Below are 57671 nucleotides of genomic sequence, written 5' to 3' on the forward strand. Positions count from 1 at the left end.
CCAGAACCAATATTTCTTTGATACTTCTTCTGAAATCCCCTTGACAACTGCCATACAGGCTTAACTTGTTACCAATGATTATCAATAAATAATTAAGGACTAATATCCAATCCGGTAGCATAGTCGGGCGTCAAATGCAGTCAAAATTCAACAATCACGGAGGGTGCAACCGGAATTTATATAATTTATCTGCGTTAATCTGTGTTAATCTGCCTGTATCTGCGGTAAAAAAAAGAGAATGTATTAACCGCAGATGACAAGGTATGGACGCTGATTCACGCAGAGGTTGAGAAGAGATATATGAATAATTCTGATGCTAACAGATTTGATATAACAACTAATTACTAACAACAGTCAACCGTCAACTAACAAATAATTAATGACGAATAACTACCCCCTCATTGTAGGAGTTACCGGTGCATCGGGACTGATTTATGCGGTGCGAACTCTAAAGTTTCTGTTGGAAGCCGATCGCGCTGTGGAACTGGTAGCATCGAAATCTACTTACATGGTTTGGCAAAGCGAACAGAACATCCGAATGCCTGCAGAACCGACGCTTCAAGAGGAATTTTGGCGCGAACAAGCAGGAGTACCCACAATGGGTAAACTCCGATGCCATCCCTGGCAAGATGTCGGTGCTAATATTGCTAGCGGCTCGTTTCGCACCCAAGGGATGATCGTTATTCCCTGTAGCATGAGTACACTAGGCAAGTTGGCGGCTGGCTTGAGCTCGGATTTACTCGAAAGAGCGGCCGACGTTCAACTCAAGGAAGGGAGAAAATTGGTACTCGTGCCTCGAGAAACGCCTTTTAGCTTGATTCACCTGCGGAATTTGACTACCTTGGCAGAAGCGGGAGCTAGAATTGTACCAGCGATTCCCGCTTGGTATCACAATCCGCAAACTATTGAAGATTTGGTAGACTTTGTGGTGGCTCGCGCTTTAGACCAGTTGGGGATTGATTGCGTTCCTCTCAAACGCTGGAAGGAAGAAGAGTAGTAATTAGTAATTAGTCATTAGTCATGAGTTATTAGTTATTAGTCATTTACAAATTACAAATTACAAATTACAAATTAAAATTCGATATGCGTGGTGTTTTTTTGCTAGTGATTGTGGTAGGGCTAACTATTTTTGCCCTCCAAAATGTGGAGCCGGCATTATCGCTGGTGTTTTTGGGAGTTCGATCGCCTGCTTTGCCTTTATCTATCTGGATTTTGCTGAGCATGGCGGTGGGAGCTGTCACGTCTTTATTGATTTCTGGTTTGGTCGCTTTTTCAAATTATCTATCTTCAACGCAAAACCGCACCGGCCGCGACAGTCGCAGCCGTCCCGATACTTTCGCAGACGACAGGAGAACGCCTTACACGCCGCCTCCCCCTCCTAGAAAACAGGAAATTGACCCGGATCTGAATAGGGAAAATAGCCAAACTCAGCCTGCTGGTTCTTACCGAACAGAGTACGGCACGCCGGCAGGTTACAGTACCCGGACTTTCCAGCAAGAAACTCCGAACCCGGATGGGGCGAAGAATTACGCTCAACCGGGGACTTCTCAAGCGGCAGACGATGAGGACGATTGGGTTTCAGATGGCTCAAAATCCGGCTCTCAAGGTGGCGATGACGATTGGGGGGACGATCGCGATTTTCCCGATCGACCGCAGGTAAATGACGTTGCAGAGGCAAATCCGAGGGATTACGAAGCTAAACAGGAACCGAAAAGCAAGTCTTGGGCTGGCTCGGTATACTCTTACGGCTATCGAGATCCAAACCAGTCTGGGGTGGGGCAAACAGAGTCTATCTACGATGCAGAATATCGGGTGATCGTTCCCCCGCAAGAGGCGATACCTAAACCCGCTGATGAAGCAGCGAAAAATCCTAGTGCAGAAACAGAGGATGATTGGGGATTGGATGAGGGTGATGAGTTTGAGGACGACGATCGCCCCAGTGACGGATCGATTAACCTGAAAAAATAGAAAAATATGGGAGGATTTGGCAGTGGATTTGTTGAGGGGAGTAAATATCTATCTCGTCGGGATGATGGGTGCGGGAAAAACAACGGTGGGGCGGATTTTGGCAAGAAAATTAAAATACCGTTTTTTTGATACTGATGAACTAATTGTTCGAGTTGCTAATCAGTCAATTGCTGAGATTTTCGAGCGAGAAGGGGAAGAGGCTTTTCGGGAACTAGAAACTAAAGTGCTCGGCGAATTATCTGCTTATAAAAATTCGGTCGTGGCTACGGGCGGCGGCATTGTGGCGCGATCGATGAATTGGGGTTACTTGCACTACGGTGTAGTGGTTTGGCTGGATGTGCCTGTAGATCAACTGTACGATCGACTGCGTTCGGACACCGCTCGACCCTTACTGCGGGAGGGCGAGATTAAATCTAAGCTGCAAAGCCTTTTGAACGAGCGAGAGCGTTTCTACACTCAAGCAGATGTCCGAGTCTCCACCCGTGGAGGCGAAAGGCCTGAAGAAGTTGCGGCTAGGGCGATCGAGGAAATCAAAAAAGTTATCAAACCAGAAACCGGGCCCGATCTCAATTGATACATTAAGCAACCGGGTTTCTGAGAAATTAACAGGTTTTTGAGGACTTGCGATCGCACTTCCCAAAAAATAATGCAACCATACGCCAGCTCCAAACCAGCATATTCATAAGTCGTTCTAAAATCTAAAATCTAAAATCTAAAATCTAAAATTTACAATGGTATAACTTGAGTAAAAATACTTATTTTTGCCTGAGAGTGTCAGTTTAACCGCGCCATGTTTGGGAATCAACCGGGTTTGAGCGGATCTGATGCGTAAGCTTTATAAGTATGAGGATGTGGCGATGCGGAGATTTTATACAAGAACTAATCGCAGACTCGTCTGATGCGTTACAGTCGGCTCTTGAGTTCTCCCTAAAAATAAAATGGCCCCACCGCTGAAGGGCTGTAGGGCGCAAGGACAGTTAAACGCTAACTTGATTGTCGGGAAATTTAGCATCGATGCTATCCTCCTATGTGACGATTTTACGATCGTCCATTCACTCATCAACTCTCTCGTATCAAAAAATGTAACCCAGCACCGATCGAATTCAACCTGTCCTATTCTAAAAACAATACCTCATGCATTCTGACGAGCAGCTCCCTAAAGCTGCTTTTTTATTGCGATCGAGTTTTTGGCTGCCGGAGTTGCGGGATCTTATCTTGGGAATAAGATTTTGAGCAATAGTCACTACACCTCAAATACTGCGATAGCGGTTTTCACTTCCACTCCAGGTTCGTCGGTAATTGGTATTTGAGAATTAGTAATTGGTAAGTGGGAATTGGTAAGGCGCAACAGGGAATCGGCTATTTACAAGCTGTACCTCACCAGGCTTGAAAACTGCTATGATTGCGCCGCGGAACGGGGCATTAATCCGGGGGTGGGGGCTTCAAAAAAAATGAGCTGTATTTATTGATGGGCGCTCTGATAGTTTGCGGCTAAATATCCGTTGCGAGTTGTAGAATTTGATTTGGTAAATTGCGCGTTCCCAATTAAGAGAATACGAGCCTGCCTGTTTTAAACCAAAACTCGATCGCTCCACCCAACCCCACACCTGCTAAAGAAATGGTAATTAATACTGCAAAAGCCCGCCAATTTTTCCAACCAGACATTTGAATATCGAGTCTTGCCAAAGCTCCGGCTGAAATCAAGAGTAAACAAGTAGCAAAAAGGTGCATCCAGGCAAAAACTACCACTGCCACAAAAGCTCCTACAATAATAGAAAGAAAAGCACCGATATCGCTCGAAAACCACGCCCTAATTAAGGCTTTTGTGTTTCTCAGCGGGAACGACAAGGCGATAGCCAACACGAAAATTGAAGCTATGGCTAAAAACCAAGTCTGGTGCGGGGGAACATCAAACTCAGATAATTTCCAGCCAAAGGTGAAATAAGTAACAAAAAGTAGAGTTAGGGAAACCCAAGAGGTTTTTTTCATCCGATGGGAAAATTAGGGGAACCAGGAAAAAAAGATGACGATCCCGATGAGTTTGTACAGGGCCTAGAGGTTAGTAGAAATAGCTTGCACCGGACAAGTAGGGATGCACTGCTCGCAAACGATACACCGCGATCGAGCAAAACTTAGTTTAAAGCTTTCTGGGTCAAGGGTCAAGGCTTCTGTCGGGCAAACCCCCGTACACAAACCGCAGTGAACGCAGATATCTTCGTCTATGAGTATTTCCCGGCTGGCTAGCGAAACGCCGATGTTTTGCGATCGCATCCAGTCGATCGCCGCTTCTAGTTGGTCGATGTCCCCTGATAACTCTAGCACCAGTTTGCCCACTTGGTTCGGAGCCACCTGAGCGCGGATAATGTTGGCTGCAACATTAAAATCCTTTGCCAGTCGATAGGTGACAGGCATTTGGATCGATCGTTGGGGAAACGTCAGTGTTACCCGTTTTTTCACCCTGCAAGTCCTCGATAATTTACAAACAATCTTTGTTATCTTATGTTTTAGCGCACTTGGTCTAATTACTGGGCTTAGTAAAAATTTTTATAATATGGGTCTGATTATCTCAAAATGTGGTATAATTTGAATCTATTATTTAAAATAAAAACATAGAAATAAAACCGCAATCTATTATATGACTCAGAATTCGCCCAACTCAACTGCTGCCCCCGCCGCCAAAAATCCCGAAACAAAAGTCGCTACGCGCATCAGAAACTTAACGATCGTGTTAGCAGCGATCGCCCTTTCAGTATCTATCTTCTTGGGGCTGCGAACTCAAACGCCGTCAAGCAGTCTCACCGAAATGGCAAAAGCTTCGACGCCATTAGAAACAGCTTTGGTAAACGGCAAACCCACACTCATGGAATTTTATGCTAATTGGTGCGGTAGCTGTCAGGCAATGGCTAACGATCTGAGCGAAATCAAAGAGAAATATGCCGAACCGCTGAATTTTGTAATGCTGAATGTAGACAATGACAAATGGCTGCCAGAAATCACAAAATATCGAGTAGATGGCATTCCGCACTTTGTCTATTTGAACGATAAAGGTAGCGCCGTTGCTGAAACGATGGGCGAAATGCCGCGCACTATTATGGAAGCTAACTTAGAAGCTTTAATTGCAGGAAAACCTCTGCCTCACGTCCAAGCAGCAGGTCAAGTCTCTAATTTTACTCCCCCCACAGGGCCTGTGAAAACAAGTAGCTCCGACCCCCGCGCCCACGGATCTCAAGTACAGTGAAAGAAGTCAGTAGTCATTAGTGATTAGTCATTAGGAGCGGTTTGACGGTAAAGATGCTGGTGTATACTCAGCAAGGTCAGAAGCGTGAAACCCTGCTGGGTATATAAGCAACGGGAGGATCGGGCTTTATGACTGGTTCAGGACACTGATAGTGGAGAGTAATGCCCGATCGGTTAATGTGTATGTCAACTTCGCAGAAATGACCCAGAATTGACATTAAACCGAAAACCACGGCAGCCCAAGCAATCAATTTAAGAATGTATAATAAAATATTAATAAAAAAAAGTAAAATATTACTTTTTTTTCGCACCCAAAAATACCAACATTTAAATCTGATTTTTAATAAAAATATCCAAATATCATCACAAGTTTCTTTGAGCCTGCGATTGCCCATAGCATTCTCCATTTAGCATGATTCTTACTCCCTCAGTAAGCTTTACAGAGCTTTAGGCGTTCTAGCTGCTGTTACAAGCCTAAGCCGTAAGGCGATATTTTACCGGAATTAGGGCTATTTTAAAAGCACGGTTGGCGATTGTGCTGAGTATAAACCCATTTGCGCGATCGACTACCTCTAAAGGAATATTCAAAAAAACTTTTTGAGAGTTTATTAAAATTTATTATACTTGTAAGGTGCCGAGCGTAAATATTCTCTGATTCTAGAGAGAAATTAAAGCCCGATCGAAAAGAATTTGGTCTGGGGCCCGCCGATTCATTCCTTCGCAGGCTGACTGACGCGGTAAACTTTTCAATCTAAAATCTAAAATCTAAAATCTAAAATCTAAAATCGAATGACAGCCGACAAAACCGGATTCAGCATTAGCGCGACCGCCATTCGCCGCCACATCGGCACTCTCATGCTGACACTTGCGATTATAGTCGTGGGCATTTTCTACATCACCCAACTGCCCGTTGACTTGTTGCCCTCCATCACCTATCCCCGGATCTCCGTGCGCCTAGACGCCCCCGGAATCTCGCCAGAAGTCGCAGTTGACGAAATTACCCGCCCCCTCGAACAAGGACTCTCAGCGACAGAAGGAGTCACGCAAGTTTTTTCCCGCACCCGCGAAGGACAAGTCAGCGTCGATTTATTCTTCAGACCGGGCGGCGATATCGACCAAGCCCTCAACGACGCGACAGCCTCCGTCAACCGCATCCGCAACCGACTTCCCGATACAGTTGAATCGCCAACTCTATTTAAATTTGATCCTTCTCAACAGCCGGTTTACGAATTTGCCCTGACTTCAGACTCGCGACAAGGGGTAGATTTGCGGGTATTTGCCGATGAAGAATTAGCCAGGGAAATTAACGTTATTCCCGGAGTAGCTTCCGTTGACGTTTCCGGGGGCGTTCAAGAAGAAATTCAAGTTAATATTGACCTGAACAGGCTGCAAAGTTTAGGAGTTAATCTTAATGACGTTTTTAATGCTTTGCGCGATCGCAATTTAGACACTTCCGGTGGCCGGCTGCGGCAAGAATCTAACGAACCGCTGACGCGCACAATCGGCCGCTTTAGAACAGCCTCTGAAATCGCCAATCTTTCCTTTCAAGTATCCGGTTCCAACCCGCCCAAACGAGTTTACCTGCGCGATTTTGCCCGAGTAAATGACGGTACGGAAGAACAGCGAGTAAAAGTTTTTCTCAATCAAAAACCTGCCGTTAAAATTAGCATCTTGAAACAGCCGGATGCCAACACCATTACTGTTGTAGACGGAGTGAAAAATCGCATCAAAGAAATGCAGGAGTCCGGCTTAATTTCGGCGGACATGACCGTAGTTACAACTTTAGACGAATCCAGATTTATCCGCAATTCCTTAGCCGATGTGGCAAATGCGGGGGTTTCCGGGGCAGTCCTTGCCGCGATCGCAGTTTTGTTCTTTTTAGGTTCCCTCAGACAAACCCTGATTATTTCTCTGACTATTCCCCTGTGTACTCTAGCAGCCATTATTTTAATGCGGCTGTTCGGTATGTCGCTGAATTTATTTAGTTTAGGCGGTTTAGCACTAGGAATCGGTCAGGCGATCGACACCAGCGTAGTTATTTTAGAAAATATTGTAGTCGGTCTAGACAGCAACCCTCATCTGAAAAAAGGCAGAATCAAAGATCGAAAAGAACGCACAATAGAAGAGTCAGTGTTGCGGAGTGAAGAAGTAGAATCAGCAATGGTTGCCTCCACAGCGGCTAACTTAGTATCAGTGCTGCCATTTTTGCTGATTGGCGGCTTCTTTTCGCTGCTATTTAACGAATTAATTTTGACAATTAGCTTTGCAGTAGCCGCGTCTCTGCTAGTAGCTTTAACGGTAGTGCCGATGCTGACTTCTCGCTTGATGGGAATGTCTTATTCCAGCGGTATCAATCAGTTCGGGCCGATAAAACATTTCAACCGCGGCTTTGAAAACGGCACGCGGGCTTACGGTTCAATGCTCTCGAAAGTCCTGGGTTTGCGGTTAATTATAATTGTAGTAGCTTTTGTCATTTTAGGCGGTGGCACATGGGTGATGCTAGGACAAATTCCCCAAGAAATTTTGCCGAGAGTTAATACAAGTCAAGCCAGATTATTTGCTTCATTTCCTCCGGGGACTAACTTGGAAACCAATCAAAAAGTGATTGCTGCTGTCGATAAGATTCTGCTTGAACAGCCAGAAACAGAGTACACTTTAACGACAGCGGGAGGGCTGCTGTTCGGCAACAGTACGTCTGAAAATTTGCTTCGGGGAAGCAGCACAATTACGCTCAAATCAGGTACCAATACCACCGATTTTACAGAAAGAATGACTGAGGAATTGAAAAAAATTGACCTTCCTAAAGGAACTCGTCTGCGGCTAGTTCCAGAATCGATTAGGGGTTTAGTTTTAACTAATTCTCCCGTGCGGGGTGGCGAAATTGATGTCGTGGTTCAGGGGGACACTGAAGAATCATTGCAGGAAGCAGGCCGTCAGATATTAAAAGCATTAGATGAGAAGGTAAAATTAGCCCGGTTTCGGCCGGAGGCAGACCCGCCGCAGTCAGAGGTACAAATTCGTCCAGACTGGGAAAGGGCCGCTGTGTACGGGCTGACAGCCCAAGATATTGGAGAGACAATTCAGACAGCAATTGAAGGTACTGTTCCGACTCAAGTGCAGCGGGGAAACCGCTTAATAGACGTGCGCGTGCAGTTCGATCGCACTTCTGTAAAATCTATTGCCCAACTCGGACAAATTCCCTTATCTGGCAATAACAGCATCATCCGTTTAAGCGACGTGGCCAATATTGCGATCGGCAAAGCGCCGGCCGAAATTCAGCGTCTCAATCAGCGGCAAGTTTTCTTAGTTGTCGGAAACTTGAATAAGGGTGCGAGTCTGGGCGATGCTGTCCAGCAAGTCGATGCAGTTGTATCAGAACTAAAGTTGCCGCCAGGAATAAGAATTGTGCCGAGTTCGGCTGCTGAAACTAATCAGCAATTGCAAACTTCTCTCAAGCTTTTGGGGGGGTTGGCGACTTTTTTAGTGTTTGTAGCGATGGCGGTGCAGTACAATTCTCTGGTTGATCCGCTGGTGATTTTGCTGACAGTGCCGCTGGCTTTGGCGGCGGGAGTATTCGGGCTTTATGTGACCAAAACTGCGATCGGGGCGACGGTGATGATCGGGGCAATTTTGCTCGTGGGAATTATCGTGAATAACGGTATTATTATGGTGGAGTTGGCGAACCAAATTCGGGAAGAGGAAGGAGTCGATCGCACCACAGCAATTCTCAGGGCGGCACCTCAGCGCTTGCGACCGATTTTGATGACAACTATTACTACAGTTTTGGGTTTGTTTCCCCTAGCTTTGGGAATAGGAGAGGGTTCGGAATTCTTGCAACCTTTGGGTGTGGTGGTGTTTTCGGGTTTGTCGCTGGCAACTTTGCTGACGCTGTTTATTATTCCCTGTTTCTATATTTTGCTCCACGACTTCTTTGGGATGTTGGCAGCGAAGAAGAAACCGCAGGCGGTTGCTATTCCCGTGCAAAAGACGGCGGGAAAGACTCCGAATTTGTAAAATCCTGAGATCTTGCACCATTTTTAAGAACAGGCAAGATGGCTGTTCCACGAATGAGTTTTCTTGTGGGGTGGTCATCCTGGCCGCCCTGAAAGGATTATTGAGAATGGTGCAAGATCTCAGTTTTAACCGACTGTAGAAAATACTATCGAGAAGAGGCAGGATGCCTGTTCCACAAAGCAAGGGAAAGTGCGATCGATTTTAGTCCTCTTTCAGAGGACTTTTGCTATGAGACAGGGAATTCATTCCCTGTCGGACTGTCGGATTTACCAACAATACCGCTACTGCATTTGATGTTCAGTTGAGACGCCTAGAATTAGTCAATAAGGTGTGTTTGACATTCAAAACTTTTATGTTACAATAATACTACACGACCCAACCAGGTCAAACAAACTTAAACAAAAATGCCCTACGAAAAATTAGACATATCAACCCCAAAACCAGTATTATCTTGGGCAAATCACGCCCTGGGCGAAAAAGAAACCAAGATGGCAGAAAATGTAGCATCTTTGCCGTTTGTATTCAAACACGTCGCACTAATGCCCGACGTACATTTAGGAAAAGGTGCTTTAGTCGGTTCAGTAATTGCCACAAAAGAAGCGATTATTCCGGCTGCGGTGGGCGTTGATATTGGTTGTGGGATGGCTGCCATTAAAATGCCATTCAAGGCTCATAAATTAGAAGGCAAACTCAAACAAATTCGCCTCGATATAGAAGCCGCAATCCCTGTAGGATTTTCCGAAAATAAAGAAGTAGAAAAAACTGTCACCAACTGGCAAGGATGGGGCGAGTTTAAGGAACTTCATCAAGGCGTGCAGCATCAAGACAATAAAGCCTTAAAACAAATGGGTTCCCTCGGCGGCGGCAATCATTTTATTGAGGTTTGCGTTGATACTGAAAACTTTGTTTGGCTGATGCTGCACTCTGGTTCTCGCGGCATTGGGAATTTGCTCGCACAGCAGCATATCGAGACTGCTAAAGATTTAGCTAAACTGGCAGAAATTAATCTGGCTGACAAAGATTTGGCTTATTTTGTAGCGGGTACGCGGGAGTTTGCGGCTTACTGGCACGATTTGCAGTGGGCGCAAGATTATGCTCGTTTTAATCGCGATGTAATGATGAATCGGTTTAAGCGAATTGTGGAAAAGCACGTAGCGGGAGGCAAATCTGTTAAGCCGTTATTAGAGGTGAATTGCCACCACAATTACGCGGAAAAAGAGGTGCATTTTGGCGAAGATGTGTATGTGACTCGCAAAGGTGCTGTGCGCGCGGATGTAGAGGATTACGGGATTATTCCTGGTTCGATGGGGGCGAAATCTTTCATTGTTAAAGGGAAGGGAAATGCTGAGAGTTACTGTAGTTGCAGTCACGGTGCGGGGCGTTTGATGTCTCGAAATCAAGCGAAGAATGTATTCACTCTCGATGATTTTGTGCGGCAGACTGAGGGGGTTGAGTGCCGGAAAGATGAGCAATTTTTAGATGAAATTCCGGGGGCTTATAAGCCGATTGATGAGGTGATGAGTCAGCAGTCGGATTTGGTGGAAGTTGTGGCGACTTTGAAGCAGGTTGTTTGTGTCAAGGGGTGACAGAAACTGGTTTATTTGTACTTCACCTATCTGACAAGTGCTGTATGGGAAGAGGGGGAAATCAAGCTTAACTCAACTTCCCCCTCTTGACAAACGCTTTGTTTTCTGAAGCTTTTCTCTAACAGACCATTTGTCTCCACTCAATTTCTAGCAAGCGCAGCAGTCTTTCATCGCCATTGGCTTTGGCTGCTTGCGTTCTGCGATCGAGAATATTGCAAATATTCGCCCGGTGCACTTGCGCCACTTCCACAACTGTTGGGTAAGAATTAACCGCCGCTGGGGCGCTAGCTGCGGCGACATCCCGATCGCCAGCTTGAGAATCTCCCTTTGTGGTATAGTTTGGGCCGCCGGATTTTTGGGGCACCGGAATGTGTCTCGGATAGCGGTAGTTCCAGTTTTGGCCCCGATATTTGCCCGCGACTTCGCCTTCGATCATATCTACTGTCGGAATGTCGTACTCGTAGTTTACGCCGCGATAAGTAAGTTTCATATTTTTTGATCCTTATATGTATGGAGATAAAAAGGGCAGTCAGCTCAGGTTTGCTTTTTAGTCAGTAAAAACTTTTTACTTTCTGTATTCTATTTTACCATTTAACCGAATAACCAGTCAAGTTAAAAAAAATTAATATTTTCACTGTCAGAGCGCACAAAAAAGCCCGCTACAGCGGGATCTCAAGGTTTGCTGGCAGTCAAGTTCGATCGACTCCAGCAACTAAGTTATGGCTAAAAAACTTTCGATATCTAGTTTCCCAGCTTTAACCAGCCTCTGGCATCCCCTCTCAACTCCCCTTAAACAGGGAAGCGAGGAGGGATCGCAGAGGTGAGCCAATAGGCTCTAGCCGACTGTCACCTGATCGGTTTGCACGTTTGTTGCGCCTTCTTCAGCAGAGGCGATCGCCACCAACTTGTCGAGAATTTCCTGACTCGGAACTTGACCTTTGAGAACAACCGTGCTGCTGAGCTGAGCCACATGAACAGTATCGATATCAGCAACTTCGGCATCGCCGTCAAAAGCTAAAGCAACCCGCTTCGCTAAGCCACTTTCGTCAAAATTTCCGTCTGGGCCGACTTTAGCAGGAGCGATAGATTGCGTTTGGGCAGCTTGCTGTACTACTTGTGCCATCGGTTCAGCCGGGGCTTCAGGCTTTTCGAGTCCGAACAGTCTTTTAAACCAACCCATAGTAGTTGAGTCTCCTGAAAATACACTTTTTACACAATAGCTCTAGAATTCCAAAAGACTCGTAATTGTTGCAAAACTCAGCGAAATTTATCAAAATGTTTTATCGGGAGACTTTCACAATCTAAAATCTTAAATAGTATCTAGATGTTGATGTTGCTATTTGATGTATAGGACGATCGCTACGCCTTGGATAGCAGAGGCGTAGTCGAAATAGTTGCCCCACTGTCACCTTAAAAAACTGCACAATGGGCCGGAATACATTCCCGGTTTGTTTAATTACCGGGGACATCTCGTGCCGGTCATCGAACTGTGCCCACTGATACAGGGGACGGTAGCCCGCGCTTAATTGGGGGTAGTCCTGCATAAGTAGTGATGCGATTTGATCTAACCCGGTCTGTAAAAGCAGATGAAAGGCAAAAATCACTACTTGTTTACCAATTAGCAATTACCAATTACCAATTTAGGACTGACGCACGATTGTTTAGAAACCGGGTTTTTATTACGAAAATACGCATTGTAGACCGCACTCAAGGTGAAAAACCCGGTTTCTGGGTCCCGATGCGTCCAGGACTGCAATTCTCAAGTCCCAATTACTACTCACCAATTCCCAATTAGAGATAGTTAAATCTCATGCTTAACTTTTTAGATAATAGTGTTCTGCTTCCGACCAATTCAGTTGAAGCAACGAATCATCTCCCCATTTCAGCTTGAGATTCGGCTTAATTGCTGTCACGCCCAAAGCGCTAATAATCTGCGCTGCTACAGCTTTCGCCAGTAGCGGCGGTACAGAATTTCCGACTTGGCGAAAACCGTGCCATTTTGTAACGTGAAATCTAAACCAGTCAGGATAGGAATGCAGCCGCGCAGCTTCTCTGACGGTAATGCACCGAGGCGCGATCGGGTGAATTGGTCTGGGCGAAGTATAAGCCCCCCTCGCCCTGTCGGTTCCAGCCCTGAGAGTGTTGCAAACTCCCTGGGGATGAAGCTTGTAAAAACGGCTGATCGGCTCTTTTTCGCCGTAGGCGGCAACAGCAAACCTTTCCATACATTCTAGAGAATGTTTTGTGCGCCAACTAGAAGAGAGGATTTGTCGATCGTACTCGCGATTGTAGGAATAATCATCATCCAAATCATCAATTCCGCGCATTATACTCGCATAAGTGCTGCACTTTCCGTACTCCGCCATTACCCAATCTCGGTGCAGCAACTCGCTGTACTTTTCCACTTCCGGCAAATCTCCAATAGCATCCCAAACTGTCGGGACAGCAGGTAAATTAACTTTTTTATACCGTTTAGTAACTTTAATTTTTGGCAGTATAGTAGTTGGTTGAGGGTATTTTGGCAGCTCGTACTCTTTTTTGCAGCCAATCAGAAACAAGCGTTTGCGAGCTTGCGGCACTCCGTAGTGAACGGCGTTGAGAACTTGATAGTTTTCTTCTACTTGATAGCCTGCTTCCAAAAAAGAGCTAATTAAGATATTCAGGAGTTCTTTGTGTTTTCCTGATGCAATTCCCGGCACATTTTCCATTACGAAAAACTTGGGTTTTAGCTCCAAAACTAAGCGCTGAAAGTGAAAAATTAGAGAATTTCGCGGGTCGTCCACATCGCGCTTGCCCATCATGGAGAATCCTTGGCAGGGCGAACCGCTGATTACTACGTCTATATCGCGTCGGCCGATCGCCGATTTTTTCCGAATTTCCGATCCCGTAAGCTCTGCGACATCTCTGCACACAATAGAGCACAGCGGGAAATTAAACTCGTGTGTAGCGCAGTGAATTGGGTCAATTTCGACTGATGCAAGTACGTCAAAACCTGCTTGTTCAAAGCCCAGTGTCATGCCGCCCGCGCCTGCAAATAAATCAACAGCGATCGGTCGCTTTTTCCGATTGCTTGGCATAACATTTCAATAACAAAGTTGCTTTAATTTGCTGTATTTAATTTAACATTTTTCATTATTTCCGCAGCGGCTCGATCGCACACGCCCACATCTCCGAGACTTTCGCGCATTTCCCGATAACCGGCCAAAGTTTGCTGGCGTCGATCGGCATTTTGCAGCAATTCCAGTGCGTGGTTCACTATATTTTCCGCAGTCGCCTCGTCTTGCAGCAACTCTGGGACGATCGGCTTCATTTGCACCAAATTGGGCGGAGACATAAAAGGAATCGAAAATTTCAGGACGTGGCGAGCAATAATCGCCGTAATCGGACTGACGCGGTAGGCGACAACTTGCGGAACGTCGAGCAAAGCTAGCTCCAGATTAACAGTACCAGATTTAGCGATCGCCAGATCCGCAGCCGCCAAGATTTCCAGAGTTTGATTTTCTAACAAAGTAGCCCGCAAACCGTAATTCTCGATCGCCTGTTCGATTTTGCTGCGAAAAGCTTTGTTAGCAAGCGGAATCCAAAAATGAACTTCCGGCAATTTAGCTTGAATAATTTGAGCGGCCTCAAATATAACCGGCATCAGGTACTTGAGTTCTTGGTGTCTGGAAGCAGGAATTAGGGCGATCGACACCTGTTCCGGCTCAATTTCCAAAGTTTTGCGGGCAACTTCCCGGCTGGGCGCAGACTGCATTCTATCCACCAAAGGATGCCCAACCCAACTAACTTCGGCTCCTTTTTTTTGATAATAACAAGCTTCTTCGGGGAAAATTGCCAAAAGTTTATCGCAAATATTGACAATCAGATCGGTATTGCGAGGAGAAATCGACCAAACCCATTCTTGAGGTGCGATGTACCAAACCACCGGCAAATCCGGCAAACAGCGGCGGATGTAGCTGCCAATGCCGAGATTTGGAGTCAAATAATCAATCAATACAACCGCATCGGGGGAGAAGTTTTTTAGATATTGTTTAGCTTTTTGCTGAACTTTGATCGTCGGCCAAATATAGGGTACAGATTCTATAAGGCCCATAGAACCAATGCCCGCAGTATCGCCTAAAATAGTAGCCCCAGCTTCCGCCATACGAGGCCCGCCCAATCCTGTTATTTCTAACTCCAAACCAGCGGCGACAGCGTGACGTTTTAAGGCGGCAACTAACAATGCTCCTTGCAAATCGCCAGAAACCTCACCAGTGCTGATAAAAATTTTCATATTCTGACTTTAAACAGGTGAGATGTTTGCTAATAACTCGGTAACAGCATCATATTGATCGGGCATATTAGCACAGCGTAGCAGTAATTCTAAGTCTAGATCGGGAAGGAATGTACTCCGGGCAACCTGCTCATAATTTTCACCTGTTAAGTAATAGAGAGATAACTGACTATTTTGCCAAAACCAGACTTCCCGAACGCCCAATCTTTTGTAAAACTCTAGAGTATTTATCCCGCCACTGGTAATTACGACTTCAATAGCAATATCCGGGACTATTTTTTGGGTTCCTATATCATAGGAATCATCCGGCTCTTTTCTACCGCCTAATTCTCTGTCACCCAGAGTCGGCCCGCCCTTGCCGTAAAATCGAATCCCATTTGCTCTCATGTATGCCTCTAAGAGCATACAGAGAGTTTTCTTGATTATTTCGTGTTCGGGCGAGACAGTCATAATTTGCAGTATTCGATCGAGATAGAAAAATTTTACACCTCTGACATCTTTAAAAGCTGCTTCTATCGCTTCAAATTGCTGCCAACTAACATCTGAGAACCTAATGCAGCCATCTTGTTCTATTTCTGGGGATGTAGATTTGACTGAAGTATATACATTCATAGGGCAACAGTCACTTAGTTCATAGGTTTATTCTACCTCATTCACTTGTTGCCTGGAATCAAACCGCGCCGCCCTTTGGTTATAGACTGCTGCATAAATCTCCGCAGGTGCTGCAAATGGGGGTTTTCCTGCAACAAATCCAACTCTTCCAAAGCTTGATTTAGAGTGTAGCCAGAACGGTATAGAATACGAAAAGTTTTCTTCAAAACTAGCAAATCTTCGGCGGTAAAACCGGCGCGTTCGAGGCCTATTTTGTTGATTGCTCGCACTCTCGAAGGATTCCCCTCGACTAGCATATAAGGAGGCACATCTCGATCGATCCTGCTCAAGCCGCCCACCATAGACAAGCGGCCGATGTGGACAAACTGATGAACGCCCAAAACACCGCTCAATCGGGCTTGAGACTCGATTTTAACGTGTCCGGCTAAGGCTACAGCATTCGCTATAATTACTCGATCGGCGATCGCGCAATTGTGTCCCACATGAACATAAGCCATCAATAGATTATGATTGCCAATTGTCGTGCTTTCCCCCGCTCCAGTAGCGCGGTTAATTGTCACGTATTCCCGAATCTGATTGCTGTCGCCAATTTTCACCCTAGTCTGAGAACCCTCGTATTTCAAATCTTGAGGTTCCAAACCAATCGCCGCACCGGGGAAAATTTGATTTCGAGCACCTATTTCTGTTAGCCCGTCGATAATTGCATGAGCACCAATCTTAGTCTCCGGCCCGATTTTCACTCTTTCTCCAATTACAGCATAAGCTCCCACTTCTACAGTCGGGTGAAGTTCAGCACCGGGATGAATCACAGCAGTTGGGTGAATCAAAGTAAGCATTTGTCAGTTTTTTGCTGGTAAGTGGGAAGGAAGTTTGGCAAGGCGCAGTGTAAGGGATTGAACCGATTTAACGGATTTAACGGATGGATGTTGACGGAAGACGGAAGGAAGAAGGAAGAAGGAAGAAGGAAGAAGGAAGAAGGAAGAAGGAAGAAGGAAGAGGGAAGAAGGAAGAGGGAAGAGGGAATTTTTCAAATTTTAAGATTACTTCGTTCCTCGGAACGCTTCGCGGTTTTAATTGAAATTCAAAACTCACAACTCAAAACTACGCGCAAGCCCTCACCAATTCCCCAATTTAATCTACCATCGAAAACATCAATTCTCCTTCACAAACTTTTTGTCCGTCTACTTCAGCCAGAGCCTGTATTTTTGCGAAGCGACGGCGTTTTACCCACAGCAATTCTACAGTCATCAGCAACTGATCGCCCGGTACAACCTGACGGCGGAACTTGACTTTATCAATTCCCGCAAACATCCACAATCCTTGCTCAATGTCGGGCAACTGAGCCAGAACCATACCGCCAACTTGAGCCATCGCTTCAACAATTAATACCCCCGGCATAATCGGCCGTCCGGGAAAATGCCCTTGAAAATGCGGTTCGTTGAAAGTCACATTTTTAATTCCTACAGCCCTCTCGGACGGCACGTAATCAACAATCTTGTCAACCAGTGCAAAAGGATAGCGATGAGGCAATAATTTCTGAATTTCTTCGAGAGTAAAAGTAGATTTAACCGCTGGAGAATCCTCACCGTTTTCGCTGGGAACGGATTCAGAATTAGCAGTGTTGAGGGTGTTAACTTCAGTCAGCGTGGACATTGCTTGAAGACTTTTGAGTGTGGTAGAAACGCGAGGGATCGCGTCTTGGGTTGTGAATTGTAACGGTGACTTGGCTGACACCTTTTCTAACTTGTCTCCTTCACGGCCCAAGCTTGGGATTTCAGTGCTAAGGCGAGTTGGACGTGCAAGTTGTGACTGGCTTTGTAAGCCAAGTAGTGAGCTTTTGGCCAAGTTCCCAGCAGGCTGAGGTCGCCTACTAAGTCTAAGATTTTATGGCGCACCGGTTCGTTGGCAAATCTCAAAGGCGGGTTGAGCCAGCCGGATCGATCGCAAACTAGGGCGTTTTCTAGGGTACCACCTTTGATCAAACCTGCTTGTCGCAATTGGTCAACTTGGCGGGCAAGTCCAAAAGTGCGGGCTGGGGCGATCGCGCTAGCAAAACTTTCTGCCTCTGGCGACCAACTGTACCATTGATTGCCGATCGCCTGTTCCTCAAAATCAATTCCGTAACTAAAGCGAGTTTCGACTGACGGTAAAGCCGCTGCAAAAGCATCCCCGTGACGCACCCAAATAGGCTGTTCTAGGACGCAGGAGGAAGTGGGGTCTTGCTTCGGTTCTTGAGGAACTAAGCCGGTACGGGCGATCGCCTCTACCCAAACCAGAGCCGAACCGTCCAGCAGCGGCAATTCCGGCCCATCAACCTCAATTCGAGCATTATCCGCTCCCATCCCCGCCAAAGCGGCTAATAGATGCTCTACAGTGCGAATTTGAGCATCCATACCTGCCAGTTCAGTTGAAAGTGCCGTCTGACAAACCGCATCAATTTTTGCAGGAATTATCGGAGCACCGGGCAAGTCTATTCTGACAAAATAGCGACCTTCCCCAACCCCAGCAGGCAAAACTCGGACGCGAGTTTGTTCGCCGCTGTGCAAACCGATACCCGACAGTTCAAATTCAGATTTTAAGGTACGTTGAGTCATTAGTAATTAGTCATTAGTTAGTAGTCAGTAGTTAGTAGTCAGTAGTCAGTAGTCAACTGCCAACTGCCAACTGCCAACTATCAACTGCTTTCCTTAGAATCGCTCACCAATCCCAAAGTGAATTTGATTGTCGCCGGTGTCGTTGATACCGTAATCGATCCGGATTGGCCCTAAAGGAGATTGAATCCGCACGCCGAGGCCGTAACCGTAACCGCTACCGGGCTTTTCGCGGATACCGGCAGGGTCGCCGGGGACATTTTTGCCCGTGCCCAAGTCGGTGCCAGCATCCAAAAATAGCGCTCCGCCGATAAACGAAATAATCGGGAAACGGTACTCAACGCTGGCTTCTAGGAAGCTGCGACCGGCTCCCAGGTCGCCTTCGTCGTATCCGCGCACCGAGTTGGCGCCGCCCAAGGCAAAGGCTTCGTAGGGAGGCAAATCTCCGAATACGGTGCCGCCTCTAAAACTGAATGCCAGGGTTTGAGGGCCGGAGGCAAAGTTAGTGTACCTGACTGGTAGGTAAAAGCTGTAGCTGGCCCGCAGGCGGTTTAACAGGATGCTGCCGGAACCTACAGGAATCGATTGTTCCACCCCAAACCTGAGCAAAGAACCGCTAGTGGGGCGGAGGGCGTCGTTGCGCCGATCGCGCACAACACCTGCTTGCAGTGTTGTCAAGTCGTCGGAGCCGGAATCGCTAAAACTCAACTGGTTGCCGAGTTCGTCCTCGGATTCGCGACGGCCTTTGCGATCGGTAATTGAGACTCGCTGGTACTGCAAGCCGACTGAAGCAGTCCACTCAGAATCGGCAAAAGGATTGCGCGACAGGGGACGGGTGAAATTGATGCCGCCACCGGTGCGAACGATGCGGGGTCGATCCTCGTTGGGCAATCTGACTTCCCGTTCGCCGCCGTCAAAAATCACGCTGATCGATCGTCTTCTAAAAACATTAGCGGTGAAAGAAGTGCGGTAAGGATCGCCCGAAATCCAGGGGTCAGTAAAACTCAGGTCAAACAGCGTTTGGCGTTCGCCGATTTGTACTTCAGCGCCCAACTTCTGGTTCCTACCGCCCAAGTTTTGCTGCTGGTAACTCAGCGTACCGAACAAACCCGTCGCGGAACTCAAACCCGCACCAGCAGCCAGAGAACCAGTATTTTTCTCGATGACGTTGACAATTACCCTTGCCTTGCGGGGATCAGTCGTTCCCGGTTCCAAGGCAAGCCGCACGTCTTCAAAAATTCCCAAACCAAACACCCGTCTTAAATCTCTTTCCGCCTTGGTGCGGTTAAAGATGTCTCCGGGCTTGAGTTCTACTTCGCGGGTGACGACAAAGCGGCGGGTGTTGCCTCCGATCGGCTGACCCGTGGCATCCGTTGCCTCTCCCTCCTTGTTCAGGAAGCGGACATCAACGGATTCGATCTGGCCTTCTGCCACTACCAGGGTGACTGTGCCGTCCTCTCCTACTTGCGGGGCATCAGTGATTTGGCCCAAAACATAGCCGTTCTCTTGATACCACGCATTAATTTTTTTCACTCCCTCCTCAAAGCGGCGGAGGTTGAGAATTTGGCCGTACTGATCGCGGAAGCTTTCGTCAATTACGCTTTGGGGCAGCACTTGCTGGCCGGTGATTGTCACTCCCCGCAGCACCGGATTTGCCTGCACGATAAAAGTCACCCGGACGCCCAACGGGGTGTCTTCGGGTACTGCCCGCACGTTTCTGAAAAAGCCCGTGGCAAAAATGGCGTTGATGTCTTGTTGCAGTTGGCTGCGGTTGGTCGTGCGTCCCGGTTGGGTGCTGATGACTCGGTAAATCTCGCGTTCCAAGTCTCCCGTCGCCCCGGTGACGGTAACTTCTGCAACTAGCACTTGGGGTTCTGCCGCTCCGGCGGGTGCGGGGGTTTGTCTGGGCTGCGGTGCTGGGCCAGGGGGCAATGGAGGAACGGTGTTAGCCGGCGGTCTGGTCGGGGCCGGTCTGGGGGGAACTGGGGCGTTTTGAGCGATCGCCCCGGATTCCTCTGGTTTCCCTAGCTCTGCTGCGATCCAGGCGGGCGTTACAGCCGCTTCCGATGGGGGGAGCGGGCTGCCCAGTTGCGTCTCTGGCAAGGCGTTTTGGCTGCTAGAGGCGGGGGAGAGGTTGGATGCTAGCTCGGGTTTGAGTTGAAGGCTCGGAGGTGAAACCGGGGAGGCCGGGTCTGTGACTAGGCTTGGGGGTTCGCGGTCGTTCTCTCCTCTGTCAGGGGCCGCCGCTATTTTTAGGGCTTCGGCTTTGCTAGTTTTAGCGGCTTTGCGGTTTTGAGGAGGATTTTGGGTTAATTCTGGAATGGGGCGATCGGGTAATTCGATCGACGGGGCGGGCGGAACGGCAGCCAAAGCTTCCTCTGCTGATTCAGAGTAGGATGTTTGGCCGTTTGCCGAATTTGATAACCCGAATGTTGCTGAGGCAGTAAAAACTGCCACCAATACAGCAGATAAACGCATTTTTGTTCACTTTTTTGGGCAATCAACACACCACATTAGTCATTATTCATTAGTCTTAGTCATTAGTTATATAAGTCGGTTGAATTTCGCGCTGACCGCTAATTGATGACTGTTGACCGCTGATTGCTGACATCGAAAGCAGAAGGGTGACAAACTGTGCAATTTTAGCGCATTGTTAAGGCCTCTAAACTTTCTGAGCTAAAACCCGCTGGAGAACTTGCTGGTAAGCACTTTCTACCGATCCCAAGTCGCGCCGGAATCGGTCTTTATCCATAACACGGGCATCGGGGTCAGTTTCTGTGTTGTCCCAGAGGCGGCACGTGTCGGGACTGATTTCGTCGGCGAGGATCAGATTTTGATGTTGGTCGATACCGAATTCTAGTTTGAAGTCTACTAGGGTGATGCCGCACTCGGTGAAAAATTCTTTGAGTATTTCGTTAATTTCGCGGGCGGCGATTTCTAGTTGCTCTACTTGTTCGGGGGTGGCTAGCTGCATTAACTGGATTCTGCCGCGGGTCAGTAGCGGGTCTCCCAAATCGTCGTTTTTGTAATAAAATTCCACCAGCGGGGGATTGACAATTGTGCCTAGGGCGAGTCCTGTTTGCTTGCAAAGACTGCCGGCGGCAATATTTCTGACTACGACTTCCAAGGGCAAGATTTGGACGCGACAGACTCGCATTTGGTTGGGGGCCGGCGTGTCGATGAAGTGTGTGGGAATCCCTTTGGCTTCTAGCATCCGAAACAGGTGCGCGGATACGGCGCAGTTGATTTCGCCTTTGCCGACGATGCTGCCGCGTTTCTGGGCGTTAAAGGCTGTGGCGTCATCTTTGAAGTGGGTCAGCAAAATTTCGCTGTCTTCGGTGGAGTACAGGATTTTGGCTTTGCCTTCGTAGAGTTTGCGATCGGCTGACATGGCGATTAATAATGTAGATAAGTTTTAGATTTTACAGTAGCTCGATCGGGCGTTATTGGCGAGTTTTTGGATCTAGGCTGCCCCACTTAGGCCCCGGACGGGCGAGTACCCCTGCAGGTAGATACCGCGATCGGCTGAGGCATAAATGATTCTTGACAAAGGACAATAGAGATGAGACTTGCTGGGTTCGCGATCGGTGCGCGATCGACCTCGCCAACGAGACTGATGCTTACAAAACACCTGCAAAGTGACTAATTTATGGAAGACAAAAAAATTCATATCCTCTTGGTTGAAGATGATGAGGTTGATGTAATGAACGTCCGGCGAGCGTTCAAAAAAAATAACATCGTTAACCCTCTCTACATGGCAGCCAACGGATTAGAAGCTCTGTCTATATTGCGCGGAGAAGGGAAAATCGAGCCTGCAATGCCTCAAGCGCGCCGGTTAATTCTGCTGGACTTGAATATGCCGAGAATGAACGGGATCGAGTTTTTGCGAGAATTGCGACTAGATGAATGTTTGAGGTCGATTCCGGTGATCGTTCTCACAACTTCTAATGAAGATAGAGATAAAGTAGAAGCTTATAATTTGAATGTAGCGGGCTATATTCTTAAACCTGTCACTTTTTCTAATTTCGTGGAAGTTATGGCTACCCTCAATAGATACTGGATGCTGAGCGAAATTCCCTAAATAAGATAAATTTTAACAGGATTTTTTTCAAGGTAGCTTTGGTAATTTTTCAGCGGTGCATTTATTTTAATTGCTTTTTGTAGACCGCAGCTTTTTCGGAGTAATCCACAATTCGGTTGTTATGGACAAACTTATCAAAATTCTGATTGTTGATGACGATGCAGTCGATCGGATGGCGGTCAAACGCTCGCTCAAGTCGGCAGGCGTTTCGGCAGAAGTTATTGAAGCAGAAAACTGTGCCGATACCCTGGCAAAACTCTCGGTAAGTAAAAATTCTACCCAGGTAGCAGCGAAACTATCCAAACAAAATAAATCTCAACATTTAAGCGAGGTAGAGGAGACAGAAAACGGCCTGCTATTAAATCAGATATTTGAGTGCGAATTTGACTGCGTATTCCTCGACTACGGATTGCCGGACGGAGACGGATTGAGTTTGGTACAAAATCTACGGGAAGCTGGGCTAAAAGTTCCCTTAATTGTGCTTACAGGTCAAGGCGACGAACAAATTGCTGTGGAATTGATGAAGGCTGGAGCTTCTGATTATATCGCTAAAAGCAAGCTTTCTCCCGAGAGTTTATCTCGCAGTTTGTATAATGCTATGCGCGTTTACCGCGCCGAATCTCAGGCGTTTCATACCAGCCAAAAACTTAAGGAAAGTGAGGAACGGTACAGGTTAGTTTTAGAGGGAGTGAACGACGGAATTTGGGATTGGGATTTAACTAAAAATGAGGTTTATTGGAACGATCGCCTTTTGGAAATTATCGGTTTGTCGCGAGAGCAATTTGGCAGGACTATGGAAGCTCTCTACAACCGCCTGCACCCCGAGGACAAGGACGGCATCGTCCGGGCGATCGCCGCTCACTTGGAACAAGAAATAGACTATAATGTAGAGTTTCGCCTGCTGCACTCTTCGGGTTTTTACCGCTACTGCACTTCTCAGGGAAAAGCTCAGCGGAATTATCATGGAAAACCGCTGCGGATGGCCGGTATGATTAGCGATATTACTGAGCGCAAACAGGCGGAAGATGCTCTGGAAAGAGAACGGCAGCAACTGAGACAAATTATTACTTGCGTGCCTGTAGCAATGGCGATGTTCGATACACAAATGCGCTATATGGCTAACTCTAAAAAATGGGTTAGTCAATTTAATTTGGAGTTGCCCTCCCTAAATAATCTCAGCCATTACGAATTGTTTCCAGATACGCCGAATCGCTGGAAAGCCATGTATCAAGAAGTGCTCAAAGGCCAGGTAGTGTCTGTGAGCGAAGATGCCTGGGAACGAGCAGACGGATCGGTTCTGTACCTGCGGTGGGCTGCTCACCCTTGGTACGATCCCGACGAAAAAGTCGGGGGAATTGTGATGGTTGCCGACAAGATTAATGAGTTGGTGGAAGCGCGGGAAACTGCCTTAGAAGCCAGCCGGGTGAAGTCGCAATTCTTGGCGAACATGAGTCACGAAATTCGCACTCCGATGAATGGGGTTTTGGCAATGGCTCAATTGCTGCTGCGCGCTACTCTGGAACCGAAACAGCAGGAGTGCGCTCAGACTATTTACCGCAGTGCTGAACATTTGCTAAACGTTATTAATGATATACTCGATTTCTCTAAGATTGAAGCTGGAGAAATGCGGCTGGAAAAGGCTGATTTTGATTTGGATAGCTGCGTTGAGTCGGTGATAGAAATGACAGCGCATTTGGCAGAGGAAAAAAGTATTGAATTGAATATTTTAGTTGACAGTTCAGTGCCGAGAAAGTTGGTGGGCGACTCTGGCCGATTGAAGCAAGTTTTGCTGAATTTGGCGGGGAATGCCATAAAATTTACCGATCGCGGTCAAGTTCTAGTTCACGTAACTGTGAAACAGGGCAACCGACTGGCAGACGGTAGACAAGGGGCAAGATTGCTATTTTCGGTGCGGGATACTGGCATTGGAATTTCGGCAGAAGGGCAAACAAAGCTGTTCCAATCTTTTTCTCAGGTAGACGATTCTCCTACTAGGCCTTACGGCGGAACGGGTTTGGGTTTGGCTATTTGCAAGCAGTTAGTGGAGATGATGGGAGGCGAGATTGGAATTCGCAGTTTGCTAGGCAGCGGTTCGACTTTTTGGTTTACTGTACCTTTGGAAAAACAGTTGCAAGTTGAGCCTCAAGAGCCCGAACTTGCGGGCAAGAAGCTGTTAGTAGTCTCTGGAAGCGCTTTGAGGAGGGCAGCAGTGCGATCGCTCGCTCAAAGTTGGGGTGCCCGCTGCGACGAGGCAGAAACTGCTGCTGAGGCTTTGAGTTGGTTGAACAAAGCCCAGGGCAGGATTTCTCAACATTCGGGGGAGGGGGAAAAAAGCTGGGATGTGGTGCTTGTGGACTTGCAAATGCCAGAGTTGGATGCGGAGGAATTTGCTAGGGAAGTGCGATCGACCTCGACAGTGGGCTCGTTAATCGCCATGACTGCTTTGCGGGAACAGCCGAACGCTGAAGCGCTTTGCAGTCAGGGTTTTAGCGGGTATTTGATCGAGCCGGTGCGGCCGAGCCGCCTGCTTGAGGCTGTGCTGGCACCGGTTAAGGGAACGAGAGAGTTTGGGAGGTTGGAGGCTGCTAATACTTACAAGTTGCCAGCAGTTAATTCTCAATATGTTACTCCCAATTCGCCGTCATCCTTGAGAATTTTGCTGGCGGAAGACCACCCGATCAATCAACAAGTGCTTGTCGAACAGTTGGCAGTTTTAGGCTATCACGCTGACTGCGTAGTCAACGGTCAAGAAGCGCTGGATTTGCTGGCAAAAAAAAGCTATGATTTAGTGCTGATGGACTGTCAAATGCCCGTACTTGACGGTTACAAAACGGCGCAAAAGTTGAGGGAAATCGAAGGAAGCGATCGGCATACTTTTGTGATGGCTTTAACTGCTCATGCTATGCCGGGGGAACGAGAAAAGTGTCTGGCGGCGGGGATGGACGATTATCTCAGCAAACCTGTAGATTTAGATGCTTTGGCGGCGGCGCTGAAAAAGTATGAAGCCCGAAATGTTCAGTTTGAAAATAAGTATGGAGTTAAAAGTATTAATTCGGAAAATAAATCTCAATTAGCAACAAGTTATACAGAAGTTTTGGAAAAAGCGCAGGTTGTGGCTGTGCCGGCACCAAGGGCGATCGCACTTCAAACTTGGGAAGATAGAGACTGCGACGGACTGTTCGACAAGAGCAGATTGGAGCAACTGGGACGAGTTAATATTAAATTGCCCGAGCGACTTTTGCAAGCTTTTGTGGCAGACGCGCAAGCTGATATGGCTGCTGCCAAAAGAGCCGTAGAAGCTAAAGATTGGCAAACTGTGGAATATCAAGCACACCGTCTCAAGGGAACTTCGGCTAATGTGGGAGTTGCTCAGATGTCGAATTTAGCCGCACAATTGGAGCATCAAGCGCGAGGCATTCAATCTGAACCATCAGGGGGGAAATTGTCAAGTATTGAGAAGATTGAGAACATATTAGTGAGTTTGTCCAGTCATTTAGCCCGGGTTCAAGAATTTGTGGAAACTCGAATGTTTTGTTAATGTTTAAGTCTGTTTTTGGTTGGGAGATACGTCGGCGATTAAAATCGCCACTCCTACACCAACTATCGTCCCTCTCTAAGAGACTAAGACATAAATTAGGCAATTGAAATTGCCACTACATCAACTATCTTCCTTTTCTCAAGGACTAAAAAATAAATTCTTTCTGTCTTCCTTCATTCTGTGTCCTCTGCTTTATCTGCGGTTAATTAAAAAATAATTAATTTAGCTATGAATTACGATACCAGTAAAAACTCTATTTTAGAGAGCAATTCATTAGAAAATAATGGAGAAATGCTAACCCCTTTGATGATGTTTGCTCGGGAACTTTTATTGTATGAAAACGAGGCTATTTCTGAGCAAGATTATGTAAAGGCTGTGCCGCCCCCGCCCGACAAAATCAATGATTTTTGTGTTGACAATCTTGTGGCAAAAGTGGCTCGCTGCTGTCGGGAAAGCAAGGTTGGAAAAAAATTACCTACGGCTTTTTACGTTCATGTTTCTGCTTTGCAAGCACTCAACCCTGTCCTCGGAATCTACGAAAAGTGTGCCAGACGCACTCTCGAAAATATTGATGAAGCAACTTTAGTTAAATTTTCACTCCATCAACCTAAAATATCTTATCTTTTTTACCCTGATTTCGATACAGATGCTCACCCTGCTTTGCAAACCAGCCTCCAAATTAATCTGGAAACAGGGGAAGTTAAATATTTCGATTACAGCAACAGCGAAAATCCCCCGGTTTTGCACCGCAAGGAAACTTTTGTAGCTGCGGATTATCCGAATTACGAAAAGTTTTCTCGACTCACTCGCAGCGAGGAAGGATGGGGACTGCTTGACAATACTAGCGTTATCGGCACTCGCGAGGGTTGGCTCAAATATTTGGGATATTGCGGTGTGGAAATTCAAGATCATGCTGTTGTCGAGCGTTTGAAACAGGAGAATAGCGACCTTTCAATTCCTAAAATCGAGCGACACAAAGCTGCGATGGTACGCCACTCTCTTTCTAAACCTTTGCGTTTGGTTTTAGAAGCTGATTTAGCAATCGATGGGACGACTTTTTTTGATTACGGTTGCGGTTACGGCGGCGATGTTAAATATATTGCACAAGAGGGTTATGCTATTTCTGGTTGGGACCCATACTATCAGCCGGATACTCCGCGAACTTGTGCGGATATTGTGAATATTGGTTATGTGATTAATGTAATTGAATCTTTGGCGGAACGCCGAGAAGCGTTGCTGAATGCTTGGGGATTAACTAAGAATTTATTAGTTGTAGCGGCTCAAGTTTTGATTGATGATAGCGCTAGAGGTCAAATTGCTTATGGGGATGGGGTGATTACTTCTCGAAATACTTTTCAGAAGTATTACGAACAAGAAGAGTTGAAGGTTTATATCGACCAAGTTTTGAGTGTTGATGCAATTCCTGTGGCTTTGGGGATTTATTTTGTGTTTCGGGATGCTGCGGAGGGTGAAAGTTTTCGTGCTTCTCGGTTTCGATCGCACTTATCAACTCCCAGAGTTCGATCGCAAGTTAAGCGGTTTGAGGATTATGCGGAAATGCTGGCTCCTTTGATGGCTTTTGTGAGCGATCGGGGCCGCCTTCCGGTTAAAGGCGAATTAGCGGAAGAATCGCCAATTAAGGAGGAATTTCACAGTTTTAATCGCGCTTGGAGGGTGATTTTGCAAGCAACGGATGCGGATGATTGGGAGACAATCGCCGACAAACGCCGCCAAGATTTGCTGGTATATCTCGCTCTCAACGGTTTGGGCGATCGACCTTCAATCCGCCGACTCCCGGCTCAAATCCGCAACGACATCAAAGGTTTGTTTGACAATTATCAAAAAGCTTGCACTTTGGCTGATTTAATGCTATATAGTTTGGGCAAAGCTGATATTGTTGCGGATTGCTGCGAAGATAGTGCGATCGGCTACAAACAGCCCGGTTCCCTTTCAGTGCACGTCTCTGCTTTAGAAGAACTAGACCCTTTACTCCGGCTCTACGAAGGCTGCGCTAACCGCACAATTGGCAGACTTGACGGCGCGACAATCATCAAATTTTACGCTCGCAAACCTCAAATTTCCTATTTATTTTATCCCGATTTTGACACTAACCCGCATCCAGCCCTCCACACAGCTATGCACATAGATTTACGCAACCTTTCTGTCAGCTATCAAGACTATTCTGATGTGTACAATCCGCCCATTTTAGTTAGAAAAGAAGCTTTTGTTACTGCTAGTTATCCCCATTATGACAAGTTTGCGAAACTCACCCGCCAAGAAGAAAAATTAGGGATTCTAGATCGTGGCGCAGTTAAAAAGCACCGGGAATGGGTGAAGTGTTTGGAGGAAAATTGCGTTAAAATTAAGGATCATAAGTTGTTTTGGCGATCGAATGCTGACCCAGAAAAATTGAAAATGCTGCAAAAAGCTGCCTCGGAACGTCAGCAGAAAAAGATTGAGGTTAATGGGGAAAAGATTCAACAAACCGCAGAGAGCGCAGAGGGTACAGAGGATGGAAAGGTTAGTGGCGAAGAACACAGTTGAAATTTGTTGTTAAGGTGTTTACAATTGAGGCAGCGTTCCTAGCGGTTGACATGGAAGAATACTTGAAAGTGAGTGAAGTTATTGATTGGCAGCATCCTGAAATTATGGAATTTGCTAAACAAATCGCATCGGGATATGAGACACCAACGGCGATAGCTAAGGCTTGCTTTGAGTGGGTGCGAGATGAAATTCGTCACAGTTATGACTATCAAATGAGTCCTGTGACCTGTAGAGCTTCAGATGTACTTCAGCACAAAACAGGGTATTGCTATGCGAAAAGTCACTTGTTAGCAGCGTTACTAAGAGCAAATGAAATTCCAGCAGGTCTTTGCTACCAGCGGTTGAGTATTGATGACAAGGGTGCGCCGTATAGTTTGCACGGTTTCAATGCCATCCATTTACCTGAAGTTGGTTGGTATCGAGTTGATGCAAGAGGTAACAAAGAAGGAGTCAACGCTCAGTTCACCCCGCCCCAAGAGCAATTAGCATTCAAGATTCAGTTTTCCGAAGAGGCAGATTTTCCAGCCATATTCTCAGAGCCGCTTCAAGTCGTTATAGAAGCATTGCAAGCACAGAAAACATGGGATGATATGCTTCGTAATCTCCCAGACATTTCGTTGGAGTCCGCGAAGAGTTATGGTCTGCTATGATACACATCGAATCCTGCTTTGGGCAGGCGCAGCGTTTTGAATTGTTCGCGGGGCAAAAGAGCCGCAACATTCGTCTTTATGAGCGGCTCGGATACAAGCTATTCAAGAGTGAAAAAATAAACAAACCCCTGTCGTTCGCGTTCATGCAGAAACAGTGAAAAGCCCCAACAAGCAGCACAGGCTGCGACAGTAGTTTGAAAACGATCGTTTTTTGTGAATAACGTATTGACATTGTAAATACATTTTACCTATACTAGGGAGCATGAATGTATACTTCGTGCTCAATGGCATTACCTTTGTATGGGATGACTCAAAAGCGCGGATCAATCCCACAAATCATGATGGGGTTACTTTTCAACAAGCTGCTGAATGCTTCTTTGACCCATTTCTAGTTGTCGTTGATGCCAGCCGCAATGAGGAAGCGCGTGATGCTGTGATTGGGCTAGATAGTCGGTGGAATCTACTGTATGTGGTTCACATTGAGCGTGAAGAGAATGTCATTCGGATTATTTCAGCACGTAAAGCAACTCGTCAGGAGAGGGCAGAGTATGAAGATTGAAGCATTAAAGCAGCGATTAAACCGCAACCGTCCAATGACTAGCGTAACGATCCGTATGCCCGAAGATGTTGTGGAAGATCTAAAGAAAGTTGCACCATTGTTGGGTTTTTCGGGTTATCAGCCATTAATTCGTGCTTATATCGGTCAAGGTTTGCGCGTTGATTTAGAACGATTTGAAAGCGAGACAGTAACAGCCTTAGTAGCAAGTTTGAAGCGTCGAGGTGTCAGCGATGCAGTGATTGATGAGGCATTAAACGAAGTCCTTCGTGCTGAGTCCTGTTAATTGTGTCTAGCCAGCAGTAACGGAGGACACGGCAATGCCGTTTCCCTACCCCAAAATAATCGTAGCACGGGCAAGGACTCCCAGCCATAATGCTCGCGAGAGATGTAACTACCGCCCGATTAATTGTAGGGACACGGCAATGCCGTGTCCCTACCCGTAGCATCAAGCAAACTTAATTTTCAAATAATCATCCTCCATCTTCGCCCCCGAAGGTTGCAGCGCCGCTAAAGCTTGCGGCAACACCAAATTACGGCGGTGATTCCCAATCCGAACATTCAACTCATCTCCCGTTTTGCTCAACTGGATCTGATCCTTAGCAATTCCGGGCAAATACAGTTCAAGACTATATTGATTGTTTTCCTGCACGATCTTAATCGTATTTTCTTTGTAATAAACTTGACTTGGGTCTTCGTCTTTGTAAAGCGTTTCTTTCAACCGTTCCAAAGCTGGCAAACCGCACATTTCTTCGGAATAAAGCGGCACTTCCTTAACTGGCAGCGGCATGAAATCTGAGTGAATTTCCTGACGGTACTGCTCCTGGCTTTCTTTCCACCTTTTGAAAAATGGGTCGGTTACTTCTGCGGGAATTATCCGGTTAGCTACTACTAAATCTGTGGCTACATTGTACAAACTCAAATAGGCATGAGCGCGCAGAGACTCTTTAATTACCATTTTTTCTGGATTGGTAACTAACCTTACCGAAGTGACAGTATTGTCAGTTAAAACCTTTTCCAAAGCTTCGATTTGTTCGTAAAATTCGTAAGGTGCATCCATCACCTCTTTGTCTGGCAAAGAAAAACCCGCAATCGGTCTAAAAATAGGTTCAACTAAAGGTCGAAGGGCGGCTGATATCCCTTGCAGCGGCTTGTAAAATTTTCTCATGTACCAGCCGCCAACTTCCGGCAAGCTTAGCAGTCTTAATGCTGTGCCAGTCGGAGCAGAATCGATAATTAAAACATCAAATTCGCCTTCGTCGTAATGCCGCTTCATTCGCACTAAACCGAAGATTTCATCCATTCCTGGCAAGATGGCTAATTCTTCAGCTTGCACCCCTTCGAGCCCCTGCGCTCGCAAGACTTGAGTAATGTAGCGCTTAACGGCTCCCCAATTGCCTTCTAATTCCCTGAGAGCGTCTAATTCTGCTCCCCACAAATTCGGTTTCACCAGCCGCGAATCGTGCCCGAGTTCCATGTCGAAGCTGTCGGCTAAGGAGTGGGCAGGATCTGTGCTCAGCACTAGGGTTTTGTATCCTAATTCGGCACACCGCAGCCCTGTCGCGGCGGCTACGGATGTTTTGCCGACGCCGCCTTTTCCGGTCATTAATATTAAGCGCATTGATTGTTTAGCTCGCCTGAAAGTAATTTACTCTTATATTGTAACGGAATGTAACGGAAATTAATTTAACAGAACTGATGCACAGGGGCCCTGCGGTAGGGTGCGGTATAAGCACCTTACTCAAAGGGGTTACTCTCATTCCCCATCTAAAATCTAAAATCTAAAATCTAAAATTTAAAATGGTATTACCAGTTGTTTGAGCACGTCTAGCCGCGAACAGTTCCAGTAATCGATGTGGGAAACGATTAAACCGTCATTGTTGACTTTAAGTTCGCTCCTACCGGCGATCGCCATTTTCGGTTTCCAAGGTAGCGGTGCGATCCAGCTCAGAGTCCAGCGAGTTTCGATAGTATCTCCCGACTGGGAAATGCCGTGCAAATCGAGTTTAATTTGTTTAAAAACAGTCCCCATAAACCCGATCATTTTGCGGTAGCGTTCGACTCCTGTAAATCGATTCACTGGGTCTTCAAAATAAACATCTTTTGCGTAAATGTTGTAAGTCTGATTTTCGGGGAATCTTTGATAATCGTCTTTGAGAATTTCAATAATGTCCATTATGATTAGATATTTGCCTTAAATTATTATAATATAGTTTATACTTGCTTGAGAAAAGGCGGACAACTTATGATCGACCTCTACACTTTTACCACACCAAACGGCCGCAAAGTCTCGATCATGCTCGAAGAAATAGGTTTACCCTACAGCGTGCACGTCATTGACATCACAAAAAACGACCAATTTAGCCCCGAGTTCATCGCCATCAACCCCAACAGCAAAATTCCGGCTATAGTTGATCGAGATAACGGCATCACCGTCTTCGAGTCCGGCGCTATTCTGATCTATCTTGCCGAAAAAAGTGGCAGATTTCTGCCCACCGACAAACAAAAATACTTTCAAGTTATGGAGTGGCTGATGTTTCAAATGGCCAGCGTCGGCCCGATGTTTGGTCAGCTAAACCACTTCAAACGCTTTGCACCCGAACAAATTCCCTATGCGATCGGGCGCTACGAAAAAGAAACATTGCGCATCTACGGAGTATTAGACACTCAACTAGCAAAATACGAATACATCTGCGGCGACTATTCGATCGCCGACATTGCTACCTATCCCTGGGTTGCTATTTACGAATTTCAAGGACTAACCCTCGACAACCACCCCCACCTTAAACGTTGGGTAGAAACCGTGCAGAAGCGTCCCGCCGTTGAGCGCGGAATGGCTGTTCCATCATTATAAACCCCGCATCTAAATTGTATTTTCGGGAGGGCGTCCGGCCCACCCCACAAAGCAAGTTTACTGGTTGTGGAACGGGCTTCTAGCCCGTTCAAAAAAAGCCCACAAACTCAATCGGCGAAATGCTTAATAATCGCCTCAGCAAACTCCGAACACTTCAACTCAGGCACCGGCGGCTCCATCAACCTCGCCAAATCGTAAGTAACTTCACCGTTAGAAATTGCCGCTCCCAAACCCTTCTTAATCAAATCTGCGGCTTCTTGCCATCCCATGTATTCTAACATCATCACCCCGGACAAAATCAGGGAACCGGGATTGACTTTATCCAAACCCGCGTGTTTCGGTGCAGTGCCGTGAGTTGCCTCGAAAACAGCACATTCATCACCAATATTCGCGCCGGGCCCCATGCCCAATCCGCCGACAATTGCTGCCGCCGCATCGGACAAATAATCCCCGTTCAAATTCATCGTCGCCAAAATCGAATATTCGCCCGGTCGAGTTTGAATTTGTTGGAAAATACTGTCAGCAATTCGGTCGTTGACCATAATCTTTTCTTTCCACTGACCGCTGCCGTGACTGGCCCAAATTGCAAACAAAACGTCGGCAACTTCTTGACGAATTCTAGCTTGTTTTTCTGGAGTCAAAGCATCGTATCCCGGATCTATTAGGCGGGCATTGTCTTCCAAGCTAATGTCGGGATTTTGTTCTTTGTTGTCGAGAACCCAAGACTCTCTTTCAGTCACGCACTGAGCGCGATATTCGGTGGTTGCCAGTTCGTAACCCCAATCTCGGAAAGCTCCTTCGGTGTATTTCATGATGTTGCCTTTGTGCACCAAAGTCACTTGCTGCTTGTCTTTAGGCAACCGCAAAGCGTGGGCGATGGCGCGCCGCACTAAACGTTGAGAACCGCTTTTGCTAATTGGTTTAATTCCTATTCCTGAATCGAGGCGAATTTGTTTTTTGCCGTGTTCGGGTGTTGCCGGAATCAACTCATTATTGAGGAATTCAATCAATTTTTTGCCGATTTCGCTGCCTTTGGGCCATTCAATTCCCAGGTAAATATCTTCTGTATTTTCCCGGTAAATAATTACGTCTAGCAGTTCAGGAGTTTTGTGCAGCGATGGTGTTCCAGCATAATATTTGCAGGGTCGCACGCAGGCGTAAAGGTCAAAGATTTGCCGCAAAGCTACGTTTAGCGATCGAATGCCGCCTCCAATTGGGGTTGTCAGCGGCCCTTTGATGGCGACTCCGTACTCTTTGATGGCGTCTAAGGAATCCTGCGGCAAATATTGGTAAGTGCCGTAGACATCGCAAGCTTCGTCGCCTACATATATTTTGAACCAGTTAATTTTCCGCTTGCCGCCGTAAGCTGTTTCTACCGCAGCATCCATGACTTTCTGGGATGCTGGCCACAAGTCCACACCCGTACCGTCACCGCGAATGAAGGGAATAATCGGGTCATCGGGGACGATCGGCGAACCGTCTTTGAAAGTAATTTTAGAACCAGTTGTCGGGGCTACAATCTTTTCGTACATATCTTAACAGCGCGGATAGCAATGCTCCCTATTTTGCCACGATTATCTGCCTAAACCTCAAACACGCCTAAATATTTGTATAAATTTAAGTTGGATTTTTGGGCGATGGGCTGGCCGTCACTGTGACTTTTGGGCGAGCGTAAATTTAAAAGTAACTTTAAAAACGTAGCAAATATAGCAGAAGTTTCTATCAAATATGCCTCTCTATCTTTCAGCCCTAAAGTTGGGAAGATGCTAGAAGCGAGTCAGTGGATTTTAGATTTTAGATTTTAGATTTTAGATTTACTCCACAGATTCATCTGGGAGCTTGAAGTCGGGTCTAAAACTTGGGGCCGCTCACGAATCCTGTAGGAAACTTGTCTTCGTTTTTGAGATGGGTCAAAGTGGATTTTAGATTTTAGATTTTAGATTTTAGATTTACTTCACAGATTCATCTGGGATTTTGAACCAGGGTCTAAAATTTGGGGTCGCTCACGAATCCTGTAGGAAACTTGTCTTCGTTTTTGGGCGGGGTCAAAATGGTGATTGTCGCCGCAGATGAAAGCGAATCAACGCAGATTGTTTCCACAAAATTTGCATTTATTTGCGATATTTTTCCTTCTGCATATTCTTTTTGACAACCCACAAAATAAACCAAATGACAATACTCACCACAACTATTTTGGAAACAGGGCCCAGATAATCATCGACAAGTCCATAATTTTCCCCGAGTTTATATCCGGCAAAAGTCAGGAAACTCACCCACAAAAGAGTGCCGGCTGTTGAGTAAAGTAAAAAAGGAATTAAACGCATATTGTTGATGCCAGCGGGCAGGGAAATCAGGGTGCGAACTCCCGGTACGAGGCGACACAAAAACACGGCTTTGTTGCCGTGTCTGTTAAACCATCTATTCGCTTTGTCAATATCGGCGCCCGATACAGTGATCCATTTGCCGTATTTGTCGGCTAAATTCCTCAAGCGTTCTTCGCTCAATAATTTACCCGCATAGTACCAAGGAATCGCCCCCAGAACTGTACCGATTACCCCTGCTGCGATCGCCGGTGAAAACTCCATTCCGCCCTTGAATACCGTGAATCCTGCCAGAGGCATAATCAATTCTGAGGGTATGGGGGGGAAAAGGTTTTCCAAAAACATCAACAGGCCAATTCCGAGATAACCCATCGACTGCATTGTGTTAGTTATCCATTCAACCATTTTGATTTAATAATTGGTAATAGGTATAGCAGAAGGAAGTTCGGCAACGGATTATGTAACGGATGTCAGGAAGACCGAATGCCGAAGTTGGAAGAAGAAAGTTTATGAAGTAGGGAGACGGCATTGCCGTGTCCCTACGGTGGGGATCGATCGAGCGATGATTAAGTGCCCGAAGTCCAAGAGTTGGTGTACTCAATTTGATCGGCAGTCAAGGTATCAATGTGAATACCCATTGCTTCCAATTTGAGACGGGCAATTTCTTTGTCAACTTCCACGGGGATTGAGTGAATACCAGGCTCTAGTTTGCCTTTGTTCGTAACCAGATATTCGCAGGCTAAAGCTTGGTTAGCAAAGCTCATATCCATGACGGCGCTGGGGTGTCCTTCGGCTGCTGCCAAGTTGATCAAACGGCCTTCGCCCAACACAATAATCGACTTGCCATTATTGAGGTGATATTCTTGAGTGAAAGACCGGACTGTTTTCACGTCGGTGCTTTTTTCGCCGAGGGATTTGAGGTCAATTTCAATGTCGAAGTGACCGGAATTGCAAACAATTGCGCCGTCTTTCATTGTCTCGAAATGTTCGGCACGAATGACGTGTTTGTTGCCGGTAACGGTAATGAATATATCTCCGACTGTTGCTGCTTCGTCCATCGGCATGACGCGGAAACCGTCCATCACTGCTTCGATCGCCCGAATCGGATCGATTTCGGTGACAATTACGTTAGCGCCCATGCCGCGGGCGCGCAGTGCCGTGCCTTTGCCGCACCAACCGTAACCTGCAACCACAATATTTTTACCGGCTAACAAAATATTGGTAGCGCGGATAATGCCGTCTAGGGTAGATTGACCGGTGCCGTAGCGGTTGTCGAAAAAGTGCTTGGTGTCGGCGTCGTTGACGTTCATTGCGGGGAAAGTCAGCACACCGTCTTTCAACATTGCTCGCAGGCGCACGATGCCTGTGGTAGTTTCTTCGGTAGTTCCGATTAAGTCGGAAATTTGGTTCGGGCGGTGCTGGATCAGGGCAGCTACCACGTCGCTGCCGTCGTCGATGATAATATTGGGGCGGTGGTCTAGGGCTGTGTAGACGTGACGTTCGTAGGTAGCCGCGTCTTCTCCTTTGAGGGCGAAGACGGAAATGCCGTAGTCTTGAACTAAGCAAGCCGCTACGTCATCTTGAGTGCTCAAGGGGTTGCTGGCGATCAGTACGGCGTCGCCACCGCCGAGTTTGATGGCGATTGCCAAATGAGCGGTTTCTGTGGTTACGTGGCAGCAAGCAGCCAAGCGAATGCCAGCGAAAGGCTTTTCTTTAGCGAAGCGTTCTTGAATTTGCCGCAAAACGGGCATTTCCCGGCCGGCCCACTCGATGCGTTGCTTTCCCAAGGGGGCGAGGGACAAGTCTTTGACTTCGTGTTTAATCTTGACGGATGTAGCAACCATGTATGTTATTTCTGAGAAATCATCAAACTTTGTTAGTTTTAGCAGATTAAGCCATCGGCGGGCAAGTGCTGTGATTTTACTCGATCGGGGGCGGCGAGGCTAATCTTAAATTTTGATTGTGTTCGATCGATTAGCGAGCGAGTCTATGGAGTCACCCGCACAGCGAGAGTCAAACATTCCTGTCGGGCGAGCGATCTCAATCTTTTGTGTTAGCGTGGCGTTCTTGAATTATTTGACACTCTCACTGGGGGGGCTGAAAGTTCGATCGTCTGCGTGATTGCGTTCCCGGCTTTGCGTCCGGGAGATATTATCGGTTTGTTAGGACTGGGTTCAGTAGCTATTAGTTTCGCCTTCCAAGATATCTTCAAAAAATTTTTAGCGGGAATATTGCTGCTGTTGCACGAACCGTTTCAATTGGGAGATCAGATAATTTTAGAAGGCTTTGAAGGTACTGTTGAAAAGATTTCGATGCGTTTAACTCAAATTCTGAGCGCTCGGGGAGAGCGAGTTATCATGCCCAATGCGATCGTATTTACCAATTCTGTGGGGGTACTAACAGCCCTGCCACACAGGCGAACAGACCTGCCTTTAATTTTAGCCTGCGATACCGACCTTCTCTAGTAATTGAAACCTTGTTTAAAGCTATTTCCGAAGTCGAAGGCGTTTTGTCGCCACCAACTCCGGAAGTTGATAATTCAAGCATTAACGATGGTTCTTTGCATCTTATTGTCGGCTATTGGACGCTGCCGGAACAAGCACAGGTGGGACGGACAAAAACCAGGGCTGTGGTGATGATTAAAGTAGCGTGCGTCCGGGCCGACATTAAAATTCCTCAACCCGTACCAGTGACTTTGTACGATCGAACTTTTGACCGTGAGTGAGTTTTGAATTTTGAGTTGGGAGAGGGCGAGACTGGGAGAGTCGGAGAGTGGGAAAAATGCTCTTTCTCCCCTCGGACTTCTTCCCCCTTGACTTCTTCCCTCAACATCCATCCCTTAAATCCGTTAAATCCCGTACACTGGTTCGTTGCCGAACTTCCCTCTGACTTCTGGCATCTGACTTTTCAAATCAAGCAAAAGGCGAGCCGATGTTATATTAGCGCGCCTCCAAATTGTATTCTATTTTGCCAAACGAAATTGAGCAGATTGTTGCAGTTGAAAAAATCAGGAAGCCGTCTTGCTAGCGCGGCGGCGGCGGGCTGCAACCAAGCCACCCAAACCGAGAGCCAAACCAGTCATTGTCATTGGTTCGGGAACTGCTTCTGCGCTCACTGCGAAGTCTTGGAAGTCTGCGTCGTTGCTGTTACCGCGATCGTCGAAGGAGATTAGCGTGCCTCCATTAAACAGAGAACCTGTTCCGTTTGTGAATTGTCCGGCAGCTTGGAAGACGTTCGTTGTTTCTTTGCCGAGTGCGTTCCACAGTTCCGATTGCCCGCCAAACACGGCTAGCTGGGTGTTGGAGTTCAAGGCTGAGCTTGAGTAGACAGTGCCATCGTCGCCGCTGTCGAGTCCCAAAGTATAAATTTGATTTGCCAGGAATGTGAATACTGCCGAGCCAGAACCCGTGACTGTATTGCCCAGAGTTCCTTTCCATTCGTTTTCCCACTCGTTGTCTGAGGATTTAGTTTCCGAAAACAGGTTGGCCACTTTAGAGATCGCCGAGTCATTCACAGTGTAGATTCCCAAAGAGGATTGGTACATACCGTGAGATTCTTTGAACTTAAAGGTGACACTTGTATCTTGCTGGAATGAGATGCCGTTGGTACCAAAGGAGAATGCGTGAGCTGGAGCTGCGGCGCCCAACATAGCTGTGGCGGCTGCGGTAGCTGTTAGGGCGGATAATAGTTTGGTATTCATAATCTGTTCCTTTTTCGATAGGCTCTTAATAATTTCATTATGCGATACTTTTTTGTATTTTTGGCACTTTATGTAATTTTTGACATATTCTTTACCCAGCCTTTACACATCCTTCACAAATGCTGTCGATCGCATCGGCTTGCAGGGCGAGCGAACCCTCAAAATACACACAAATAATTATACAAATTGTGGCTTTAAACCTTGCAGTCGCCGGCATGGGAGCGTCCAGCAACTAAACTGATTTGGAGCGGGCTTACGCTAATTTTTTATTTTATTCTCAAGTCTAAATCCTCAATAACAAACACTTAAGTATATATACGGTGATATTTTTGCCCGCTGACAGGTAGAGAAGTTTTATATTAACCCGAAACTGGGAATATTTGTTTTTTGGGACTTGCGTATGAAAGTTAAAGTAGTTTATCTATCGGGTAAATTACGTACAAACTGCGATCTTTGGGTTTACGTCTTTAGGTTAAATTAAATAGATCCAGCGCCCCGATCCCTCCCAAAGATACGATCGACTATATGGGATGGGAGCAGATTGAAGCGGTACAAGAGCGGATTGCTCCTTAACAAATACCGTATATAGAAGCTCTGGGCAAGTCCTTGCTCCCGATCGACCGCATCAAAACAAACCGCTGTAGCGTTCCTCGGCCCAAGGTTCGCCCCGCTGGTGGTAGCCGTTGCGTTCCCAAAAACCGAGTTCTTCGGTTTCGGTAAACTCCAAGCCGTTAATCCATTTAGCGCTTTTCCAAGCGTACAAGTGCGGAACTACCAGCCGCATCGGGCCGCCGTGGTCTGGGGATAGAGGTTCGCCGAAGAGGGTGTGGGCGAAAAAGTTTTCTTCTCGGAGGAAGTCGGCGATCGCAATGTTAGTGGTGTAGCCGCCGTAGCAGTGTTCCAGGACGTGCAAAGCTTTCGGATCGACTTCTATGTAGTTCATAAAATCTGTGACTTTGACTCCCGTCCACTGCACGTCGAGTTTTGACCACCGGGTGACGCAGTGAAAATCCGCAGTAAAGTTACTTTGGGGCATGGCCTGGAAGTCCGACCAAGTGAAGGTTTTTGGTTTTGCCAATCCCCAGACTTTAAATTCCCAACTGTCGATGCTGACCGAGGGTGTATCGCCGTAGGTCAGCACGGGAAAGCCGTTGGCGAGGTGTTGACCCGGGGGGACGCGATCGCTGTTTTCTGATTCTGGCTTGCGAAAAAATTTGCCCAGCATTGATTCACGCTCTACAGTAACTGCCTGCAATCCTCACTATAACTTGCAGATATGGGCGCATCGCAATTAATCTCAAGGTAGAAAGCAAAAGCACTTCTGCCGAAATAAAAATTCCCAAATCCTGCCGGATGCCAACCTACTTCTGCCTTTAGAGAGATGCGAAGCTAAAAATTACAAAATATATCACCCCAGAGTATTAATTTGTTAATCTTAAATCATATCGCAATTAATGGTGCATTTCCGAATCTTTGATGTATTGTAAATTATGCTGAGATGCCATATGTAAAAAAATTGATGGGGTAAAAATCATGTTCACAACTTGCTTGATTCCGTTGGCGGTCTGCTTTATTGCTTGGTTGGTGGCTGTGGGGACTGACAACAGAACGCTAGACGGAATTCCGGCTCCCATAGCTGCAATTATTGGAGTGTGTTCGTTAATTTGGTTTGTGGCGGTGTGTCCTTGGCCTGTTGAACTCGCTCTAGTCTTGGCGGTGGTGGTTTTGGGCAAAGCTTACCTGCAAAAAATCTTGAACGTTGGCTGAATTTTCAGGGCTAGCGCTTAAGACAGTTGCGGGAGCGCGATCGGCTGCTGCTACCTTGTTGAGATTTTCGCAATTTGTCTGACTATGTTCTCAGATGGGGTCGCCAAAGCGGAAGCAACCCCAGCATTGGTGAAATTCAATTTAGATATTTCGGTTAAAAATTAGAACATAAAAATCGACAGAAAAACCCAGTTTATCTAAGATAAACCGGGTTTGTGGGAGGCTAAAATTTTCACAAATCCCGCAAGACTTGCTTAGGAATTAGGCACTCGGAACCGAAGAAACCGGGTTTCTGAGTCGAGGAGTGTGGCTGTATGTGCGTCAAATGGCGAGCTGTTAAATTGGCAAGCGATTGATATCTTTATTAGAACCAACTACTACCATCGCCTCGCCCTTTTTCAAGCGTTCGTTTGGCTGCGGATTGATCTCGAACTTGTCGGCGCGACCGACTGCTAGCAAGTTCAAACCGTACCTGCGCCGGAGATCCAATTCCGAGATGGTTTTACCGTCAAACTTTTCAGGAACGAGCAACTCAACGATGCTGTGATCTGGGTCGAGGTCAAAGCGTTCTAAAATGCTGGGTTGTGTAAGAATTCGGGCTAAAGAGCAGCCCATTTCTCGTTCGGGAAAAACTACATGATCTGCGCCGACTTTTTTCAACAGTTTTAAGTGAGTTTCCGAAGAAGCTTTGGCTATTACGTGAGTTACGCCGCCTTCCTTAAGATTTAGGGTGGTGGTAATGCTTTCTGCTAGGTAATTGCCGATCGCAACAATCACTGTTTCAAATTCAAATATACCCGCTTCCGCAAGAGCGCTAGGCTCTGTAGAATCTAACTGCACAACGTGAGCAGCAATACGATCGGTCAAAGCTTGAGTTACTTTTTTTTCATCGGTGTCAACTCCCAAGACTTCGTAACCCAAGCCGTGCAGAGTCGAACACACAGCTTTGCCGAAGCGTCCCAAACCAATAACTGCAAACTGCTTGTTTTCGGCGCGCAAAGTCCGAAAAAAATTTAAAGATGACAGGTTCACTGAATATCCAGCGCTGAGCGTCTTGCTGTTTAAATTTTAGCAGACACAGCGCCGCCTCCTTTTGATTTTTGGGTAAGTAGTAAAAGTTGATTTGGGTTGTCACCCATTGTTTAGATTATCAGCAACGAGGCAGGATTTTTTTATCCGACTAACAAACTTTCCTCAGCATACTTAAAAGACCTGGGTTTTGGGTCGCCGAAGGCAGCACTCATCAGCAGCAACACGCCAACCCGACCTACATACATTGTAGCAATCAAAACCAACTTACCGATCGCTGAAATCTTGGCTGTAATTCCTGTGGAAAGACCGACCGTGGCAAAGGCTGAAACTGCCTCAAGCAGCGCTGCGATAAATTCTACTTGGGGATTGGTCATCTCAATTAAAATTGCAGATGTGAACGCGACCAACAGGGAACCGAAGACTACGCTAATGGTTTTCAGAATCATTGCTGGCGGGATTTGGCGCTGATAGCACTCCACATCTTCCTGGCCTTCGAGAACTGCTGCGGTACAGCAAAATAATATCCGAAAAGTTGTGGTTTTGATGCCACCGCCGGTGCTGCCGGGACCTGCGCCGATAAACATCAGCGCAACGGTCAGAAATAACCCGGCTTCGCTCATTTTGCCAATGTCAATTGTATTGAATCCCGCCGTGCGGGGAGTAACAGATTGAAACCAAGCTGCCATCAATTTTTGAGGAAAATTGAGAGGACCGAAAGTTGCTGGGTTGTTGTATTCCAGCACCAAAAAAGCTAGGGTTCCTAAAATTAAAAGAACAGCAGTTGTACTGGTAACGACTTTGAAATTCAGGGAAAAAACTGTGCAAATAGGGCTTTTGTTGAAGCGATCGCGCAGCCACAGGTACATTTCCATAATTACTTGATAACCGATTCCCCCAAATATGATTAAACCGCTGACTGTGAAGTTAATCACAGGCGAATTGATGTACTGGATTAAATTATCTGAATACAGGCTGAAACCAGCATTGTTAAAGGCATTAACGCTGTGAAATATAGCAGACCACACACCGTCTTTAAATCCGTATTGGGGGACGAAAACCGTCATCAGCAAAAACACTCCTGTTAATTCAAACAAAAGCGTTGTTGCTAGAATTGACTGCACGAGTTGTACTACGCCGGCTAGCCCGGATTTGTCGAGAGATTGTTGCAGGGCAATTTTGTCTTTCAAGCAAAAGCGGCGACCCAATAACAGCAGCAAGAAAGTCGTGGCTGTCATGTAGCCCAAGCCTCCTATTTGCACCAGTAAAACGAGGCACAGTTGCCCCCAAAAAGAGTAATATTTTCCGACATCCACAACCGACAAGCCGGTGACGCAGACAGCGGAAGTAGAGGTAAACAGTGCTGTTATTGGATCGCTCCAAGTTCCATCAATTGTGGAAAAGGGCATCATCAGTAGTAGAGTACCTGCGAGGATGACGGCGAGAAAGCCCAAAGCAATGGTTCGCGAGACAGTCATTCGATTTTAGATTTTAGATTTTAGATTTTAGATTTTAGAGGGAACCCACAAATCGATTTGAGATTTGAGGTTTGAGAGGGAAGCCACAAATCGATCGTCGGGCTTGAAATCAAGACATCTCTGTCTGGCGAGTGCCTGCGGTCGATCGAACTCAATCGCCAAATTCTATGACAACATCGGGAAAATAACGGTAGAATTCCTTTAATAACTTGCAATCCGGCGATGACATCAACACTTTACCAGCAAATTCAGCAACTTTACGACGCTTCTAGCGGTTTGTGGGAGCAGGTGTGGGGCGAACATATGCACCACGGTTACTACGGCCCGGATGGCAATTTGAAAAAAGAGCGCCGACAGGCTCAGATAGATTTGATAGAAGAACTGCTGGGCTGGGCTGGAGTTCCCTCAGAGAAGGCACTCTGTGAACCTTACCGCATTCTCGATGTCGGTTGCGGGATCGGCGGCAGCACGCTGTATTTGACCGAAAAGTTTAGTTCGATCGCTCAAAATAATTTAAAGTTGGATGGCGGGAGCGATCGTAATTTTAGCAGATCGCCCGAACCAAATAAAACGGGCGCTAGCGTTACAGCGACCGGGATTACTCTGAGTCCGGTACAGGCCGACAGAGCGACCGAACGCGCTAAAATTGCCGAGGCTCAAAGCAATGTCAATTTTTTGGTAGCCGATGCTTTGAATATGCCTTTTTCTGACGAGTCATTCGACTTGGTTTGGTCGCTCGAAAGTGGCGAACATATGCCCGACAAAATTAAGTTTTTGCAGGAATGCTGCCGCGTGCTCAAGCCGGGAGGAACTTTGATTTTGGCAACTTGGTGTCACCGCCCGGTGGGAGAAACGGCGGGAGAATTAACTGATGAAGAGAGAAAGGAATTGGCAGAAATTTACCGGGTTTATGCTTTGCCTTATGTGATTTCTTTGCCGGAATACGAGGAAATTGTTCGCAGTTTGCCTTTGACAAGTATTCGCACCGCTGATTGGTCAAAAGCTGTTGCTCCTTTTTGGGATGTTGTGATCGATTCTGCTTTGACTCCGAGCGCGATTTGGGGTTTGCTAACGAGCGGTTGGACGACTTTTCAAGCTGCACTTGCTCTCGGATTGATGAGCCGTGGATATCAGAGCGGATTGATTCGTTTCGGGCTGATTTGTGCTGTAAAATAACAGGGATAGATCGGAGAAGTTTTGAGTTTTGGCTTAAGGGGTAAGGTGTTCTTCGGAGCATGGGTGTCAACTTAAGATTAAACCTAGTATCAGTCTACTGTTTGACTATTAATCCCTCGCTCGCCCCTTAACTTGCCTCCTACTCACTTCCTACTCCCCTTAAAAAGGGAGAAGAGCGCTCAAAGTGAGTCTTCTTAAGGGGGATGCGAGAGGGAGCGATACTAGGTTATAAACGAGAGATATAAAGGGTTTTAGGCGATTCTTGACATGAATGAGTAAGGTGCGCAATGCGCACCCTACAGAATGTTATTTTTTTTGTGCGGGTGTGAGTTTTATGAGCAACGATTCGATTGGCAAGTCTTGGATTGATAAAAATGGCTCGGCTCCGCAAAGCTGGGTGAGGGCGTTTTGGGAGTTTTCTCGACCGCACACAATTGTGGGCACTAGCTTGAGTGTATTGGCTTTGTACGCGATCGCCCAAAGCGCGCGGCTGTTTGTGAATCCTGTATTTTTGCCCCTAGCTTTTGCCTGGTTGGCTTGCATTTGCGGCAATATTTATATTGTGGGATTGAACCAGTTAGAAGATGTTGAGATTGATAAAATTAATAAGCCGTATTTGCCGATCGCCTCGGGAGTGTTTTCTCGGAAAACCGGAGAATTAATTGTAATTGCCACGGGAATTCTAGCAATTTTGACGGCTGTTTTACAAGGCCCGTTTTTGCTGGCTACTGTTGGCGTTAGTTTGGCGATCGGGACTGCTTATTCTCTGCCGCCAATTCGGCTGAAGCGTTTTCCTTTTTGGGCGGCACTGTGCATTTTTACAGTGCGGGGCGCGATCGTAAATTTAGGGTTATTTTTGCACTTTAATTGGGTGTTGGGTTTGGGAACGGCGAAAAGCGCTTTTTCTGGCTGGAGTTTGAAGAGTGTGTCTTTTGCGATTCCTGCGGAAGTTTGGGTGCTGACGGTTTTTGTCGTGGTGTTTACGTTTGCGATCGCCATTTTTAAAGATATCCCCGACATGGAAGGGGACAAGCAATATAATATTACTACGTTTACGATTGAGCTGGGCAAGCCGGCAGTGTTTAATTTATCTCGCTGGGTGTTGACGGTTTGTTATTTGGGCGCGACTTTGGCGGGAGCGATCGTATTGTCTAATGTTAATTTAGTGTTTCTGGCAGTTTCTCATTTGGCGGCTTTGGGTTTGATGTGGTTTTGGAGCGCGAAAGTTGATTTGGACGATAAAATAGAAATTGCTGCATTTTATCAGTTTATCTGGAAGTTGTTTTTCTTAGAATATCTGATTTTTCCCGCAGCTTGTTTGTTGGGGTAGAAGGGGAAGAAGGAAGAAGGAAGAAGGAAGAAGGAAGAAGGAAGAAGGAAGAAGTAAGAAGTAAGAAGGAAGAAGGAAGAAGGAAGAAGGAAGAAGGAAGAAGGAAGAAGGAATGGGGAAGAAGGAAGGAAGAAGGAAGGAAGAGTTAACAAATTAGAACAATTTGACAATCACCAGTTAGCTAACTCCCAAACAACAAAGACTACTATGGCTTCTCAAAAAAAAATTCGGAAATCTGCTTGCAAACTGGGTGCCGAAGACTCTTTGAAATTAGCTTGGGAACATCACCAAGCGGGCCGTTTGTTAGAAGCTGAGAATTTGTACCTGCAAATAATACAAGTGCAGCCGGAATCAGCAAACGTGCTGTGCTTGTTGGGAATAGCGGCGAGACAGCAGGGAAAAATTGCCGAAGCGATCGACTTTTACGAACAGGCGATCGCCCAAAACCCCGATTTTGTAGAAGCACATTTAAATAAGGCTAATGTTTTGCTGGATGTAGGCGAGTATAAAAGGGCGATCGCCAGTTACGAACAAGTCATCAAAATCGAGCCAAATTCCGCACTCGCCTACAATAATTTGGGCTGGATTAAACAGCAATTATGCGAAATAGACGCAGCTATTTTATATTACCAAACAGCGCTGCGACTCGACCCCAACCTGCACGAAACAGCGCACAACTTAGGACATTTATTTAAACAAAAAAATTACTTAAACGAGGCGATAGCTTATTACCTCCACGCTTTAAAATTAAATCCAAATTTGACATATTCTCTGATGGGGTTGGGAACAGTTCTGCAACAGCAGGGGAAATTAGCCGAAGCTTTCAACTGCTACCAGCAAGCTGTAATACTAGAGCCAAACAATCCCGAAGCTCACAACAATGTAGGAGCATTTTTCCACGAACAAGGCAATGTAAAAGCAGCAATATCCCACTACCGACAAGCATTAAACTTAAAGCCAGACTTCGTGGAGGCTATTAATAATCTAGGACACGCTTTGGTCGATTTAGGAGAATTTCAAGAGGCTTTTTCTTGTCACAGTCGAGCCTTGCAATTGCAGCCAGACAACGCCACCGCCCACCTGGAATTAGGTTTGACTTTGCTATTGTTCGGAGATTTTCAGCGGGGTTTTGCTGAATACGAGTGGCGGTGGCGCACTCCGCAACTATCGCCCAGGCAATTTAAACAGCCTGTTTGGGATGGTTCGGATTTGCAGGGGAAAACTATTTTACTCCACGTCGAGCAAGGCTTCGGCGATTCTATTCAGTTTATTCGCTACGCGCCAATTATTCGCAGCCAAGGCGCTAAAGTTATGGTGGCTTGCTATCCAGAACTGATGCGGTTGTTTGCGACAGTTGCCGGCATTGAATATTTATCAGTTAGTCTTGAAGGTTTGCCAGAATTTGACGTTCACGCACCCCTGATGAGTTTGCCGCGAATTGTGGGGACTACTCTGGAAACAGTACCGGCAAATGTTCCTTATTTAGCTCCGCCTGATGAGTGCAAGTTTGCGCTTTCTTCTGATGCAAAATTGAAGGTAGGGATTGTTTGGGGAGGGAACCCGCAGCGCCGGAAAAACAATCAGCGTTCTTGCAGTATGAGCGATTTTATTCAATTTTTGGATATTCCGGGAATCGCTTTTTATAGTTTACAAAAAAACTTGTCCCAGAGCGATCGCACTTTGTTGAACCAACACTTAGTGCCGGATTTGAGTCCGCATTTGAGCGACTTTGCTGATACCGCTTCGGCGATATCTCAACTGGATTTAGTGATTAGTGTGGATACGGCTGTGGCGCACTTAGCCGGTGCTTTGGGAAAACCGGTTTGGGTGCTGCTTTCTTTTGCTCCTGACTGGCGTTGGCTGCTGGAGCGTGAAGACAATCCTTGGTATCCAACTGCGAGGCTTTTCCGCCAAAGTCAGCCGGAAAGTTGGCAAGAATTGTTTGAAGAAGTAAAGGCGGCTTTGAGTTTATTCGCGATCGCCAATACTGCTAGTTATTCCGAGGATTCTGCCCAAGCTCAGCTTGACTTCGTTTCGTTCGCAATGACTGCTAATAATACGCCTGACCTCGATTCTGTGGCTCTCAAAATGACAGGTGCAAGCGTGGTTCAAGAGAGTAAACAAATATTTTTGATGGCGAGCGAAGTGTTAGCAGAAGGCTCCGCAGCTAAGCAATCGCAGGGGATTGAGACATCGGTTGCGATCGGCACGGCTGGCGATAATTTGGTTGTTTTAGACGATTTATTGCGGCAAGCAGAGCATTTAATGGAAACAGGCGATAAAGAAGAGGCGATCGCTCTTTACGAACAGATAATATCTCTTGATCCAAATTGCGTCCAAGCGCGGATTAATTTTGGTTTTCTCAAGCAAGAAAAGGGCGAATTAGATGCAGCTATCCCGCATTACCAAGAAGCTTTAGCGATCGATCCAAATATTCCTCAAACAGCTTACAACTTGGCAAAAATTTTTGAGGAACAAGGTCAAGTGGAAGAGGCGATCGCGCATTACGAGCAAGCTCTTGTCGCTCAACCGGATTTCGTTCCCGCCCTGATTAATTTAGCGGTGGCGCTGCAAGAAAAAGGCGAACTTGTAAGGGCGATCGAGCTGTACCGGCGAGCGCTGGAAATTCATCCGCATAGTTGGGAAGCTTACAACAATCTCGCAACAGTGTTGCAAGAACAGGGCAATTTAGAAGATGCGCTGGAGTATTATCACAAAGCTCTAGAATTGCTGCCGAATTTTGTGGAAGCTATCAACAATTTAGGCAGGACGTTTCTGGAAAAAGGCGCGGTAGAAAATGCGATCGCCTGTTACAGACGGGCGATTCATTTAAGCCCCAACCACGCTAGCGCTCACCTGAATTTGTCCTTGGCTTTGCTGTTGGTGGGAGATTTGGAAAATGGTCTGGCAGAATACGAGTGGCGCTGGGAAATTAAAGAATTTCACACTGGTCACTCGTGTTTTTTGACGGGGCCGGAAAATACAGTTTCGGCGAGAGAATACCGGCCCCTGTGGGACGGTTCTGATTTGGTGGGAAAGACTATTTTGCTGCACGCCGAACAAGGTTTAGGCGATTCGCTTCAGTTTATCCGCTACGCTGCGAGTGTCAAAAATAAAGGCGGTAGGGTAATTGTTGGTTGTTACCCGCAATTGCACCGTTTGTTTGCAACGGTTGACGGCATTGATTTGCTAATAGTTAAAGGCGAGCCGCTGCCGGAATTTGACGTGCAAGTGCCGATGTTGAGTTTGCCGTATATTCTCGGTACAAAGCTGGAAACAATACCGGCAAATACTGCTTATTTATCACCGCCTGCAGGTGCTGAATTTACGCTTCTGCCCGATCGCAATTTGAAAGTTGGGATTGTCTGGGCGGGGAATCCAAAACACCGCAAAAACAAGCAGCGTTCTTGCAGTTTAAGCCAGTTTCTGCCGCTTTTGGACGTTTCGGGGGTAAGTTTTTACAGCTTGCAGAAAGAGGTTTCCGAGGCCGATCGCGCGCTGTTAAATCAAACGCCGATCGTAGATTTGAGCCCGCATTTTGGGGATTTGGCCGATACTGCTGCTGCGATCGCCAAACTGGATTTAGTCATTAGTGTCGATACCGCTGTCGCCCATCTGGCGGGCGCTTTGGGCAAACCAGTGTGGATTTTGCTGGCGTTTTCGCCGGATTGGCGGTGGCTGCTGCAGCGTGAAGATAGTCCTTGGTATCCGACGGCGCGGCTGTTTCGCCAGCATCAGCGGGGCGACTGGGAGGGTGTTTTCGCTCGGGTTGGGGAAGCTTTAGGCGCGGTTACTGCGGCATTTGTGCCGGCGGATTCGGCGGATGCAGAGTTTCGGTTGGGCGTGGATTTGCAGCAGCAAGCCGATTTTGGCGGTGCGATCGAATGTTATGAGCGGGCGATCGCGATCGATCCTAATTACGCAGCCGCCTACAGCAATTTAGGCGTTGTCAAACAGCAAACGGGCAGGCTAACAGAGGCGATCGCGCACTACCGACAAGCCCTAGCAATCGACCGGAATTTGGCGGAAACTGCAAGCAATTTGGGCAGCGCGCTCGCGGAAGCAGGGGAGACTGAAGAGGCGATCGCAGAATACGAGCGGGCGCTTTCTTTGAACCCGAATTGCGCGGAAGCGCTGATTAATTTGGGCCTGTTGCGGGAAGAGCAAGGAGATGTTGCGGAAGCTGTAAGGTGCTACGAGCAAGCGATTCAAGTCAATGCTAATTGCGCGGTGGCTTATTTGAATTTGGGAATTGCTTTGGAGGGACAAGGGGAGGAAGGGAAAGCGATCGCGAATTATGAACGGGCGATCGCGATCGAGCCAAATTATGTGGATGCCCTGCATCATTTAGCATACGCCTCGATCCGACAGGGCAAAATTCCAGATGCGATCGCATACCACGATCGAGCTCTGGCGCTGCAACCGGATTTGGCAGAAACCGATCTCGCTTTCGGGAGTTCGCTGTCAAGCCCAGATAAGTTGGATGAGGATATAGCTGTTTGCCAGCAAGCGATTCAGGCATTGCCAGCCAGTGCGCAGGCTCACTGCAATCTGGGAATTGTCCTGCAGAAACAGGGCAAAATTGAAGATGCGATCGCCTGCTATCAGCAAGCTTTGAGCCTGAAACCCGCCTTTCCAGAAGCTTTGAACAATCTCGGCAAAGCTTTTGAGGAAGCGGGAAAAATGGCAGAGGCGATCGATTGTTACCGTCGTGCGATCGAACTCAAACCCGGTTATATCAATCCCCTCTACAGTTTGGCAAGTGCTTTGCACAATCGCGGACAATTTGCGGATGCTGTCACCTACTACAGCCAAGCAGTTAAATTCAATGTCGCTAGCCCCGAATGTCACCTAAATTTAGGTTTAGCTTTGCTGCTGGCGGGAGATTTTCAGCGCGGTTTTTCCGAGTACGAATGGCGACTGCTGGTTCAACAAAAAGAGTACCCGGACTACAGTTTTCAACAGCCGGTTTGGGACGGCAAATATTTGCAAGGAAAAACTATTTTGCTTTGCCCGGAACAGGGTTTAGGCGATGCAATTCAGTTTATCCGCTACGCAGATTTAGTCAAGCAGAAAGGCGGTAGGGTAATTGTTTGGTGTTTGCCGCACTTGCAGCGCTTGTTTGCACAAGTTGCGGGAATCGATGGATTAATAGTTAATCCAGAGGATGCGCCGGATTTTCACGTTCGCGCGCAGCTAATGAGTTTGCCGCACCTTTTGGGAACAACATTAGAAAGTATACCGGCGAATGTTCCTTATTTAGCTTCGCCGCCCGGTTTGGAATGTACTATTCGCCAAACTGCTAATTTGAAAATAGGGATTGTGTGGTCTGGAAATTCTCAACATTCCCAAAATAAAGTGCGATCGTTACCCCTAAATTTGTTGTCCAAACTGTTAGATATTCCGGGAGCAGAATTTTACAGCTTGCAAAAGGAAATGACAGCAGACGATAGCGCTTTGTTAGAGCAAATGCCCGTAACAGATTTAAGCTCTAATTTGCAAGACATGGCCTATACTGCGGCTGTAATATCGGCTCTGGATTTAGTAATTTCTGTAGATACTGCTGTGGCGCACTTGGCTGGTGCTTTGGGCAAACCAGTGTGGATTTTGCTGTGTTTTGTGCCGGATTGGCGGTGGATGTTGCAACGCGAAGATAGTCCTTGGTATCCGACGGCGCGGCTGTTTCGCCAGTCTACAGCGGGGGATTGGAAAGGAGTTTTAGAACAAGCTAGTTTGGCGCTCAGAGAAAAAATTGTCCAGCATCAAGAAGCTCTACCGTCAAGAGAAACTCAAACCAATATTGAATTATATCAAAAACAGTTCAATCAGGGAAATTTTCTCAAGTCGCAAGGTAGATTTGCCGAGGCGATCGCTTATTTTAAAAATGCTTTAGTTTTGCAGCCGAATTCGATAGAAGCCGCCACTAATTTGGCAGTGACGCTGCACCAAACAGGCGATTTAGCCGAAGCTGCCACCTATTATCAGCGCGCGATCGAAACCGACCCTAACTGCGCTCAAGCGCAGAATAACTTGGGTATTTTGCTGCAAGATCGAGGCAATATAGCCGATGCTGTATCTTGCTTTCAAAAGGCGATTGCCCTGAATCCGATTTACGTCAAAGCTCTCAACAATCTCGGCGCGACACTCCAGAAGCAGGGCGAGTTACCGAGTGCGATCGCCTGTTTTCATCAAGCACTTTCTGTCAATTCCAATTACGTGCCAGTCCTGGTAAATTTGGGTGTGGCGCTGCAAGCAAAATGTCAGTTAGCCGAAGCAGAACGCCTTTACGAGCGTGCAATTGAAGCAGAACCGAACAATCCTAAAGGACACTATCACCTGGGAACTTTATGCTTGGGTGCGGGCAAAATAGAACAGGCAATTTATAGCTTGGAACAAGCAATATCATTAGATCCAAGTTATGTAGAAGCATTTACTAATTTAGGCAGTGCTGTTGAACAATTAGGAGACGCTAATCGGGCTATTGCCTGTTATAAAAAAGCTCTCGAAATAGATGCCAACTGTATTAAGGCTCACTTCAATTTAAGCTTAGTATTGCTGTTGACTGGGGACTTACCGCGCGGTTTAGCAGAATACGAGTGGCGCTGGCAAACAGAACAGGCGAAAAAATTGCCACGGTTGAATTTTGACCAACCAGTTTGGGAGGGTTCAGCTTTGAACGGGCAAACTATATTGCTCCGATCCGAACAAGGTTTGGGCGATGCGATTCAATTTGTGCGATACGCGGCAATTGTGCAGCAAAAAGGCGGCAAAGTAATCATTTCTTGCTATCAAGAACTGAAGCGTTTGTTTAAGCATATTCCTGGGATTGAACAAGTGGTGGTTCGGATGGATGAATTGCCGGATTTCCAAGTGCAAGCACCGCTGATGAGTCTGCCGCATATTCTGGGAACAAATTTAGAAAATATACCGGCAAATGTTCCTTATTTAGCTGCGCCGCCGAATTGGCAATTTTCCCTAAATTCCGATCGCAATTTCAAAGTAGGGATTGTGTGGGCGGGAAGTTCGGAACATTTAAAGGATTTTCAGCGATCGAGCGACTTAAGCTATTTTATGCAATTGTTAGATATTGCCGGTGTCAGTTTTTACAGTCTTCAGAAAGAAATATCGCCGGGCGATCGTACTTTGTTAACTCAAATTCCCGTTATAGATTTGAGCGACAATTTGAACGATTTTGCCGATACTGCGGCGGTGATATCGCAACTAGATTTAGTAATTTCCGTGGATACCGCTGTCGCGCACTTAGCCGGTGCTTTGGGTAAACCCGTATGGATTTTGCTTTGTTTTATGCCGGATTGGCGGTGGATGTTGGAACGCGAAGACAGCCCTTGGTATCCGACGGCGCGGCTGTTTCGGCAGCAAACACCGGGGGATTGGATGGGAGTTTGCGATCGGGTAAAAACAGCCTTAAAACACCTAATCTCTACTCGTTCCCAGGAAGATCCCGGTAACGCAGATCCCGAGACTTTGCCTCGATTTTCCTTATCGCCCGCACAGGTAAAATTTTACCTAGCAAATGCCTTACGAAAACAAGGGAAAAAAGCAGACGCAGCCGCTCGCTACGAACAAGTAATTGCCGCCTCACCCCGCCACGCAGAAGCCCACAGTTATTTAGGTTATCTCAAACAGGAAAACGGGCAAATAGCCGAGGCTATTGCTCATTACCAAAAATCGCTAAAAATTAATTCCAACCAGGCTGAAACTAACTTATACTTGGGTTCCGCCCTCGAAGATCAGGGACAAGTCGCAGAGGCGATCGACTTATACAATAAAGCAATTCAACTATGTCCAAACTCGCCAAATTGGCGCTTGAGACTAGCCTTAGCTTTGCTTTTAACTGGAAATTATGAGCGCGGTTTTACGGAGTACGAATCGCGCTGGCAAACTCAAGAATTGGAGCAGCGCTATTTTGAGCAACCACTTTGGGACGGCTCTGATTTGCAGGGAAAAACAATTTTATTGCACCCAGAACAAGGTTTTGGCGATACGATACAGTTTATCCGCTACGCACCTTTAGTCAAGGAAAAAGGTGGCAAAGTTGTTGTGGCTTGTCATGTCTTGCTGAAGCGTCTATTTGAAGGAATTGCAGGAGTCGATCGAGTAGTAGTGCGGCCGAGCGATATGGTGGATTTTCAAGTGCAAGCCCCGCTGCTAAGTTTGCCGCGAATTCTGGGAACGACTTTGGACAATCTACCGGCGAATATTCCTTATTTAGCCCCGCCACAGGATTTTAAATTTTCCCTAGAGCCGAACAATCAACTAAAAGTAGGTATTGTGTGGGCGGGCGGCCCGCTGCACCGCAACAATCATCAGCGATCGTGTAAATTGAGCGATTTTGTGAAATTTTTAGATGTTCCGGGAGCGAGTTTTTACAGCCTTCAGAAAGATCTGTCAGCAGGCGATATCACTTTATTAAATCAACAGCAAATTGAAGATTTGAGCGAACATTGCGTCGATTTTGCCGACACCGCAGCAATTATTTCCCAACTGGATGTAGTAATTTGTGTTGACACTGCTGTGGCTCATTTAGCGGGTGCTTTAGGCAAACCAGTCTGGGTTTTGCTGTCTTTTGTTCCCGATTGGCGGTGGATGCTGGAACGCGAAGATAGCCCTTGGTATCCCACTGTGCGTCTGTTTCGCCAGCAAAAAGCGGGTGACTGGGATGGAGTTTGCGATCGTATAAAAGCAGCCTTGCTAGAGAGGGCGGGCACGGAGGCACCGCCCTTACAATCTACTCGTTATCAGGCTGAGCCTGGCAACGCAGATTCTGATGATCAGTCTCAAATCCAACGCCCAGAAACTCCCCCACAAATTACCGGAATCGGCATTAGTTGGCCAGTCAGCATCACCAGCGGCTGGGGAATTTACGGCATGAATTTAACACTGCAACTGCTGCGAAATTCCGCCTGGGAAGTTGCACTTTTAGTACCGCCATCTATCACCTCAGAATCTATCAATCCGCTGCATAAATCCCTGTTATTACCGGTAGTAGAAAAGCAGAAATATTTTCAGGAATTAGTAACCGCAAATTCAGACAAACAGATTACTTGCAACTTTCCCGTACTTTACGCTTTGGGGAATAATTTAGCATCCTCTGGAGTTGAGAATCAAATTACCAGCGCTTCTCAAATAGGAGTCATATTTTTTGAAGACACGCGAATCACAGCAGAAGCACTAGAAAAAGCCAAAAAATATAGCGCAATTGTCGCCGGTTCTAACTGGAATGCGGATGTTTTGAAAAGCTGTGGCTTGACTAATGTGGCGATGGTAAATCAAGGAATTGACCCCGCAATTTTTCATCCTGCACCCAAATCTAATCTATTTGGCGATCGCTTCGTCATTTTCTCTGGCGGCAAACTGGAATATCGCAAAGGTCAAGATATTGTAATTGCCGCTTTCAAACGATTTCGCGCCAAACATCCAGAGGCTTTGCTATTAACAACATGGCACAATTTTTGGCCTCAGTATATGTTAGGAATCGAACAAACCGGAAACGTTGCCGGACTTCCCAATATCAACCGCGACGGAAGTTTAGGAATTTCCCAATGGTTAGCGGCTAACGGTTTGCCGACTGACTCTTTTATCGACATCGGCTTAATTCCCAATCACCTCGCCGGACAAATTTTGCGAGAAGCCGACTGCGCTGTTTTCACCAACCGCTGCGAAGGCGGAACTAATTTAGTCGCGATGGAAAGTATGGCCTGCGGAATTCCGACTATTTTATCAGCAAATACTGGTCATTTAGACTTGATTTACCATAACATTTGCTATCCTTTATCGAGTCAGGGACGAGTTAAACCGACTGCTCATTTTTCCGGTGTAGAAGGTTGGGGAGAGTCTGAGGTTGCAGAAGTTGTTGAGGCTTTGGAGCAAATTTATACTAATCGCGAAGAATCAAAAAGTCGCGGTTTAGCTGCGGCTAATTTTATGCTCAATTGGACTTGGGAAAAACAGGTTAAGCGTTTTCTTGATGTTATATCAAATTCGCTTTAACAATTATTTTTTCCGGCTAATAAAATTCGCTACTACACAAACAACGTCCGCTTTTGCAGCCTAAAGAATAAAGAATCAAGATTAACTTGCGATTTGTCCCAAGAACTTTTTAGCACTATTCACGCTTTCCATATCGTAAAGTTCCCGGTTGTAACAAACAATTTGTGCTACCAACTTTTGATGATATTGCTGAGCTTTTGCCAACATAGAACCCTGGGAACGCCGATAATTGACAACTACTTCTCTCGTTCCCAAAAAGGGGATATTGTGCTTGTGGCAGTTAACCCAAAACTCCCAATCTTCGTAACCTTCTTTCATCCCAACTTTGTACCCGCTGACCAAATCCAAAATAGATTTGTGATAGAGTGAAGACGGGTGAATCATGTTAGATTGCTTGATATTTTCGGGAGAATACAACTCGTAACTGGGTACTATGCGATTTTCAGTGCCAAACATTTGATAAGAACCAAATGCTACGCAAGGTACATTTGATTTTAAACATATTTCTAAAAGGTCAGTCAAGGCGTTTTCAGCTAGGATATCATCGGCATCTAAAGGCATAATGTATTCACCGTTTGCTGCTGCTATGCCAGCATTTCTAGCACTTGAAAGCCCTTGATTTGTTTGTTCTACAAGCCTAATTTGATATTGGGGATTTGCTACTATTAAATTTTTGGCAACTGTGCTGGTAGTATCTAAGCTGCCGTCATTGACAATGATAATTTCCCAATTTTTGTAAGTTTGGTTAATTACGCTAGTTACTGCTGCCAGCAAAAAATGAGATTGATTGTAGCAGGGAATAATCACAGATACCAAAGGTCGATATGCCAATTGTGGCGATGCTGAAACTTGTTTGACACTTTCTGATTGTAAATTCTGTGCCGAATTTCTAGCAGCTTGCAAGCTGTAAAGATAAATCTTGGGATGGACGATCGCTAATTGATTCAAATTAGTATTTTGATACTCATTTACTAACTTTGGATATCTCGACAAGTATTCTTGTTTGACAAAAATCAAGATATTCTGAGCGTACCAAGGCTCTACTTTGTCATTGTTCCATATTTTTTTTCTCAAGCAGTCAATAACTGCATAGCCGTTTTTCTGAAAGTAATAAACCCAATATTGTGGCCACTGTTCGTTAACGTGTTCGACGCCTCCTTGAAATGGTATCGCAGCAGAAAACAGAATCACTGGTGCTAGTTGAGTGAGAGAATTAACAAAATTTTCGGCACAGCTAGCCGGCAAATGTTCGGCAACTTCCAGAGAAATTGCTAAGTCAAATTTTCTATTTATTTGCAGCGGTTGCTTTAAATCGGCGGATTGGAACTGATTTAAAGGAATTTGTAAAATAGTGCGATCGACATAATCGCCATCTATTCCCAAACAATCAGCAATTCCCAACTTATGAAACGCAGCTAACCAACTTCCCGTACCGCAGCCCACATCTACCACACTTTTAGGTAAAATGGGTTGCAGCAAGTCTAACAGCAGGGGAATAATTTCTCTAGCAGAAGCGCGAGTTCCTTCTCCGATTAATTGGTAAAAATCTCTTGTATAAGATGACTGTTGGTTTTGATTAGTTTGGCTGGCTGTTTGAGAATTAATTGTCTCTAAACGGCTAATATTGTAACCCTGCAAATGTGCTGGCAACTGCCAGGAAATATTAGGATCCGGTTGATGTTTTACTGGCTCGACATTACCCCGCCAAGCAGCCCCCATAATTTGCATTGTTTGATATACTACCGTTTGCCATCCCCTTTGCTTCAAGTAATCTAAACCTTGAGCAACATCTGGAGCAGTTAAATCGTGAAATAAAATTATTGCATCTTCCTCAGCCAATTTTTCGCAAACAATTGCGTCATTTAACGGCCCATCACCTCCGTGTTCTCCGTCAATAAAAATTAACGACCATTTGCGGTTGAATTGAGCGGAAAATTCTTCTACTCTTTGGGGGCTATAGCCGGGTATTAGCTCGACTGATGTTTGAACGCCCGACGCATTTAGAGCGCCTTGAATTGAATCGATTACGCTTTGTCTGATATCTTCTCTTTCTAACAGCGGATCGACGACATCTAACTCAACTCCTGCGAGGGCTAAGTGACAAGCAGACCAACCTAGCCAGCAACCTATTTCTAATGCTTTTTTACCTTTGAATTGGAGGGCTGTATTGTAAAGAATGTGGGCTTCGTCGCGATTCAAAAACCCGATGAATGGATAGCGCTTGTCTGCATACCAATTATGCGGAACTTCCCGGCGCAAATAAGGCCAGTTACTCGTATTTGGATCGGCAACAATCATATTGGGGAAATAGGAGTCAGGTATAATTATTTGGAACCCTGGCGAGACATAATCCCC

Annotated in this window: 44 protein-coding genes (1 of these 44 running past the window's edge); 21 read left to right on the top strand and 23 right to left on the bottom strand. The window is 46.4% G+C overall.

Annotated elements, in window-relative coordinates; all coding sequences use genetic code 11:
• Positions 1-379: 379 nt before the first annotated feature.
• From QUA54_RS23160 to QUA54_RS23170, 3 genes are all read left to right on the top strand, one after another.
• The gene (locus QUA54_RS23160; RefSeq protein WP_172188772.1) at positions 380-997 is read left to right on the top strand and encodes a flavin prenyltransferase UbiX; all 618 of its coding nucleotides are present in this window, start codon (positions 380-382) and stop codon (positions 995-997) included.
• An 86-nt stretch (positions 998-1083) separates the two neighbouring features.
• A complete protein-coding gene (locus QUA54_RS23165; RefSeq protein WP_333416464.1) occupies positions 1084-1968 on the top strand; it encodes a LapA family protein in 885 nt (294 codons plus the stop codon).
• Between the two features lie 22 nt (positions 1969-1990).
• On the top strand, positions 1991-2542 hold the full coding sequence (locus QUA54_RS23170) for a shikimate kinase (RefSeq protein WP_333416465.1): 552 nt from the start codon (positions 1991-1993) through the stop codon (positions 2540-2542).
• A 971-nt stretch (positions 2543-3513) separates the two neighbouring features.
• Here the strand turns inward: QUA54_RS23170 and QUA54_RS23175 are convergent.
• Both QUA54_RS23175 and QUA54_RS23180 read right to left on the bottom strand, forming a co-directional pair.
• Positions 3514-3957 carry a hypothetical protein gene (locus QUA54_RS23175; RefSeq protein ID WP_333416466.1) on the bottom strand — a complete coding sequence of 148 codons (444 nt, stop codon included), beginning with the start codon at positions 3955-3957 and terminating at the stop codon, positions 3514-3516.
• Between the two features lie 63 nt (positions 3958-4020).
• Entirely contained in the window at positions 4021-4425 is a 405-nt protein-coding gene (locus QUA54_RS23180) for an NIL domain-containing protein (protein WP_006635751.1), read from the bottom strand.
• Between the two features lie 178 nt (positions 4426-4603).
• On the opposite strand from QUA54_RS23180, the gene QUA54_RS23185 reads away from it, so the two are divergent.
• The 3 genes from QUA54_RS23185 (at position 4604) to QUA54_RS23195 (ending at position 10805) form a co-directional block, all read left to right on the top strand.
• Positions 4604-5206, top strand: a complete 603-nt coding sequence (locus QUA54_RS23185; RefSeq protein ID WP_333416467.1) for a thioredoxin family protein — start codon at positions 4604-4606, stop codon at positions 5204-5206.
• A gap of 788 nt (positions 5207-5994) precedes the next feature.
• Positions 5995-9219, top strand: a complete 3225-nt coding sequence (locus QUA54_RS23190) for an efflux RND transporter permease subunit (RefSeq protein WP_333416468.1) — start codon at positions 5995-5997, stop codon at positions 9217-9219.
• Between the two features lie 404 nt (positions 9220-9623).
• Entirely contained in the window at positions 9624-10805 is a 1182-nt protein-coding gene (locus QUA54_RS23195) for an RtcB family protein (RefSeq protein WP_333416469.1), read from the top strand.
• 118 nt (positions 10806-10923) lie between these two features.
• Here QUA54_RS23195 and QUA54_RS23200 read toward each other — a convergent pair whose 3' ends face one another.
• The 6 genes from QUA54_RS23200 to lpxA all read right to left on the bottom strand — a co-directional run bounded on the left by QUA54_RS23200 (position 10924) and on the right by lpxA (position 16526).
• Complete coding sequence (locus tag QUA54_RS23200) at positions 10924-11295, bottom strand: DUF4278 domain-containing protein (RefSeq protein WP_333190757.1); 372 nt, start codon at positions 11293-11295, stop codon at positions 10924-10926.
• 345 nt (positions 11296-11640) lie between these two features.
• Positions 11641-11985 (bottom strand): BON domain-containing protein, encoded by a 345-nt coding sequence (locus QUA54_RS23205; protein WP_172188612.1) that lies wholly within the window; start codon positions 11983-11985, stop codon positions 11641-11643.
• 634 nt (positions 11986-12619) lie between these two features.
• Positions 12620-13882: a DNA cytosine methyltransferase gene (locus tag QUA54_RS23210; RefSeq protein WP_333416470.1), complete on the bottom strand. Its 1263-nt coding sequence runs from the start codon at positions 13880-13882 to the stop codon at positions 12620-12622.
• 23 nt (positions 13883-13905) lie between these two features.
• Complete coding sequence (gene lpxB / locus QUA54_RS23215) at positions 13906-15078, bottom strand: lipid-A-disaccharide synthase (protein WP_333416471.1); 1173 nt, start codon at positions 15076-15078, stop codon at positions 13906-13908.
• A gap of 9 nt (positions 15079-15087) precedes the next feature.
• A complete protein-coding gene (locus QUA54_RS23220; protein ID WP_333416472.1) occupies positions 15088-15690 on the bottom strand; it encodes a Uma2 family endonuclease in 603 nt (200 codons plus the stop codon).
• A gap of 41 nt (positions 15691-15731) precedes the next feature.
• Positions 15732-16526, bottom strand: a complete 795-nt coding sequence (lpxA, locus tag QUA54_RS23225) for an acyl-ACP--UDP-N-acetylglucosamine O-acyltransferase (protein WP_333416473.1) — start codon at positions 16524-16526, stop codon at positions 15732-15734.
• Positions 16527-16609: 83 nt separating this feature from the next.
• Here lpxA and QUA54_RS23230 point away from each other — a divergent pair, with 83 nt between their 5' ends.
• A complete protein-coding gene (locus QUA54_RS23230; protein ID WP_333416474.1) occupies positions 16610-16768 on the top strand; it encodes a hypothetical protein in 159 nt (52 codons plus the stop codon).
• A 53-nt stretch (positions 16769-16821) separates the two neighbouring features.
• On the opposite strand, the gene fabZ is transcribed toward QUA54_RS23230, so the two are convergent.
• From fabZ to purC, 4 genes are all read right to left on the bottom strand, one after another.
• Complete coding sequence (gene fabZ, locus QUA54_RS23235; protein WP_333416504.1) at positions 16822-17343, bottom strand: 3-hydroxyacyl-ACP dehydratase FabZ; 522 nt, start codon at positions 17341-17343, stop codon at positions 16822-16824.
• 86 nt (positions 17344-17429) lie between these two features.
• The gene (lpxC, locus tag QUA54_RS23240) at positions 17430-18284 is read right to left on the bottom strand and encodes a UDP-3-O-acyl-N-acetylglucosamine deacetylase (protein WP_333416475.1); all 855 of its coding nucleotides are present in this window, start codon (positions 18282-18284) and stop codon (positions 17430-17432) included.
• A 93-nt stretch (positions 18285-18377) separates the two neighbouring features.
• Positions 18378-20759, bottom strand: a complete 2382-nt coding sequence (locus QUA54_RS23245; RefSeq protein ID WP_333416476.1) for a BamA/TamA family outer membrane protein — start codon at positions 20757-20759, stop codon at positions 18378-18380.
• 184 nt (positions 20760-20943) lie between these two features.
• Complete coding sequence (purC, locus tag QUA54_RS23250; RefSeq protein WP_333416477.1) at positions 20944-21672, bottom strand: phosphoribosylaminoimidazolesuccinocarboxamide synthase; 729 nt, start codon at positions 21670-21672, stop codon at positions 20944-20946.
• A gap of 258 nt (positions 21673-21930) precedes the next feature.
• Between purC and QUA54_RS23255 the strand changes: the two genes are divergently transcribed.
• The 6 genes from QUA54_RS23255 to QUA54_RS23280 all read left to right on the top strand — a co-directional run bounded on the left by QUA54_RS23255 (position 21931) and on the right by QUA54_RS23280 (position 29936).
• The gene (locus QUA54_RS23255) at positions 21931-22362 is read left to right on the top strand and encodes a response regulator (protein ID WP_172188630.1); all 432 of its coding nucleotides are present in this window, start codon (positions 21931-21933) and stop codon (positions 22360-22362) included.
• A 121-nt stretch (positions 22363-22483) separates the two neighbouring features.
• A complete protein-coding gene (locus QUA54_RS23260) occupies positions 22484-25900 on the top strand; it encodes a response regulator (protein WP_333416478.1) in 3417 nt (1138 codons plus the stop codon).
• 228 nt (positions 25901-26128) lie between these two features.
• Positions 26129-28444 carry a DNA phosphorothioation-associated putative methyltransferase gene (locus tag QUA54_RS23265; RefSeq protein WP_333416479.1) on the top strand — a complete coding sequence of 772 codons (2316 nt, stop codon included), beginning with the start codon at positions 26129-26131 and terminating at the stop codon, positions 28442-28444.
• Positions 28441-29094, top strand: coding sequence for a transglutaminase family protein (locus tag QUA54_RS23270; RefSeq protein WP_333416480.1), 654 nt, complete (start codon positions 28441-28443; stop codon positions 29092-29094). Before QUA54_RS23265 ends, QUA54_RS23270 begins: the two co-directional genes overlap by 4 nt.
• 262 nt (positions 29095-29356) lie before the next feature.
• Positions 29357-29653 carry a BrnT family toxin gene (locus QUA54_RS23275; protein ID WP_333416481.1) on the top strand — a complete coding sequence of 99 codons (297 nt, stop codon included), beginning with the start codon at positions 29357-29359 and terminating at the stop codon, positions 29651-29653.
• On the top strand, positions 29643-29936 hold the full coding sequence (locus QUA54_RS23280; RefSeq protein WP_333416482.1) for a hypothetical protein: 294 nt from the start codon (positions 29643-29645) through the stop codon (positions 29934-29936). Before QUA54_RS23275 ends, QUA54_RS23280 begins: the two co-directional genes overlap by 11 nt.
• A gap of 162 nt (positions 29937-30098) precedes the next feature.
• Here QUA54_RS23280 and QUA54_RS23285 read toward each other — a convergent pair whose 3' ends face one another.
• The gene (locus QUA54_RS23285) at positions 30099-31271 is read right to left on the bottom strand and encodes a TRC40/GET3/ArsA family transport-energizing ATPase (RefSeq protein WP_333190745.1); all 1173 of its coding nucleotides are present in this window, start codon (positions 31269-31271) and stop codon (positions 30099-30101) included.
• Positions 31272-31445: 174 nt separating this feature from the next.
• Positions 31446-31826: a DUF2358 domain-containing protein gene (locus QUA54_RS23290; RefSeq protein WP_333416483.1), complete on the bottom strand. Its 381-nt coding sequence runs from the start codon at positions 31824-31826 to the stop codon at positions 31446-31448.
• A gap of 69 nt (positions 31827-31895) precedes the next feature.
• On the opposite strand from QUA54_RS23290, the gene QUA54_RS23295 reads away from it, so the two are divergent.
• Entirely contained in the window at positions 31896-32504 is a 609-nt protein-coding gene (locus QUA54_RS23295; RefSeq protein WP_333416484.1) for a glutathione S-transferase N-terminal domain-containing protein, read from the top strand.
• Positions 32505-32611: 107 nt separating this feature from the next.
• Here the strand turns inward: QUA54_RS23295 and QUA54_RS23300 are convergent, their stop codons facing one another.
• The 3 genes from QUA54_RS23300 to ahcY form a co-directional block, all read right to left on the bottom strand.
• Complete coding sequence (locus QUA54_RS23300; RefSeq protein ID WP_333416485.1) at positions 32612-34036, bottom strand: NADP-dependent isocitrate dehydrogenase; 1425 nt, start codon at positions 34034-34036, stop codon at positions 32612-32614.
• 579 nt (positions 34037-34615) lie between these two features.
• The gene (locus tag QUA54_RS23305; protein WP_333416486.1) at positions 34616-35230 is read right to left on the bottom strand and encodes a DedA family protein; all 615 of its coding nucleotides are present in this window, start codon (positions 35228-35230) and stop codon (positions 34616-34618) included.
• 161 nt (positions 35231-35391) lie between these two features.
• Entirely contained in the window at positions 35392-36669 is a 1278-nt protein-coding gene (gene ahcY, locus QUA54_RS23310; protein ID WP_333416487.1) for an adenosylhomocysteinase, read from the bottom strand.
• Between the two features lie 273 nt (positions 36670-36942).
• Between ahcY and QUA54_RS23315 the strand changes: the two genes are divergently transcribed.
• Both QUA54_RS23315 and QUA54_RS23320 read left to right on the top strand, forming a co-directional pair.
• Positions 36943-37290 carry a mechanosensitive ion channel domain-containing protein gene (locus tag QUA54_RS23315; RefSeq protein WP_333416488.1) on the top strand — a complete coding sequence of 116 codons (348 nt, stop codon included), beginning with the start codon at positions 36943-36945 and terminating at the stop codon, positions 37288-37290.
• An 11-nt stretch (positions 37291-37301) separates the two neighbouring features.
• Entirely contained in the window at positions 37302-37550 is a 249-nt protein-coding gene (locus tag QUA54_RS23320; protein ID WP_333416489.1) for a hypothetical protein, read from the top strand.
• Positions 37551-37832: 282 nt separating this feature from the next.
• Here QUA54_RS23320 and QUA54_RS23325 read toward each other — a convergent pair whose 3' ends face one another.
• The 3 genes from QUA54_RS23325 to QUA54_RS23335 form a co-directional block, all read right to left on the bottom strand.
• Positions 37833-38525 carry a PEP-CTERM sorting domain-containing protein gene (locus tag QUA54_RS23325; RefSeq protein WP_333416490.1) on the bottom strand — a complete coding sequence of 231 codons (693 nt, stop codon included), beginning with the start codon at positions 38523-38525 and terminating at the stop codon, positions 37833-37835.
• A gap of 91 nt (positions 38526-38616) precedes the next feature.
• Complete coding sequence (locus tag QUA54_RS23330) at positions 38617-38742, bottom strand: hypothetical protein (RefSeq protein WP_333416491.1); 126 nt, start codon at positions 38740-38742, stop codon at positions 38617-38619.
• A 408-nt stretch (positions 38743-39150) separates the two neighbouring features.
• Positions 39151-39750, bottom strand: coding sequence for a sulfite oxidase-like oxidoreductase (locus QUA54_RS23335; protein ID WP_333416492.1), 600 nt, complete (start codon positions 39748-39750; stop codon positions 39151-39153).
• Positions 39751-40058: 308 nt separating this feature from the next.
• On the opposite strand from QUA54_RS23335, the gene QUA54_RS23340 reads away from it, so the two are divergent.
• Positions 40059-40292 (top strand): hypothetical protein, encoded by a 234-nt coding sequence (locus tag QUA54_RS23340; protein WP_333416493.1) that lies wholly within the window; start codon positions 40059-40061, stop codon positions 40290-40292.
• Between the two features lie 336 nt (positions 40293-40628).
• On the opposite strand, the gene QUA54_RS23345 is transcribed toward QUA54_RS23340, so the two are convergent.
• Positions 40629-41324, bottom strand: coding sequence for a TrkA family potassium uptake protein (locus tag QUA54_RS23345; protein WP_333196539.1), 696 nt, complete (start codon positions 41322-41324; stop codon positions 40629-40631).
• Positions 41325-41464: 140 nt separating this feature from the next.
• A complete protein-coding gene (locus QUA54_RS23350) occupies positions 41465-42799 on the bottom strand; it encodes a TrkH family potassium uptake protein (protein ID WP_333416494.1) in 1335 nt (444 codons plus the stop codon).
• A gap of 222 nt (positions 42800-43021) precedes the next feature.
• Here QUA54_RS23350 and QUA54_RS23355 point away from each other — a divergent pair, with 222 nt between their 5' ends.
• The 4 genes from QUA54_RS23355 (at position 43022) to QUA54_RS23370 (ending at position 55316) form a co-directional block, all read left to right on the top strand.
• Positions 43022-43975 carry a methyltransferase domain-containing protein gene (locus QUA54_RS23355; RefSeq protein WP_333416495.1) on the top strand — a complete coding sequence of 318 codons (954 nt, stop codon included), beginning with the start codon at positions 43022-43024 and terminating at the stop codon, positions 43973-43975.
• Positions 43976-44309: 334 nt separating this feature from the next.
• Positions 44310-45305 carry a homogentisate phytyltransferase gene (locus tag QUA54_RS23360; protein ID WP_445301578.1) on the top strand — a complete coding sequence of 332 codons (996 nt, stop codon included), beginning with the start codon at positions 44310-44312 and terminating at the stop codon, positions 45303-45305.
• Positions 45290-45454 (top strand): hypothetical protein, encoded by a 165-nt coding sequence (locus QUA54_RS23365; RefSeq protein ID WP_333416497.1) that lies wholly within the window; start codon positions 45290-45292, stop codon positions 45452-45454. The genes QUA54_RS23360 and QUA54_RS23365 overlap by 16 nt, the downstream gene beginning before the upstream one ends.
• A 58-nt stretch (positions 45455-45512) precedes the next feature.
• Positions 45513-55316 (top strand): tetratricopeptide repeat protein, encoded by a 9804-nt coding sequence (locus tag QUA54_RS23370; protein ID WP_333416498.1) that lies wholly within the window; start codon positions 45513-45515, stop codon positions 55314-55316.
• An 81-nt stretch (positions 55317-55397) separates the two neighbouring features.
• Here QUA54_RS23370 and QUA54_RS23375 read toward each other — a convergent pair whose 3' ends face one another.
• Positions 55398-57671 carry the 3' portion of a glycosyltransferase gene (locus QUA54_RS23375; protein ID WP_333416499.1) on the bottom strand. 942 nt of this gene lie beyond the right edge of the window, so the window shows 2274 of its 3216 coding nt (coding positions 943-3216); its start codon lies off the right edge, out of view; it ends in the stop codon at positions 55398-55400.

The organism is Microcoleus sp. MOSTC5 (assembly GCF_036701825.1).
In the GTDB taxonomy this organism is placed as follows: Bacteria; Cyanobacteriota; Cyanobacteriia; order Cyanobacteriales; family Microcoleaceae; genus Microcoleus; species Microcoleus asticus.

Coding starts and splice junctions, on each gene's coding strand:
- QUA54_RS23160 (WP_172188772.1), top strand. CDS start 380: ATGACGAATAACTACCCCCTCATTGTAGGAGTTACCGGTGCATCGGGA.
- QUA54_RS23165 (WP_333416464.1), top strand. CDS start 1,084: ATGCGTGGTGTTTTTTTGCTAGTGATTGTGGTAGGGCTAACTATTTTT.
- QUA54_RS23175 (WP_333416466.1), bottom strand. CDS start 3,957: ATGAAAAAAACCTCTTGGGTTTCCCTAACTCTACTTTTTGTTACTTAT.
- QUA54_RS23185 (WP_333416467.1), top strand. CDS start 4,604: ATGACTCAGAATTCGCCCAACTCAACTGCTGCCCCCGCCGCCAAAAAT.
- QUA54_RS23190 (WP_333416468.1), top strand. CDS start 5,995: ATGACAGCCGACAAAACCGGATTCAGCATTAGCGCGACCGCCATTCGC.
- QUA54_RS23195 (WP_333416469.1), top strand. CDS start 9,624: ATGCCCTACGAAAAATTAGACATATCAACCCCAAAACCAGTATTATCT.
- QUA54_RS23200 (WP_333190757.1), bottom strand. CDS start 11,295: ATGAAACTTACTTATCGCGGCGTAAACTACGAGTACGACATTCCGACA.
- QUA54_RS23205 (WP_172188612.1), bottom strand. CDS start 11,985: ATGGGTTGGTTTAAAAGACTGTTCGGACTCGAAAAGCCTGAAGCCCCG.
- QUA54_RS23210 (WP_333416470.1), bottom strand. CDS start 13,882: ATGCCAAGCAATCGGAAAAAGCGACCGATCGCTGTTGATTTATTTGCA.
- lpxB (WP_333416471.1), bottom strand. CDS start 15,078: ATGAAAATTTTTATCAGCACTGGTGAGGTTTCTGGCGATTTGCAAGGA.
- QUA54_RS23220 (WP_333416472.1), bottom strand. CDS start 15,690: ATGAATGTATATACTTCAGTCAAATCTACATCCCCAGAAATAGAACAA.
- lpxA (WP_333416473.1), bottom strand. CDS start 16,526: ATGCTTACTTTGATTCACCCAACTGCTGTGATTCATCCCGGTGCTGAA.
- QUA54_RS23230 (WP_333416474.1), top strand. CDS start 16,610: ATGGATGTTGACGGAAGACGGAAGGAAGAAGGAAGAAGGAAGAAGGAA.
- fabZ (WP_333416504.1), bottom strand. CDS start 17,343: ATGTCCACGCTGACTGAAGTTAACACCCTCAACACTGCTAATTCTGAA.
- lpxC (WP_333416475.1), bottom strand. CDS start 18,284: ATGACTCAACGTACCTTAAAATCTGAATTTGAACTGTCGGGTATCGGT.
- QUA54_RS23245 (WP_333416476.1), bottom strand. CDS start 20,759: ATGCGTTTATCTGCTGTATTGGTGGCAGTTTTTACTGCCTCAGCAACA.
- purC (WP_333416477.1), bottom strand. CDS start 21,672: ATGTCAGCCGATCGCAAACTCTACGAAGGCAAAGCCAAAATCCTGTAC.
- QUA54_RS23255 (WP_172188630.1), top strand. CDS start 21,931: ATGGAAGACAAAAAAATTCATATCCTCTTGGTTGAAGATGATGAGGTT.
- QUA54_RS23260 (WP_333416478.1), top strand. CDS start 22,484: ATGGACAAACTTATCAAAATTCTGATTGTTGATGACGATGCAGTCGAT.
- QUA54_RS23265 (WP_333416479.1), top strand. CDS start 26,129: ATGAATTACGATACCAGTAAAAACTCTATTTTAGAGAGCAATTCATTA.
- QUA54_RS23275 (WP_333416481.1), top strand. CDS start 29,357: ATGAATGTATACTTCGTGCTCAATGGCATTACCTTTGTATGGGATGAC.
- QUA54_RS23280 (WP_333416482.1), top strand. CDS start 29,643: ATGAAGATTGAAGCATTAAAGCAGCGATTAAACCGCAACCGTCCAATG.
- QUA54_RS23285 (WP_333190745.1), bottom strand. CDS start 31,271: ATGCGCTTAATATTAATGACCGGAAAAGGCGGCGTCGGCAAAACATCC.
- QUA54_RS23290 (WP_333416483.1), bottom strand. CDS start 31,826: ATGGACATTATTGAAATTCTCAAAGACGATTATCAAAGATTCCCCGAA.
- QUA54_RS23295 (WP_333416484.1), top strand. CDS start 31,896: ATGATCGACCTCTACACTTTTACCACACCAAACGGCCGCAAAGTCTCG.
- QUA54_RS23300 (WP_333416485.1), bottom strand. CDS start 34,036: ATGTACGAAAAGATTGTAGCCCCGACAACTGGTTCTAAAATTACTTTC.
- QUA54_RS23305 (WP_333416486.1), bottom strand. CDS start 35,230: ATGGTTGAATGGATAACTAACACAATGCAGTCGATGGGTTATCTCGGA.
- ahcY (WP_333416487.1), bottom strand. CDS start 36,669: ATGGTTGCTACATCCGTCAAGATTAAACACGAAGTCAAAGACTTGTCC.
- QUA54_RS23325 (WP_333416490.1), bottom strand. CDS start 38,525: ATGAATACCAAACTATTATCCGCCCTAACAGCTACCGCAGCCGCCACA.
- QUA54_RS23330 (WP_333416491.1), bottom strand. CDS start 38,742: ATGCCGGCGACTGCAAGGTTTAAAGCCACAATTTGTATAATTATTTGT.
- QUA54_RS23335 (WP_333416492.1), bottom strand. CDS start 39,750: ATGCTGGGCAAATTTTTTCGCAAGCCAGAATCAGAAAACAGCGATCGC.
- QUA54_RS23340 (WP_333416493.1), top strand. CDS start 40,059: ATGTTCACAACTTGCTTGATTCCGTTGGCGGTCTGCTTTATTGCTTGG.
- QUA54_RS23350 (WP_333416494.1), bottom strand. CDS start 42,799: ATGACTGTCTCGCGAACCATTGCTTTGGGCTTTCTCGCCGTCATCCTC.
- QUA54_RS23355 (WP_333416495.1), top strand. CDS start 43,022: ATGACATCAACACTTTACCAGCAAATTCAGCAACTTTACGACGCTTCT.
- QUA54_RS23360 (WP_445301578.1), top strand. CDS start 44,310: ATGAGCAACGATTCGATTGGCAAGTCTTGGATTGATAAAAATGGCTCG.
- QUA54_RS23370 (WP_333416498.1), top strand. CDS start 45,513: ATGGCTTCTCAAAAAAAAATTCGGAAATCTGCTTGCAAACTGGGTGCC.